Annotated in this window: 39 protein-coding genes and 7 pseudogenes; 35 read left to right on the top strand and 11 right to left on the bottom strand. The window is 58.1% G+C overall.

What is annotated here, in order from left to right; genetic code table 11:
* The first annotated feature begins 215 nt into the window (after positions 1-215).
* Positions 216-1,115, top strand: a complete 900-nt coding sequence (locus EOA33_RS00745; RefSeq protein ID WP_245466449.1) for a hypothetical protein — start codon at positions 216-218, stop codon at positions 1,113-1,115.
* A 780-nt stretch (positions 1,116-1,895) separates the two neighbouring features.
* Here EOA33_RS00745 and EOA33_RS00740 read toward each other — a convergent pair.
* Entirely contained in the window at positions 1,896-2,903 is a 1,008-nt protein-coding gene (locus EOA33_RS00740; protein WP_126080659.1) for a hypothetical protein, read from the bottom strand.
* Between the two features lie 252 nt (positions 2,904-3,155).
* On the opposite strand from EOA33_RS00740, the gene EOA33_RS00735 reads away from it, so the two are divergent.
* A complete protein-coding gene (locus EOA33_RS00735) occupies positions 3,156-3,629 on the top strand; it encodes a hypothetical protein (RefSeq protein WP_126080660.1) in 474 nt (157 codons plus the stop codon).
* A 402-nt stretch (positions 3,630-4,031) separates the two neighbouring features.
* On the opposite strand, the pseudogene EOA33_RS40140 reads toward EOA33_RS00735, so the two are convergent.
* Positions 4,032-4,152, bottom strand: a pseudogene (locus EOA33_RS40140) (IS256 family transposase); the annotation flags it as partial.
* Between the two features lie 379 nt (positions 4,153-4,531).
* On the opposite strand from EOA33_RS40140, the gene EOA33_RS00730 reads away from it, so the two are divergent.
* From EOA33_RS00730 to EOA33_RS00700, 7 genes and pseudogenes are all read left to right on the top strand, one after another.
* Complete coding sequence (locus EOA33_RS00730; RefSeq protein ID WP_245467327.1) at positions 4,532-6,196, top strand: ABC transporter substrate-binding protein; 1,665 nt, start codon at positions 4,532-4,534, stop codon at positions 6,194-6,196.
* Position 6,197: 1 nt separating this feature from the next.
* Positions 6,198-7,196, top strand: a complete 999-nt coding sequence (locus EOA33_RS00725; RefSeq protein ID WP_281013029.1) for an ABC transporter permease — start codon at positions 6,198-6,200, stop codon at positions 7,194-7,196.
* Positions 7,193-8,125 (top strand): ABC transporter permease, encoded by a 933-nt coding sequence (locus EOA33_RS00720; RefSeq protein ID WP_126080661.1) that lies wholly within the window; start codon positions 7,193-7,195, stop codon positions 8,123-8,125. The genes EOA33_RS00725 and EOA33_RS00720 overlap by 4 nt, the downstream gene beginning before the upstream one ends.
* Positions 8,122-9,129 (top strand): ABC transporter ATP-binding protein, encoded by a 1,008-nt coding sequence (locus tag EOA33_RS00715; RefSeq protein WP_126080662.1) that lies wholly within the window; start codon positions 8,122-8,124, stop codon positions 9,127-9,129. Before EOA33_RS00720 ends, EOA33_RS00715 begins: the two co-directional genes overlap by 4 nt.
* Positions 9,122-10,183 (top strand): ABC transporter ATP-binding protein, encoded by a 1,062-nt coding sequence (locus tag EOA33_RS00710; protein ID WP_126080663.1) that lies wholly within the window; start codon positions 9,122-9,124, stop codon positions 10,181-10,183. Before EOA33_RS00715 ends, EOA33_RS00710 begins: the two co-directional genes overlap by 8 nt.
* Before the next feature lie 187 nt (positions 10,184-10,370).
* Positions 10,371-12,467, top strand: a complete 2,097-nt coding sequence (locus EOA33_RS00705; RefSeq protein WP_126080664.1) for a S9 family peptidase — start codon at positions 10,371-10,373, stop codon at positions 12,465-12,467.
* A gap of 99 nt (positions 12,468-12,566) precedes the next feature.
* Positions 12,567-13,303, top strand: a pseudogene (locus EOA33_RS00700) (IS5 family transposase).
* A gap of 102 nt (positions 13,304-13,405) precedes the next feature.
* Here EOA33_RS00700 and alr read toward each other — a convergent pair.
* The gene (gene alr, locus EOA33_RS00695; protein WP_126080665.1) at positions 13,406-14,575 is read right to left on the bottom strand and encodes an alanine racemase; all 1,170 of its coding nucleotides are present in this window, start codon (positions 14,573-14,575) and stop codon (positions 13,406-13,408) included.
* Positions 14,576-14,952: 377 nt separating this feature from the next.
* Here alr and EOA33_RS00690 point away from each other — a divergent pair, with 377 nt between their 5' ends.
* The 14 genes from EOA33_RS00690 to EOA33_RS00630 all read left to right on the top strand — a co-directional run bounded on the left by EOA33_RS00690 (position 14,953) and on the right by EOA33_RS00630 (position 31,198).
* The gene (locus EOA33_RS00690; protein WP_126080666.1) at positions 14,953-15,369 is read left to right on the top strand and encodes a GNAT family N-acetyltransferase; all 417 of its coding nucleotides are present in this window, start codon (positions 14,953-14,955) and stop codon (positions 15,367-15,369) included.
* A gap of 223 nt (positions 15,370-15,592) precedes the next feature.
* On the top strand, positions 15,593-16,846 hold the full coding sequence (locus EOA33_RS00685; RefSeq protein ID WP_126080667.1) for a methylaspartate ammonia-lyase: 1,254 nt from the start codon (positions 15,593-15,595) through the stop codon (positions 16,844-16,846).
* A gap of 15 nt (positions 16,847-16,861) precedes the next feature.
* Complete coding sequence (locus tag EOA33_RS00680; RefSeq protein ID WP_126080668.1) at positions 16,862-18,013, top strand: CaiB/BaiF CoA-transferase family protein; 1,152 nt, start codon at positions 16,862-16,864, stop codon at positions 18,011-18,013.
* A gap of 136 nt (positions 18,014-18,149) precedes the next feature.
* Positions 18,150-19,061, top strand: coding sequence for a CoA ester lyase (locus tag EOA33_RS00675; protein ID WP_126080669.1), 912 nt, complete (start codon positions 18,150-18,152; stop codon positions 19,059-19,061).
* Between the two features lie 133 nt (positions 19,062-19,194).
* Positions 19,195-20,121 (top strand): LysR family transcriptional regulator, encoded by a 927-nt coding sequence (locus tag EOA33_RS00670; protein WP_126080670.1) that lies wholly within the window; start codon positions 19,195-19,197, stop codon positions 20,119-20,121.
* Positions 20,122-20,316: 195 nt separating this feature from the next.
* Positions 20,317-21,750, top strand: coding sequence for an NAD-dependent succinate-semialdehyde dehydrogenase (locus EOA33_RS00665; RefSeq protein ID WP_126087044.1), 1,434 nt, complete (start codon positions 20,317-20,319; stop codon positions 21,748-21,750).
* Positions 21,751-21,756: 6 nt separating this feature from the next.
* A complete protein-coding gene (locus EOA33_RS00660; RefSeq protein WP_126080671.1) occupies positions 21,757-23,301 on the top strand; it encodes a fumarate hydratase in 1,545 nt (514 codons plus the stop codon).
* A gap of 502 nt (positions 23,302-23,803) precedes the next feature.
* Positions 23,804-24,301 (top strand): Lrp/AsnC family transcriptional regulator, encoded by a 498-nt coding sequence (locus EOA33_RS00655; protein WP_126080672.1) that lies wholly within the window; start codon positions 23,804-23,806, stop codon positions 24,299-24,301.
* A gap of 808 nt (positions 24,302-25,109) precedes the next feature.
* Positions 25,110-25,697 (top strand): toll-Interleukin receptor, encoded by a 588-nt coding sequence (locus EOA33_RS00650; protein ID WP_167508689.1) that lies wholly within the window; start codon positions 25,110-25,112, stop codon positions 25,695-25,697.
* Between the two features lie 17 nt (positions 25,698-25,714).
* Positions 25,715-26,575: a DUF4231 domain-containing protein gene (locus EOA33_RS00645; RefSeq protein ID WP_126087045.1), complete on the top strand. Its 861-nt coding sequence runs from the start codon at positions 25,715-25,717 to the stop codon at positions 26,573-26,575.
* 9 nt (positions 26,576-26,584) lie between these two features.
* A complete protein-coding gene (locus EOA33_RS00640; protein ID WP_126080675.1) occupies positions 26,585-27,091 on the top strand; it encodes a TIR domain-containing protein in 507 nt (168 codons plus the stop codon).
* Positions 27,092-27,767: 676 nt separating this feature from the next.
* A complete protein-coding gene (locus EOA33_RS38795; RefSeq protein ID WP_164781893.1) occupies positions 27,768-27,944 on the top strand; it encodes a hypothetical protein in 177 nt (58 codons plus the stop codon).
* A gap of 239 nt (positions 27,945-28,183) precedes the next feature.
* Positions 28,184-29,590, top strand: coding sequence for an aminotransferase (locus EOA33_RS00635; RefSeq protein WP_063169303.1), 1,407 nt, complete (start codon positions 28,184-28,186; stop codon positions 29,588-29,590).
* Between the two features lie 870 nt (positions 29,591-30,460).
* Complete coding sequence (locus tag EOA33_RS00630; protein ID WP_082826574.1) at positions 30,461-31,198, top strand: LuxR family transcriptional regulator; 738 nt, start codon at positions 30,461-30,463, stop codon at positions 31,196-31,198.
* A 175-nt stretch (positions 31,199-31,373) separates the two neighbouring features.
* Here the strand turns inward: EOA33_RS00630 and EOA33_RS00625 are convergent, their stop codons facing one another.
* On the bottom strand, positions 31,374-32,330 hold the full coding sequence (locus EOA33_RS00625) for an IS481 family transposase (RefSeq protein WP_127404723.1): 957 nt from the start codon (positions 32,328-32,330) through the stop codon (positions 31,374-31,376).
* Between the two features lie 438 nt (positions 32,331-32,768).
* Complete coding sequence (locus tag EOA33_RS00620) at positions 32,769-33,050, bottom strand: DUF2285 domain-containing protein (protein ID WP_063169301.1); 282 nt, start codon at positions 33,048-33,050, stop codon at positions 32,769-32,771.
* A gap of 115 nt (positions 33,051-33,165) precedes the next feature.
* On the opposite strand from EOA33_RS00620, the gene EOA33_RS00615 reads away from it, so the two are divergent.
* Positions 33,166-33,399 carry a helix-turn-helix transcriptional regulator gene (locus tag EOA33_RS00615; RefSeq protein ID WP_082826573.1) on the top strand — a complete coding sequence of 78 codons (234 nt, stop codon included), beginning with the start codon at positions 33,166-33,168 and terminating at the stop codon, positions 33,397-33,399.
* 438 nt (positions 33,400-33,837) lie between these two features.
* Here the strand turns inward: EOA33_RS00615 and EOA33_RS00610 are convergent, their stop codons facing one another.
* Positions 33,838-34,104, bottom strand: coding sequence for a DUF2285 domain-containing protein (locus EOA33_RS00610; protein ID WP_063169299.1), 267 nt, complete (start codon positions 34,102-34,104; stop codon positions 33,838-33,840).
* Positions 34,105-34,213: 109 nt separating this feature from the next.
* On the opposite strand from EOA33_RS00610, the gene EOA33_RS00605 reads away from it, so the two are divergent.
* The 9 genes and pseudogenes from EOA33_RS00605 (at position 34,214) to EOA33_RS00570 (ending at position 41,044) form a co-directional block, all read left to right on the top strand.
* Positions 34,214-34,432 carry a helix-turn-helix transcriptional regulator gene (locus EOA33_RS00605; RefSeq protein ID WP_029354714.1) on the top strand — a complete coding sequence of 73 codons (219 nt, stop codon included), beginning with the start codon at positions 34,214-34,216 and terminating at the stop codon, positions 34,430-34,432.
* Positions 34,433-35,089: 657 nt separating this feature from the next.
* Complete coding sequence (locus tag EOA33_RS00600; protein WP_082826572.1) at positions 35,090-36,034, top strand: DMT family transporter; 945 nt, start codon at positions 35,090-35,092, stop codon at positions 36,032-36,034.
* Positions 36,031-38,013 (top strand): argininosuccinate synthase-related protein, encoded by a 1,983-nt coding sequence (locus EOA33_RS00595; protein WP_063169298.1) that lies wholly within the window; start codon positions 36,031-36,033, stop codon positions 38,011-38,013. Before EOA33_RS00600 ends, EOA33_RS00595 begins: the two co-directional genes overlap by 4 nt.
* A gap of 221 nt (positions 38,014-38,234) precedes the next feature.
* The gene (locus EOA33_RS41275) at positions 38,235-38,462 is read left to right on the top strand and encodes an aminotransferase class III-fold pyridoxal phosphate-dependent enzyme (RefSeq protein ID WP_263485461.1); all 228 of its coding nucleotides are present in this window, start codon (positions 38,235-38,237) and stop codon (positions 38,460-38,462) included.
* Positions 38,423-38,671 carry an aminotransferase class III-fold pyridoxal phosphate-dependent enzyme gene (locus tag EOA33_RS41270; protein ID WP_063169297.1) on the top strand — a complete coding sequence of 83 codons (249 nt, stop codon included), beginning with the start codon at positions 38,423-38,425 and terminating at the stop codon, positions 38,669-38,671. Before EOA33_RS41275 ends, EOA33_RS41270 begins: the two co-directional genes overlap by 40 nt.
* A 308-nt stretch (positions 38,672-38,979) precedes the next feature.
* Positions 38,980-39,214: pseudogene (locus EOA33_RS00585) on the top strand (aldehyde dehydrogenase family protein); the annotation flags it as partial.
* 68 nt (positions 39,215-39,282) lie between these two features.
* A pseudogene (locus tag EOA33_RS00580) lies at positions 39,283-39,938 on the top strand (IS630 family transposase); the annotation flags it as partial.
* Between the two features lie 101 nt (positions 39,939-40,039).
* Entirely contained in the window at positions 40,040-40,699 is a 660-nt protein-coding gene (locus EOA33_RS40135; RefSeq protein ID WP_063169296.1) for a hypothetical protein, read from the top strand.
* A 144-nt stretch (positions 40,700-40,843) separates the two neighbouring features.
* Entirely contained in the window at positions 40,844-41,044 is a 201-nt protein-coding gene (locus EOA33_RS00570) for a hypothetical protein (protein ID WP_244514237.1), read from the top strand.
* A 307-nt stretch (positions 41,045-41,351) separates the two neighbouring features.
* Here EOA33_RS00570 and EOA33_RS00565 read toward each other — a convergent pair whose 3' ends face one another.
* Both EOA33_RS00565 and EOA33_RS00560 read right to left on the bottom strand, forming a co-directional pair.
* On the bottom strand, positions 41,352-42,050 hold the full coding sequence (locus EOA33_RS00565) for an OmpW family protein (protein WP_063169295.1): 699 nt from the start codon (positions 42,048-42,050) through the stop codon (positions 41,352-41,354).
* A gap of 38 nt (positions 42,051-42,088) precedes the next feature.
* Positions 42,089-44,249, bottom strand: a pseudogene (locus EOA33_RS00560) (prolyl oligopeptidase family serine peptidase).
* Positions 44,250-44,466: 217 nt separating this feature from the next.
* Here EOA33_RS00560 and EOA33_RS00555 point away from each other — a divergent pair.
* On the top strand, positions 44,467-44,727 hold the full coding sequence (locus EOA33_RS00555) for a hypothetical protein (RefSeq protein ID WP_095769041.1): 261 nt from the start codon (positions 44,467-44,469) through the stop codon (positions 44,725-44,727).
* Positions 44,728-44,820: 93 nt separating this feature from the next.
* A pseudogene (locus tag EOA33_RS00550) lies at positions 44,821-45,021 on the top strand (SMC-Scp complex subunit ScpB); the annotation flags it as partial.
* A gap of 161 nt (positions 45,022-45,182) precedes the next feature.
* Here EOA33_RS00550 and EOA33_RS38790 read toward each other — a convergent pair.
* The 3 genes and pseudogenes from EOA33_RS38790 to EOA33_RS00535 all read right to left on the bottom strand — a co-directional run bounded on the left by EOA33_RS38790 (position 45,183) and on the right by EOA33_RS00535 (position 49,996).
* Positions 45,183-45,419: a hypothetical protein gene (locus EOA33_RS38790; protein ID WP_063169293.1), complete on the bottom strand. Its 237-nt coding sequence runs from the start codon at positions 45,417-45,419 to the stop codon at positions 45,183-45,185.
* A 116-nt stretch (positions 45,420-45,535) separates the two neighbouring features.
* Positions 45,536-46,219, bottom strand: a pseudogene (locus EOA33_RS40130) (integrase); the annotation flags it as partial.
* Positions 46,220-46,462: 243 nt separating this feature from the next.
* Positions 46,463-49,996, bottom strand: coding sequence for an autotransporter domain-containing protein (locus EOA33_RS00535; RefSeq protein WP_082826570.1), 3,534 nt, complete (start codon positions 49,994-49,996; stop codon positions 46,463-46,465).
* Between the last annotated feature and the right edge of the window lie 774 nt (positions 49,997-50,770).

Below are 50,770 nucleotides of genomic sequence, written 5' to 3'. Positions count from 1 at the left end.
TGCCGGGAAACGGTCGCTATGCAGATATGCGGCTGGTTTGCTGCGGGGAGACAGCCGCGACGTCGCCGGGAAAGCCATCTGGCCTCACGATGGTGCCGCCTGCATTCGATATTTGACCGGCCGGCACAAGTGCGATCACATGGGCACGTGACCACCCGCAAGGGCGGCGCTGCCTCCGATGATGATGATATAGAATACTGCTCGAGGTTCCCCGCGTGACATCACATAGACCTCCTGCCTCCTTAGGCTTTCTCGAGCTTGAGCGCGGGCTCGCGCCGGGCGAGAAACCTCCGCAAACGTATCCCGGTTCCCTGCTCAATCCAGATACTTACGACTTTCCGATCATCATCGAGACAGTGGAGGGTGCTTGGGCGGATCGCGTCATCCGAGGCGATCCGTCGCTTGAACCGGCCTACGTCACGTCAGCGCAACGCTTGGTCGAACGGGGCGCCGTTGCCGTGATCGCCAACTGTGGGTTCGCCATCCGACATCAGGCAGCGGTGGCCGCGTCGGTGAACGTACCCGTGGCGCTGTCAAGTCTCCTGCTTATACCGACCCTGCTACGTCAGCTTCCACCCGGCGCCAAGCTCGCGGTACTGACTGCCGATTCCACGCATTGCAGCGAAGGCCTATTCGGGATCGACGACCCGGCCGAGCGTGCGCGGATAGTGGTCGGCGGTATCGAAGGTGGAAAGCTCCTGGATAACGAAATGCAGCGCCCGCCGCGGCGCACGCTAGTGTCTGAAATCGAGGACGATGTCACGGCGTGCGTCACGCGACTGAGAAGGAGATATCCGCACATCGCGGCTTTTCTGTGTGAATGTACCGCATTCCCTCTGGTGTCCCCGATCATACGCCGGTTGACTGGGCTGCCTGTTTTCGACACGGTGATGCTGAGCCGAATGTTATTCACCAGCGCGGCGTGGACCGAATCATTCGAAACCAATCAGCGGACCCTCGCAGAAATAGTGAAGGACCGGGATGAAGGCGCTTATCTGGATAGGCGAGTGAAAGTCTTCACGGCGTCGCGATGGGCACCAGCGGCCGGGTCGCCAGCTCCCTCAAGCGACGCCTGTCAGTCGACGTCGACCATGAGCGATGGCAAGACATCGTAGTTATAGCGTCACCTTTAAGCGTTGGCCGTGCAGGAAAATCTGTCGGGCGAGACGCTGCACATTTGGGGGAACGGCATGACATCACCCGCACCCTGATCCTTGTCTGGATTGGCAGAGGCAGGTGGAGTGGTTCGATGAACATACGGCTTCGGCCGCTCTGATCACGGAAATGAGGCGCGAATCGCCGCAGCTGATCGGCAAGCAGGCTCAGGAGCTGGAATTTCTAGGGCGATCACGGCCTGCAACCGAAGGTCAGACGCCGGTTCGTCGCCGCGACCGACAGCATTCATAGCAGTCCGATCTACTCCAATCTGGCAAAAGGACATTGTCCCGACCTGCCAACCAACTCTAGGTCGGCGATATCACCTATGCCGCGCTACCGGCCCGCTTCGTCTACGTCGCCGTCATTCTCGACGTCTGGTCGCGCATGATCGTCGGCTACGCCATCGCCCGCGCGATCGATGCCCCCCGACGGTCGCCGTTGCGCCGCAATCGAGCGCAGAAAGCCGCCGCCAGGCCGCGTCCAGCGGCTCCCGGCCCGCAACGATCGAGGATTAACACATCCGGCAGACGAGCAAAACCGCAGCCCGATCGGTGTAACCCTAGAGCGCACTCCAGATCGCGGTCAGTTTCTGCAGTCGAGCATTGCGACCAACATCTCATGTCGACCGCCGTCATCACCGCCGCCTCGCACTCGGCGCAGCACCGAAATCGGTTGGCGACGTCTCGGCTGCCACGCTGATGGGGCACCGAGTGGGCGCCGACTCGACGCGTGACCGGCTACGGGATGCCGATCCCGAAATACCGCTTGTGGGCCACATCAAGGATGCGATTGATCAAGCTCGAATAGCTGTGCCCAGCGGCGATTGCGGCTAGGACATATTCGGATTGCATACTGAGCCCAGGCATCGTGTTGATCTCCAGCACAAAGGGTTGGCCGGAGCGGTCGATCCGGACGTCGAGGCGTGCATAGTCCCGGCACTCGCAGGCACGGAAGGTTGCAATCGAAATATCCCGCAGCAAAGTGGCAAGACTGCTCCCGACTCGCGCCGGGCAAATCGTCGACGCCTGCTCGGCAGGCAGGTACTTCGCTTCCCAAGTCAAAAGGCCAATTTCGCGTTCGCCGAAGTCGATCTCTGCGAAGGGCAACACCTCGGGTTTTCCGTTTCCCAGCAGCGCGACATGGATTTCCCGCCCATCGATGTATTCTTCCACTAGCGCATCCTGCCCATATTGCCCAATGATCATTTCGACGGCTTGCGCCAGCTGAGAGGGCTCATGCACGAGTTGCAAACCGAAGCTGTTGTCTTCACGGCGCGGCTTCACCACAAGTGGGAATCGCAAATCGCCGGTGCTGTCGGTGCCGCAGCGCATGATGCGAAAGTTCGGCGTCGGCACGCCGCAACTGCGCATGAGCGTCTTGCTGATAACTTTGTCGTCCGTCAGTCCATGCCCGAGTGGGCTCGATCCGGTGTATGGAACGCCGGCCATCTCAAGCATGCCCGGAACGTGCGTGAAACGGTAATCTCCTTGAATCCCCTCCGCCAGGTTGAAAACAAATCCTGAAGGGCGGGCTTGCGGATCGGGTGGCATGAAGCGCTCGAGCGTATTGAGCAGTCCTTTGTCGCCTTCACACAAAAGCGTTTCATGGCCGCCATCTTGCAGTGCCGCCACCGCCCTTTCGACTGTCTCGCCGGGCGGCCAAGGCTGCGGGGGCTGTGGATAAGGCTGACCGAATCGGTTGATCACGCCTGTAAAATCACGATTCCGGACGACGGCTACTCGCATGACGTACTCCTTGATGGTTCGGTTCTGCACTTCATTCGCTCGGATTTGTTTTCTCGAGGGAACAGCCCGCTTTATCCGCGCTCGCCTTCACGGAGTCCTATGCAATCCGCGTGCCACCAAGAGACGGTGCGAATAAAGGGGCAAGCGCTATGTGTCTCGCGGCGCGCCCGCGCGGGACACTTGTGCCTATGCCGCCGCTTGACTTCTGCCGAGGGACCCAGCCCGAGCCAGGCGGCGAAATCGCGACCGCACTTGAAGGGTTCCATCGGTGGCGAAAATGCCAAGGGCAGCAATAGGGCCGACACCGGGCATGGTTTGCAAGCGCCGAGATGTTGCAGCTTGCTTGGACAGCATGTCGATCGTCTTCTTCAATGCCGCGAAACGGCTGCTCAACTGTTTGATTTGGTCAAGAGCGCTGCAGATGTCGCGGACCAGATCCGGCAGGTCTGCACTCTCGTCCTCGACGATCTCTGCCAGACGTGGCAGGTGGCCGATGCCTTGCGGAACAACATAACCGAACTCCTAGAGGTGCGCGCGCAACGCATTCACCCATTCGGTTCTCTGATTCACGAACTGCTCTCTGGTGCGAAACACGATAGCCCGGGACTGCTACTCCTTGGTCTTCGGTTCGACAAAGCGCGTTGTCGGTCGTTGCGCTGCTTCGACGATCGCCTCCGCTTCGGCGACGTCGTTCTTCTGCCGCTTGACGGACGGTTTGGGACATAGGCCGGGACAATCAGTCTTGGCTCATGGCCAAGCCGAGCCATCTGACAGGTCTGTAGTGGGAGCTGCCGCACGCTTCCATTGCCACGACACATGCCGGTTGACTCGCCATGAACTTGCAAAACTGCAGGCGCGACAGCTTCTTGCGGAATACAACCGATCCATCAGCTGCCGCCCCCTGCAGCTGAATGCCGTTCTTTCCCAGATCGACCCCAATGATAGTAACTTTTCCATCGATGCCTGCCTCTCCTTTGCGTGGCGCTAACACCACCAACTTGGCACATTGCGATGCCGTCGGAGAAGGCTGGCATCCACCCCATCAGTAAAATGGGACAGCCATGGTGCTGGTCGCGCGGCTTGGCGCAGAGCATGTTTCTTGTGCTCACGCAGATCGTCCATGTTGATCTAGCGGTTGGCGCCATCCGTTTTCGTTGGTTTCGACAGCCAATGTCCTGACGGGGGCGGCATCTCTATGTTTTGGAAAGATGAGCACGACACAGGTGCGCCGGCGGATTTCCTCGTTGAGGCCGCCCTCGTCCATCTCGGCCTCGAGCACCTCCTGCATCCGCACGGATCACTTCGTGCGGACCTGCGGGGCTGGAAGCAGAATGTCTTTGGCGGCAGCGCTGGTCGATTACCGGGGAATCAACAGGTGCGATTTTCAGAGCTGCACCGTCGACAGAAAGCGTCCATCTGGGCGGGGAGAGTCGTTAGCCATCTACTTATTAGATGGCGATTATATCGAGTCTCTATTTGCCAATTCAGCAGCTGTCGAAGAAATCTAACTTAAGACTATAAAGGGGAACCGCCACACCAATTACCTTGTGCACGCGCTGGCCATCAGTTCCAAATGGGCGCGACGAGGTGCGGGAATGCGGCGTGGCGAGGCTTAAAGGAGGACCAGAATGATGTGGTCTATGAATCGCCGTGCGGTCGTCAAAGCAATGCTGGTGGGATCGGTTGCCCCGTGGGTCATTAACTCAAGGGCGTTCGCTTCGTCTTGTAGCGACCATATTGTGCGTGTCGGCTCGATGGGTGCTCCCGATTCCATGAATCCATTCGCCACCTGGAGTTCGTTCTGGCCGCTTGTCTTGTCCTACGATTCGCTGGTCGGCGTTGACGCCCAGCGACACCCTGACCGGAGGGGGTTTGCGAAGGCGTGGGCCGTTGCTGATGACGGGCTCACTTGGACAATCAAGGTATGGCCCGGCATGAAGTGGTCGGACGGCCAACCCGCCACCGCCAGAGACGCCGCGTTCACCTATAATTATCTGCTTGGCTCCGTGGGCAAGCCAGACGAGCTGAATATTGGCCAAAACAGCACAGACGGCATGGAACAAGTCGCATCCGTTACGGCCATTGATGACGAAACTCTGCGGATCGTGACCAAGGCTCCTACGCGCTGGCCAATTGACAACTTCGTTCTAATGGTCCCTGAGCACGTTTGGAAGGACATCGGCTACGCGGATGCGCGCAGCACTTTTCGCAACGACCCGCCGCTGGTGGGAACTGGGCCTATGATCGTTGCGGAGTTTCAGCAAGGCCAATTTGTGCGCCTTACGCCAAACGCGTATTTTCGCACTGAGCAGCCGAAGACGGCCGGGATGATTATCCACTTCTTCACCACGCAGGATCCAATTGCCCAGGGTCTGAAGAGTGGGAGCTTCGATTGTGGGGGCGTGACAACCGCACAGTGGGCTGCCTTCTCGAAGGAGAGCGATATCGGGGTCTATGAATCTCGCGTGGAGCAGCGGGACTATCTGGCATTTAATACGGCCTCCGGGAAGGGGGCGGGCAGCACCAAGGCCCTGCAGGATCCAGCGTTTCGCGACGCGATCGGCTATGCGATCGATCAGAAAGCGATCGTGGATCGCGCCTACCGCGGGCACGCAGACCCTGGTGTCGGAATTGTGATGCCGGTAGCCGCCGACTATTACTCAGACCTAAGCGACATCAGGCGCCGCTTCGATCTAGCCGAGGCGGGTCGTCGGCTAGACGCGGCCGGATATCGGGACACGAACGGCGATGGTGTCCGGGAGGACAAGGAGGGAAAGAGCTTACAGCTTGAGCTAATCACAGGAAAGGCTTCGGGTGTGAGCGAGATTCCGATTGCAGCCGTGCAGCTTGTTGCGGGCTGGCTGGGACAAATTGGCATTCCCGTGTCGGTGACCCAGCTCGATTCCGGTGCGCTCACAGCCCGCACGACAGCGCCGACGGACGGCGGCGGAAGCTGGGATCTGCTAATCGCCAGCAACTGGCTGTCTTCCTCGCCTCACGACCTGCTCGTCTTGGGCAGTAGCAAGTCCATCGGCCTCACTAACAGATCGTACTGGACAAATGAGAAGTTCGACGCGCTCCTGACTGAGGTCGACCGTACCGTCGACCTGAAGAGGAGCCAGGAGCTGGTCGATCAGGCAGCGCGCCTCATCTATGCTGAGGCGCCGTATATCATTCTGAGTCACCCCTTAACGCTCGGTGCCTATCGTAAGGACTGCTTCCAGGGCTGGGGACCGGAGGACGCGATATCGGATTGGAGCTATTTCCCGTTCGATCGGTTGAGGCCGATCTAACGTGGCTGGCAACGCACAGGAAGGGCGAACAAGCCGCATTGGGAATGTCCTGATCAGGGCGGCCATAACTCTTTCGATGGTGGCCACACTGAACTTCGTCCTGTTCAGGGTCATTCCCGGTGACCCTGCAGCGCTTCTGCTTGGCGGTGCTCGGATGAGCGTGTCCGCTGAACGGATCGAGGCGCAGCGCCAGAACTGGGGACTCGACCGGCCGCTTTTCCCGGACCAGATACTTGACTACCTGTCGGCAACTCTACATGGCGATCTCGGCTACAGCTTCAAGTTCAGGGGTAGACTTGTCTCTGACCTTATTTGGGAGCGCTTGCCGGCCACCATCGCCCTGGTTGGCTTGGCCCAATTAATCGCCATGCTATGCGGTGTCATGCTTGGGCTCTATGCGGGTTGGCGCAGAGGAGGAGCTGTCGACCGTATCGCCATGGGAGCATCTCTAGCGCTCTATTCTACGCCGTCTTTCTGGCTTGCTATGGTACTAGTAGTCATTTTTAGCACGGCATTGGGGTGGTTTCCGGGTTATGGCATCTATTCACCCGGCGCTAGCATAGGTTCAACTGATAAGATCCTAGACTACTTGCGACATCTCGCACTTCCGGTCGCCGCGGTAGCCCTTGGGCTGATCGGGCAATACGTTGTGGTCGCGCGTGCAGCGATGAGTGACGTCGTTACTGAGGACTACATGGTGACCGCACGCGCCAAGGGACTTACCAACGGTCAGATGCTGATGCGCCATGCATTTCGTAACGCAATGCTGCCGCTCGTGACCTTGATTACTCTCAATCTTGGCTACGTGGTCGCTGGTGCGATCACCGTCGAAGCCGTCTTCGCCTGGCCGGGAATTGGTGGTCTCACGGTCGAAGCGCTCAACGCGCGGGACTACCCAGTTCTTCAAGGGATATTCCTGTTGCTTGGTGTATCGATCGTTGTCGCGAACCTCCTAGCCGATCTTGCCTACGGCATTCTTGATCCGCGAATCCGGCAATGAGTGAAAGTATCGTGCGATATTCCTCGCGTAGCCGGGCGAGAGCGATCAAGAGCTTTCTATCCAATCTTCTTGGTCACGCCGGGGCTCAGCTCGGCCTGTTGTGTCTGGTGTTTTTCCTTGTCCTCTCTGCTGTGCCCAATATCCTCGTAGGTCCACTTGAGACCGTAGCCACCGCAACTGGTGATTTCCTCGTTCCACCATCAAGCCAGCATCTGCTGGGGACCGATGAGGTGGGGCGTGACGTGCTCAATCTGGTCGTCCATGGTGCCCGGATATCGCTCACGATCGCGCTGCTGGCGACCGTCATCAGCCTCGTCGTCGGCACTACGGTTGGTATCATTGCTGGCTACTACGGTGGCAGAGTTGACGTCTGGCTGATGCGGCTGACGGATTTCTTTTTCGTCATGCCGTCCTTCGTCCTTGCGCTGGTCATCACACCCGTGGTGCTCGAAGTAATGGGGCGGGGCAGAGAAATCCTCGGCTTCCGTCCTTCCCTCTTCGTGATCCTTGTCGTCATCGGCATAACAAGCTGGGCGTTTGTCGCCCGTATCGTTCGCAGTCAGACACTATCGCTTAAGGAGCGAACATTCATTGATCGCGCACGAGTTGTGGGCAGCAGCAATTTGAGCATCATGGTGCGGCATATCCTCCCCAATCTCGTTCCGCAAATCGCAGCGAATGGTGCGCTGGTCGTCGCTGGCGCAATCTATGTCGAGACGTCGCTCTCGTTCCTCGGGCTTGGCGACCCATTGCAGCCTTCATGGGGCACTTTGCTTTCGCTCGCTCAGCGCGCCGGTGCGGCCAGTACCGGAGCTTGGTGGTACCTCGGCGCCCCCGGGCTGTGCGCCCTCGCGGTTTCCCTTAGCTTCGTCCTGGTCGGCAATGCCCTCGACGACACGTTCAATCCACGGCAGAGGGTGATCCCATGACAAACCTCTCCCAAGACAAGGCATCGCTTTTGGAAGTCGACGGGCTTTCTGTTGAGTATCGGCTCAAGGGCGTTTCATTGCGAGCGATCGACCGCGTGAGCTTCGCGCTCCAGGCTGGAGAGGCCGTTGGCCTCGTCGGTGAATCGGGCAGTGGCAAGACTACCACCGCCATGGCGATCGCTGGTCTACTATCGCCCAATGCACGGGTCAGCGGCGGCCAAGTGCGCTATCGTGGTAACCTGCTGTCGATCGACAATGATGCGGCGATGCGGCCACATCGCTGGACCGAGACGTCCGTCGTTTTCCAGGGCGCGATGAATGCGCTCAATCCCGTTCACCGCATTATCAAGCAAATCGCCGAGCCATGCATCCTGAAGCTCGGCATGTCGCGTGCCGAGGCGACCGCGCGGGCACGGGAGGTTCTAGAACTCGTCGGCATTCCGACGGATCGCGGCACTGCCTATCCCCACGAGTTGTCGGGCGGTATGCGTCAAAGAGTGATGATTGCCATGGCGCTCGCATGTCGCCCCTCGATCATCATCGGTGACGAGCCGACCACGGCGCTCGACGTCATCACACAGGCTCAGATCCTCAAGCTGTTGGGGAAGTTGCGATCGCAGCTTAACCTAGCGCTCATTTTAATCACCCACGACCTGTCTGTCGTCGCTGAGTCGTGTGATCGCGTGATGATCATGTACGCCGGCCGGATAGTCGAGGATGGAACCGTCGCGGAGATCTTCGCTAAGCCCAAACATCCCTACACTCGCCTGCTGATCGAATCGATCCCCAACCCGGCGAGCGGCATACGGATAATTCGCCCTATCCCCGGTGATCCTCCCAACTTAATGAATCGACCGTCAGGCTGCGCCTTCCATCCACGTTGCCCGTCAGCAACGGGGGTCTGCACGACCGAAGTTCCCAGCCTCGAAAAGTTCGGGTGGGGACGCGTCGCCTGTCACCTTCACCGTTCCTCGCAAGAAGGCAGGGTTGCAGTTCATGCCTGACACCTCCGACATCCTGAGTCTCGAGAGCCTGAAGGTCCATTTTCCTATCCAGGGCGGACTGTTCGACCGGGTCCTGGGGCGATCTGCCGGGGCGGTGCGTGCGGCGGATGGAGTCGACCTCAACATTGGACGAGGTGAAATCGTCGCCCTGGTTGGAGAATCCGGAAGCGGCAAGACGACAGTGGGCCGCGTCATCACCAAGCTAGCCCAGCCCACAGGAGGCAGGTTGCTGTTTGAGGGCCGCGATATGACGTCTGCAAAGGGCTTCTCGGCTCTGCGTCCCTACCGGCGACGCGTGCAAATGATCTTTCAGGATGCTTATCAGGCGCTCAACCCGCGACACACCGTGTTCGACAGTGTGGCAGAGCCGTTGCGCTCCCTGCGGCTGGTCAAGAACCATGCTCAACTCACAGAAAGGGTCAGCGAAGCGCTTTCGGCGGCCGGGCTCAATCCTCCCGGTGATTTCTTCGCCCGCTTCCCACACGAACTCTCCGGCGGCCAGCGCCAGCGCGTCGTGATTGCCGGAGCGCTTGCCGTGAAGCCGGAGCTCATCGTTGCCGACGAGCCCGTGTCGATGCTCGATGTATCGATACGCGCACAAATTCTTCAGGTCCTGGTTGACCTGCGCGCCAAGCACAACATGGCGCTACTGTTCATCACCCACGACCTGCCGCTCGCCTGGCTGATCGCCGACCGGATTGCAGTCTTATATCTTGGGAGATTGGTCGAGATCGGCAGCGCCGATGACATCACATTCAACCCCCGGCATCCCTATACGGTCGCGTTGCGCAACGCCACGCCGCAGATTCGCAGCGACGCAAGTCGCTTCGAGCTGCCGGCGTTGCAAGGAGAGGTTCCAAGCGCCGCACGCGTGCCGAAGGGCTGTCGTTTCCATCCTCGCTGCCCGCTTGCTTTCGACCGGTGCAAGGAGGAGGAGCCGCCGGCCATCGAAGTCGGGCCGCAGCATATGTCCGCATGCTGGCTGCCGACGTCAGGTGCGAAAGCAGAATTGTCGACACCCAACCTGAAAAGTGCCGACCATGGTTCCGTCTGACAGTAAGTAATAATAGGGCACTCGAAGCGCTATTCTGCCAGAACGGAATTAACGGATGTTGGTAATAACGCACCGTGGCTCGTTAAACGGTTTACACTATATCGCCTAGGAGCAACATTGATGCACAAACTGTCTGCTCGCGGACTGCCGCGCCAATTCCTTGCTCTTTTTTCCTGAGGGCCTTGTGATGGTAGACAAGCACCTGCAGCCACCGCTTCCTCGTTCCGAGGCACGGATCCGGGTCCTTCATGGCGACGTCACGATAGACTCGTATGGCTGGCTCAGGGACTGGGAGAATCCCGACGTCCGCGCGTATCTTGAAGCCGAGAACAGCTACGCGCAGCAAGCGACAGCCCACCTGGAAGGGCTCAAGGCGGAACTTATCGCCGAGATCGAAGGGCGTCACACCTGCGAGGGCGCCCCACCAACCTTCCAGGTTGGGCCTTTCGAGTACTTCGAAAGACACGGGCGGGGCCTGTCTCATCCTGCGTGGTGGCGCCGGCCGGTGACCGGAGGCTCGGCCGAGCTTGTTCTCGACCCGAACGCGATCCCGGGGGCCGAGATCTTCTATTCGCTCGGTGTCTTCGAGCCGAGTGACGACGGGCGTTACGTGGCGTTCAGCTTCGATGTCATCGGGGACGAGAACTTCGAGCTTAGGGTGCGGGACATAGAGACCGGCCATGACGTCTGGACGGGCTCGAGGCGGGCTGGGATGGTTACTTGGACCGCGGACGGCAACACGCTCTTTTTCACGCGGGAGCGGGCGGACCGGCGGCGGCAACGCCATGAGCTTATACGCCTGGACGTCAACGATTCGCACTCTGAGGTAGTGTTCGAGGAGGCGGACGAGCGACTGAACTTGCGGATTTGGCGCTCTGATAGCGGCGCCTGGCTGCTTTTGGACGTTATGGACAACGCCGGGGCGGTGGAGGTGTGGTGCCTTCCTGCCGACCAGCCGGGCGTTGGGTGGCGCCGGATTGTGGCGCGTGATCTTGGCCACCATGTCTTTGCCGAGCACTGGGGCGACAGGTTCTTGTTTCGGGTAAACGACGCTGGACCCTACTGGCGGCTCGTGTGTGCGCCGATAGGTGACCCGTCACCATCGTGCTGGGAGGAGGTCATCCCGCATCGAGCGGGCGTGACGCTTGAGGAGGTCCACGTGCTCGACCAGCACCTGGTTGTCCTGGAACGAGAGGGCCTTCGTCCTCGCCTCGTCTCGCATAACCGAAGCGGGGGGGTCGCCGCCACGATCGTTCCCGACGAGCCGAGCTGCACTCTTAAGGTCGGCTTGTCTGCAGGGGGTAGCTATTCGGTCGCACGGCATCCGTTCCGAAGCTCGAAGTTGGTCTACTCGGTTAGCTCATTCGTGACGCCCGACACGTTTGTAGAGCATGATCTCGCCGACGACCGATCGGCAGTCCTGTACCAGGCCCGCGTTCCCGGATATGACCCGGCTCAATACGTGGCGACGGTCGTCATGGCGCAGGCGGAAGACGGGGTGGATATACCAATTTCGCTCGTCGCGCGGCGCGATCGAACCACCCCAGGGCCGGTGTTATTGAATGTCTACGGCTGTTATGGAAAACCGAGATGGCCCTCGTTTTTCACTTGGCCCTCATCCATGACCAAACGTTTGAGCCTGCTCGATCGCGGAGTTGCTTTCGGCATCGTGCACGTACGGGGAGGCGGGGAGCTTGGACGTCCGTGGCACGAGGCGGCTACCCGCGATCGAAAACGTATCACCCACACAGATCTGATCGTCGCTGTCGAGGCGCTTGTTAGGCAGGGGGTCGCCACCGGCGACGGCATCGTCATTGAGGGAGCGAGCGCTGGCGGGGGTACCGTGCTTGCCACGGCCGACTTGCGGCCCGACTTGTTCCGCGCCGTACTCGCCGAGGTTCCGCTCGCCGACATCATAGATACCGAGCTGGACTTCACGATGCCGTACGCGCTGCCGGAAATAGCGGAGTACGGCGATCCCCACATAGCCGACGAATATCGGCACCTGCGCAGCTACGATCCTTACTACAACCTCAGTGCCGATCGCCCGCGCCCGCCAACTTACGTCGACGCCGCGCTCGACGACAGCCAGGTGCTCTACTACCAGCCTGCTCGGTACGTTGCCCAGCGACGTTCCTTTACGGCCGGTCGAGACCCAGGTCTTGTTTTCCACATGCGTATGGTCGGTGGCCACGGCGGCGCTTCACATGGGCCTAGTGTAGCCGAAGAAGCAGCACTTCGTATGGCTTGGATTCTAGACCAGGTCCGATGCTCGGGCAATTAGGCATTTCTATGTTACAATCGGAATCAAAGCTAGGGTCAGGACCCATAATCTATTGAGTTGATATCTGTTTGGTGATTCAGGGTGGCAGGAGGTGCTGCCTTGAGTGATTTGCTGATGTTGACGCCGGAGCAGATGCGCCGGATCGAGTCCTATTTTCCTTTGTCGCATGGTGTTCCGCGTGTGGATGACCGCCGGGTGCTGAGCGGCATCCTGTTCGTGATCCGAAATGGCCTTCGCTGGCGAGATGTCCCTTCCGACTACGGTCCGTACAAGACCATCTACAACCGCTTCATCCGCTGGAGTCGGCTGGGTGTGTTCAACCGCATCCTAGCGGAACTGGCCGCGCAGGGCGGCGAAACGGACAATCTGATGATCGATGCCACCCATCTCAAAGCGCACCGCACTGCCGCCAGCCTCCTTAAAAAACTCTATCCCGATGTATCGGACGCAGCCGAGGCGGACTGACCACCAAGGGACGTCCGCGGCTGCTGCATCTGAGCGAAGGGCAGACCAATGATCACAAGACTGCTGCGGCCGTGATCGAGGATTTGCCCGCCGCCAACGCCCTGCTGGCCGATCGGGCCTACAGTTCAGCGGCCTTCCGCCAGGCGCTCGTCGAGCGCGGTATCAGGCCATGCATCCCACCCCATGCCAAGCATCGTGTTCAGCACAGCTATGATCCTGTCCGATACCGGCAACGTCACAGGATCGAGAACATGTTCGCACGCCTCAAAGACTGGCGACGCATCCACACCAGATACGACCGATGTGCTCACACCTTCCTGTCGGCTATCGCCTTCGCTGCAGCCTTCATCTTCTGGATCAATGAGTCCTGACCTAGCTACATGTTTGATCCGGGGCTTTGATGGGGCATCCTTATCTTTCGAATCAAAGGATGCCCTATGGACCAAGTTCTCCATGGGAGCGCCATAACGAAATCAAAGGCGTGCCTTGCCATCATTCATCTCGCTGCTGCCATCAAAGTCTAACGCCTTATTCCTAGGGGTCGTAGGTAACAAGGAAGAATTCAGATACCGTCTTGTGCAACCAGCACCTAGGCGGGTTAAGACTTCGTGTGGGCTGAGGCCCACAGCTTCTGCAAGGTCATCTAAGGTAAAATCATTTCCCAGTAATTCCACAAAGTTACCTGGCCCACAAAGCGCTTCTGGAACATCTGTTATATCAATTGTCATGTTCTCCATGCATATTGTTCCGATTAGAGGGGCCGAATAACCTGCGAACCGAGCTGATATCTTGTTCGCGCAGGCCCATGGAAGGCCATGTGTGTAGCCGATCCCGACGGTCGCTACGCGGGTAGCTCGACCCGTACGAAATGTCGCACCGTAGCCAACAGCCTCCCGCCTAGCGACATTGCGCACGTCGAGTATTTTCGCTCGGAGCCTTGCAACCGCTTGCAGCGGATTTGGTCGAATGCCAGCATCGTTGAGCCCGTACAGGGCTGAGCCCACCCGTACCATGTCGAAATGATAGGATTTACCTAGCCAGATACCGGCGGACGCTGCGAGACTGCCGCAGGTGGGCTTAATCAGATCGTAGATCGCCCGGAAGCGGTTCCGTTGCAACACATTAGTTGGGTCCGCAACGGTTTCGCTGCACGCTAGATGGCTGAGTACGACCGAAGGGGGATACATGTCGAACGTACCAGAAAAATACGCGCGACGCACGTCCGCAATGGCGAGCCCAAAGCGGGAAAATCCCGTTTCCACGTTAAGAAAATATGTCTTCGTTCCTGTTGCAATAACGGCTTCCAATTCGGCGCAATTGTTCACAACCGGTATGAGGTTATTGGATTGGTAGAATCTACCAAATTTCGCGAAATCATCGCAAAAAACCGCGATTGCCTCGTCTACATGGGACGATCTTAGAAGCAGCGCTTCCTCAAGATTGCCGACGAAGAGCAGATCGCAGCCGACATGAATAAGCGCCCTTGCAATCTCTACAACACCAAGTCCATAGGCGTCGCTCTTGACGACAGCGGCGACCCTTACGCCTAACCCAACGAGGGCCGTGATGGCCCGGAAGTTCGCCTGAATAGCCCCAAGATTGATTTCAAATATAGCATTTCTGGGGCGAACTAACGGCAACATCTTTTGCTCTCCAACAGTCCCGTTTTTTATAAACCTCGCCGCCCCGCGATGCAGCCTACTATCCTAGGTAGGCGCGCGAGCTGAGATTGCCGTTTAAAAAGGGGCGCCGTCGAAGCACGGATTAGACACTGGTTAAAGCGGACTGAGACGCAAGCAGTCGCTTCGGCAGGGCACTTGCACGCAGATGACAAAGCATAGTCGTTCAACTGACTAGTAAGCTGTGTTCTGGATAGGGCAGTTGCTGCGCAGCTCTTCGTGCCAAAATCCGCCACAAGCTACTGCTGGTTTCACGCAGTCAGGGCGAAAATCTCGGCACCGGCTGCGAATACAAGGTATTGCGTAAGCTTAGATCAATCAATTTTTGTTAAGGGGTTGGCATGAGCGAACAATCTGAGATCCTTTACGTTAGTGAGCCGAACCTTGACCCGGCCGAATTCTGCCGCGTGTTGGCCGAATCCGGCTTCGGGGCGACCCATGGCGAGCTTCGGCTGCATGCGATGCTCCGCCAAGCCGACTTGGTGCTGACGGCCCGGCTCCATCGGCCGGGGCGGAAGCTGGTCGGAGTACTTCGATGCGTTACTGACTTTTCCTGGATCTGCTACGTCTCCGAGCTTGCCGTATCGGCGTCGGCGCAAGGCCTCGGCATCGGCAAGGGCCTCCTGTATGAAGCCCGCCGGCAACTCGGGCCTGCTGTGGCCATAGCTTTGATCTCTACACCCAACTCTGTCGGCTTCTATGAAGGGATTGGATTGACGCGCATTTCAGACGCATTCTGGTTAATGCGCGAATGCTAACCCAAATGAGGTGAGTACGACGTTGCAATGTCCACCTATACAATAATTCGACGTTCGTCGAATGCTTGCCGGAATACGGGGTGCATGTGTCTGACGCCGGCCATCTGAAAACGCGATGGGACCGTCCGGGACATTATGTTGGCGAACTCAAGATCAAGTGGTGCATAGTCGGCGCAGCAAATCCAACTGCCATCAACGATGTCCGAAAATCGAGCGAAGTGAAATGCAGATCAAAGACGTCCTCCTTGCGCCTGGCAATGGCGCTTTTTTCTATGACGATCAGGGTGCCATCAGGGCCGGCGCGCCCCAGGACGGTTTCGTCTATAGCGGCGAGGCGACAGCGATTGGGTTCACGTCCATCCGCGTTCCGGCATCTTCGCTCAGCATCGGGCTTGCTCTCACCGACGGGGCCGTGGTTTGGGGTGACATGATGAGCGTTCAATATTCTGGTGCTGGAGGACGAGATCCTTTGTTTGAGAGTGCTCAAATCTCGGAGTTAACCTCGCGTATAGTCGTGCCCCGGCTTCTCAATGTCGACGTATCTCGTTATCTCGATGCCTGTGCAAAGGTTTTTGAGCCTCTCCAGCACCAGCGGTTACCTCTCGCGATTGAGTATGGCGTTAGCCAGGCGCTCCTTCGCGCCTCGGCCCATCTTCAAAGTACCACGATGGCGGAAGTCGTTTGCAGTGAATTTAACCTGCCGCTGCCAATTCGCAGGGTTCCGATCTACTGCCAAAGCGGCGATGCTCGCGAAATCAACGTCGACAAAATGATCTTGAAAGCGGTAGATATACTTCCCCACGGCCTGATCAACTCACGGCAGAAATTCGGCGTCGAGGGCCAGGCCTTCATGGAGTTCGTGAAGTGGGTTGCGGCGCGGACGCGCGAAATTGGCCGCCCGGGGTATCATCCGGTGCTGCATTTCGATGTGTATGGCTGGATCGGCCAGGAAATCAGCCTGGAGCCGCAACTCATCGCCGACTTTATCTGCAGGGTCGCCGACGCTGTTCCGGGTTTCACCCTCAATGTCGAGTCCCCGGCGGATTTTGGTTCGACGCAAGCTCAAATTGAGAACTACGCCAAGATCGTATCAATTTTGGACAACCGGGGTTCCACCGCTCGCATTGTCGTGGACGAAAGGTGCAACACGCTCGAGGATATTCGGCTCTTTGCCGAAGCGAAGGCCGCGCATCTCATTCAAATCAAGACGCCTGATGTCGGCTCATTGGCTGACACGGCACGTGCAGTGCTCCTGTGTAAGGAGAACAAGGTAGGCGCGTACGTTGGAGGAAGCTGTACCGAGACAGATCTCTCTGCCCAGGCTTCCGTCCACATATCGATGGCGACCCAGGCAGACATGATGCTTGCGAAGCCTGGAATGGGAGTCGACGAGGCATTCTCGATCGTGGGCAATGAACAGAATCGGTTGCTTGCGATGCTGAATCGTCGTCGGGCTCAAAACGAAAATGTTGGATGAAGAGCGCGGTGTTGCATGCAGAACTCTCTTGAGGGGATCACTGTCGTAGCTGTGGAGCAGGCCGTTGCTGCACCGTATGCATCGTCTCGTCTTGCCGATGCAGGCGCCCGGGTGATCAAGGTTGAGAGGCCTGAGGGAGACTTTGCCCGGAAATACGATAAGTTGGTGCGGGGGCAAAGCGCCTATTTCGTTTGGCTCAACCGGGGTAAGGAGTCAGTATGCTTGGATTTGAGGTTGGAGGCGGACCGTGCTGTGCTGGACACGCTTGTTGCTGCTGCTGACGTCTTTATCCAGAATCTGAAGCCAGGCAGCATCGAAAAACTCGGCTTCGGATCTGCGGATCTGCGTCGCCGTTTTCCGCGGCTAATCACCTGCGACATTTCGGGATTTGGGGAGGGGGGGCCATTTTCTCACCTCAAGGCCTATGATCTCATCGTCCAAGCCGAAACCGGTCTGTGTGCGATCACCGGGACGCAACAGGGACCCGCCCGTGTGGGTGTGTCGGTTTGCGACATCTCGGCAGGCATGACGGCACATAGCGCCATACTTCAGGCGCTGTATCATCGCGAGGTCACTGGCGAAGGGGCTAGCATTCAGGTGTCCCTGTTCGATGCCGTCGCCGATTGGATGAACGTGCCGGTCCTGCAACACGACTACAGCAGCTACCACACGGTACGCGCGGGCGTGAAACACCCCTCGCTGGCGCCTTATGGCGCCTATCGCTGCGCCGATGGCAAGGACGTCATCTTTTCCGTGCAGAATGACCGGGAATGGGTGAATTTCTGCGAGAAATTCCTGAAGCGGCCTGAGCTCACGCGTGCACTTGGTTTCGCCGACAACATGGAGCGCCTCGGCCACCGTCCTCAACTTGATGAGATAATTGAGCTGCGGTTTTCCGAGCTGTCCTGCCACGAAGCGATGCAGGAGCTTGAGGCGGCCGGTTTGGCATATGGGCGACTGAACGAAGTGGCGGACATTTCAAAGCATCCACACGTTCGCAGGGTTGAGATTGGCACACCTGAAGGAACAGTAGAGACGATCGCCCCGGCGGCGATCTTCAACTCTGAGCGCCCCTCGCTGCGCCCAGTTCCGGGCCTTGGTGCGCATACGGAGGCTGTCCGCGAGGAGGTTCGAGCAGGTTTGCGCGCAAGAGCCGCGTCAGCATGAGCGTGCCTGTTGTCGGGAAGGAAGCGCGATCGCGATTCACAGAGTGCATGCCTAGTCCTGGCCCCTCTGGGTGCCACGGCCGCCCAGCAAACTCACTGACAGCGCCCACGCTAGAATCGACCGCAGAGGCGACTTCATGAATGACGCCGTTCAGGCCGTTGAAAGCCCGATGTCTGTTCCCCGCTGGAGATCTCTGCTCTTTGTTCCCGCTCATGTTCCGCGCTTTGTGGAGGCGGCTCATGAGCGCGGGGCAGATGGCGTCATACTCGACCTTGAGGACTCCGTTCCCCAGGATCAAAAAGGTGAGTCACGGCGCCAGCTTTCTGCATCCGTGGCAAAGGTGGGCCGCAGGGGCGCTTATGTTTTAGTTCGCGTGAATCGCGGTTTGCGTGCCTTGGCGGCCGATCTCGATGCAGCCGTAGTAGCGGGTGTTGATGCACTTGTCCTTCCGAAGACGGATTCGGCAGCGTGGGTAATAGAGATCGCAAATGCGGTATCGGAACTTGAACGAGAAAGAAATCTTGCGGTGGGTCGAATCCGGTTCCTTGCCTTGATCGAGACCCCGGCAGCATTACAAAGTCTCTCAGCCATTGCGTCGGCCCATCCCAGGATGGTTGCAATGGCGCTGGGTCCTGAAGACTTCAGTGCCTCCGTTGGCGGTGCCCCGGAACTCGACCTTCTTTTGACACCGAACCTTTCTGTTCTGTTTGCCGCTCGCGCCGCTGGCTTGCTACCGCTTGGTTTCATAGGAAGTATCAGCGAGTTCTCAGACAATGATAGACTTCGTGAGGCCGCGGCCCATGCGCGGCGGCTTGGCTTTACCGGGGCTTTGGCGATCCATCCAAATCAGGTTGCCATATTCAATGAGGCTTTCTCACCAAGCCCACAGGAACTCGAGTGGGCCCGTCGTGTCCTCGCGGCGGAAAAAGATGCGACGGCGCAAGGCAGAGGCGCGTTCGCATTGGACGGAAAGATGGTCGATCCACCGGTTATTCGAAGGGCCCGAGAAATCATCGCGACGGATCCGGGCGCCGAGTTGGCCGTTTGAGTCCTCAGCGGGTTGATCAACAAGACTGGGACGACGACAGCAAGCGTCAGCAGCTCGGCACAATTATTGCTGTCGTGCCATCACATTTTAAGATAGATTGCGTCAATTGCAGTCCGCCCTCGGAAGAGTACCCGTGGAAATCAGGCAGTTAAGATACTTCGTCGGCGTGGTCGAAGCAGGCAGTTTCACGAAGGCCGCTGGCTTTCTGAATGTCGCCCAGAGTGCGCTGAGTCTGCATGTACGCCAATTGGAGGAAGGCTTCGGCACTCAGCTGCTGATACGCGACAGAACCGGCGTGAGCGTGACGGCGTCAGGAGCCAAACTGCTCGAGCGGGCGCGGGCAATTCTCAAAGAAATTCGACTTACCGAGGTGGAATTGACCAACACAGCCGCTTCCCCTGCCGGGGAGGTGACTATTGGGATTCCGTCTGGAGCTGCTCGCGTCCTGAGCGGTCCGCTGCTTGAGGCGGTGAGACACGAACTGCCCAAGGTGTCCCTCAAGATGGTCGAGGGTATGACGGGACCGCTAGAGGAATGGATGGCGGCTGGACGCTTCAATCTGGCGGTTCTGTACCGCACAGCAGACAGTGTGGGGCGAATGACGGTGCTAGCGCGCGAAGACCTTTGTCTGGTGGTTCCGTCCGGCGAGCCACCGTTTGAAGATGCGATATCGCTGGTCGACCTGCATGAATTCCCCCTGGCGGTTCCCATGCGCAACAACAATGTCAGGCGTTCGGTGGCTGATGTCGTCGCACAACACGGTTGCGCGCTGGACGTCAGGTTTGAAGTGGACTCCCTCTCAACGATCATCAACATGGTCGTAGAGGGAAAAGCGCATTCTATTCTCGCCCCGTCTGCGGTTCAGAAAGAAGCCTCCCAAGGGCTGGTCCGGACTGTCAAGATCGTCGATCCGGTGATTACTCGGTCCGTGGTGCTCGCTGTAAATCCCAAAGATGAGCGTTCTGCGGCCGTTTCTGCGGTCTGCAAGCTCATTCCGAAGGTCGCCAGAAAATTGATTGAAATCCGGGACTGGGCGGCGGTGGCGCCTGAGGCGACCTGACAAACTAACCTGTAAAGCTGGGCATGATCTTTTGCGGCCATAAGGACCAGCCCGATCTGGATTCCAGATGGATTTCGGCAATATTCGATATTTGACCCGCCGCGACCATCGCGATGAAACTGGCTCAAGCGAGTTCAGCAGTTTCGATATCGAAACTGCGCTCGTATGCAAGAATTCAGTCAAGTGGAGCCCGTGATGTCCGACGCCAAGAGCTACGAGCTCTTCATTAATGGCAAATGGCGAGCCGGTGGTAGCCGAGCCACTTTGCCGGTGATCAACCCGGCGACGGAGAAGGTATTTGCCTCAGTGGCCTCGGCTACGGTTTCAGACTTGGATGAAGCTCTTGCCTCGGCAGAACGCAGCCGCAAGGCGTGGTCCTCACGACCCGCCAAAGAGCGTGGCGAGATCCTCGTCTCTGCCGCCAGCATTCTGGCAGAGAAAGCTGGCGCCGCAGCCAGGGACCTGTCGTCCGAACAGGGAAAGACGATTGCCGAAGCGACAGGAGAATACGCGCGCGCAGTCGAAACGCTGGAATGGAATGGCCGGCATGCCGATGAGTTGTCGGCCCCGATTCCGTTGGGCTCGAACAGGATGATAGCCCCCGAGCCGCTCGGTGTCGTCGCTGCATTTACGCCATGGAACTATCCGGCCGTTCTTATCGCCCGCAAGCTCGCCCCCGCGCTGGCGGCAGGCTGCCCGGTGATCCTCAAAGGGGCCGAGGAGACGCCAAGTGTGGCTGTCCATATCGTGGAATCTTTGCGTCAAGCAGGGATACCAGAAGGCGTGGTCAACCTGGTGTTCGGTGTTCCTGTGCATATATCGCGGCATCTGCTCAGTTCGCCAATTGTGAAAGTCTTGACGTTCACGGGGTCGACGGCTGTTGGAAAACAGCTAGCCACGCTGGCCGCGAATAATCTGCAGCGTTGCATCCTTGAGCTCGGTGGACATTCCCCGGTTATTGTGTGCGAAGATGCGGATCTGGCAAGGGCGATACCGGCTATTTCGGAATACAAATTCGAGTGCGCGGGCCAGAGCTGTAATGCGCCCAGCAGGATTCTTGTCGCCCGGTCCCGCTATGAGGAACTCCTGTTCCGGATGACGGAGGCGGTCCGAAGAATCAGGATCGGACCACCGGATGACCCTGCAACGCAAATGGGGCCAATGGCAAACGCGCGGCGAATAGAGGCCATGCAGCGCCTGACCAAGGATGCGGTAGAAGGCGGCGCCCGCATCGAGACCGGTGGCATCCCCCTTGACCGACCGGGGTTTTACTGGCCGCCAACCATCCTGACGGGCGTACCGAAGCAAGCGAGAGTGCTTCATGAAGAGCCGTTCGGACCGATTCTCACCGTGGCGCCTTTCGATACGATCGAAGAGGCGATCGAGGAAGCCAACGCCACCGAGTACGGTCTGGCCGCCTACTTGTTTACTGGCGCGGCCGATACGCAACAGAAGCTTATCAATGGTCTCTCTGCGGGCGCAGTTAGTGTGAATTACCTGAAAGGGGTTTCCGCGGATGCGCCTTATGGGGGCGTCAAGCAAAGCGGCTATGGATATGAAGGCGGCGAGCAGGGGGTGCGAAGCTTCCAGATTTTGAAAATGGTCAATGGCCTCGGTTCGTTTGGATAAAATCCGGTGGGAAACAGAACACGGACCATCGCAGGTCGCGACATCACAAGGAGCGTCGCCGACGCCCTTCAGTACATCTCGTACTATCATCCTCCAGATTATATCCGGTCTCTTTCTCACGCATACACGCGAGAACAGAGCCCGTCGGCGAAGAATGCCATAGGTCAGATTCTGCTGAACTCCCGCATGGCGGCCTTTGGGCGGCGCCCGATCTGTCAGGACACCGGACTTGTGGTTGTCTTCGCAAAGGTCGGCATGGATGCCCGCATTAAGTCAACAGCCAGTTTCGCTGATCTTGTGAATGAGGGCGTACGTCAAGCCTATCTCGATCCGGACAATCCCCTTCGGGCATCGATCGTTGCGGATCCCCTCGCTAGACGGGTCAACACCCGCGACAACACGCCGGCAGTTGTCCATGTCAACTTGGTGCAAGGTGACCAGATTGAGATCACTATCGCCGCAAAAGGCGGCGGGTCCGAGAACAAGGCACGTTTTACCACCCTTAATCCCAGCGCCTCCGTTTCCGACTGGGTGGTCAATACCGTTTCGACCCTGGGCAGCGGATGGTGTCCGCCTGGGCTGATCTCTGTTGGTATCGGTGGTAGCGCTGAAAAGGCGATGCTGCTGGCCAAGGAAGCCATGAACGAGCCCATCGATATGGCGGAACTAATCGCAAGGGGGGCGTCAAGCCCGGAAGAGGGACTGCGGATTGAGCTTTATGAGCGGATCAACGCGCTTGGCATCGGCGCCCAAGGGCTTGGTGGTCTGACGACAGTCGTTGACGTCAAGGTTGCGACCTATCCTACTCATGCGGCGTCCAAGCCTGTGGCGCTCATCCCGCAATGCGCCGCCAACCGGCACCTGAAGTTTACTTTGGACGGCTCTGGACCCATCAGGCTCCAGCCGCCCGATTTGCGCGAATGGCCCGACATCGGAGCCGACGAATTGAACCCAGCCGGCGTCCGGCGGGTCAATTTAGATACGCTGACGAAGGAAGAGACGGCATCGTGGCGCTGCGGTGAAACGCTCCTGCTGTCTGGAAAGATGCTGACGGGCCGTGACGCTGCCCACAAACGAATGGTCGAGCTGATCGATGCCGGCAAGCCGCTTCCGGTCGATCTGACGGGACGCGTGATCTACTATGTCGGTCCCGTCCGGGCAGTGAGGAATGAGGTCGTTGGACCCGCCGGTCCAACAACCTCCAGCCGCTTGGACGATTTTACGGACAAGGTGCTCGCCGAAACCGGCCTTTTTGCGATGATCGGCAAAGCGGAAAGGGGACCGGCGGCCATCGAGTCGATTATAAGACACAAAACGCCCTATCTTGCTGCAGTGGGTGGCGCTGCGTACCTGATTTCAAAATCGATTAAGAAGGCGCGGATCGTTGCCTTTGAAGACCTGGGCATGGAAGCCATCTATGAATTCGATGTGCAGGACATGCCTGTTATCATGGCCGTCGATGTTGAGGGAAACTCCATTCACAATTCCGGGCCTCTCGAGTGGCGTAGGCGTATGGCGGCCGACAGCATCGCACGCAACATCGGCGTTTGAATCTTCCCAGTTAGGCGATTTCGGCCAGACACCAGCGTCAAATTGTTGGGCACGCCGTACGACGAGCGGCATTTGCGGTGCCTTGCGCCTCGGCGAGCCGGACGAGCAAGGCCTTCAATTCACCCCAATAGCTGAATGTGCCACTGAATACTGCATTGAGTATGCCGTCCACGCGATCGAGGCTCGAATGCAGTCGCGCGTCTATCAAGTACGGTAGCGGGGATTCAAGAAAATGGGTTATCTATTTTATTTATCAGAAGGTCTCTGCCGCCGCCGACTTCCTCTCCAGCTGCACCATTGCCCGTTAGGCGCTGGGGCGATAGCCAAATTACTTCTGCAGCTTTTCTCAGCGGATCGCTCTCCTTAGCTGATTTTCATACCCATTCTAGCACATCTCGGGCCTGGAACGGATGCCTTCCACTGCTACATTCGGTCGTTTCAATGATAATAGAATTGATCGGCACACGGCGCGCTGTCGATCGCTGCTTGAGAGCAACAGGTTATGAAGTCGAAACCCGATCCCGTGCAACTCGACAGTTGGGACGTCCGGATTCTCTCCGAGATTCAGGCAGACGGTCGGATTTCAAAAAGTGAGCTTGCAAAACGAGTTCATCTTTCGGCGTCGGCCTGTTCGGAGCGGCTCCGAGCACTCAAGGCCGCAGGAATTATTGAGGGATTTTATGCGCGACTGAGTCCTGCACTCGTCGGCGGCATGATCTTTGTGATGGTAGAAGTCGTGCTGGATCGCCATCGTCTTGAGGACCAACGAGTCTTCGAAACTGCAATCCAAGAGATTCCGGAAATCCTGGACTGCTGGGCAATTGGGGGGCGCGTGGATTATTTGATGCGGGTCGCATCTCGTTCTATGGCCGCCTATCAGGATTTCATGGAGGGACTGCTGCAGGCAGGCTTGGGGATTGATCAATACTATAGCCTTGTCGTCACGAAACCAGTGAAGTCCAATTCACCGATACCTTTGTCCGCCCTGAGGCAACGGTGAAAGCGAAAGTTTAAGTTTCAACGGCGTTTGGCACGGATCCCGTAGATTCGTCGGCAAAAGGCGCCCATTCCGACGAAACTCAAGGGACATTTGCGGTATACTAATTGCTGGAAAAAGGTGGCCGAGCGCTATCCGCCAGTTGATGGCGAGGAAGGACGATGCGCTTGAGCAATCTGGAACCGATCATTCCAGGAGACGGATCGAAGCAGCCATCGGACGCACTTGGCCAGCACGGTTACGGCGAGAAGCCAAACCGGATCGTGCCTGGTTGAGGAGGCGTCCATATCTAAGATGCGAAGTGCCGAAAAAATGCCTCTACCGCTACTTCAAGGGGGGAACTTTCGCCCTGGATTGGCGATCAGTGGCGATTGAGCTTAGTCGCGGTCAGCGCATCCGTGTGGGGGGGGCGAAATCTACAGCGAGGGTTTGGCAAGCCGACGGGTAGCGGGAGTGCAAGCTGGCCCGCTCGGCCCTGGCGACCAACCCGGCCCTCGACGCCTGCGGACATTCGGAGATCGCTCCATCGCGTTTTTACGTCGTAAGTTCGTTGCTGATCGAGATTAGGAGATCGTCTGTCCTGTTTGACATCGCTGGTCTCGCAGCCTTCTAAGCGAGGAGCATGGCTGTGCCGGGGTCGCGTAGGTGGGTGACAAGGCCGGTCACTCCTGCCAGCCGACGTGGTCTTTGAGAAGGTGGAGGTTGCGCTACCGGCTGGAGAGCATGGTGCCAGTTTTCACAAGACAAGGGTCGCTTAATCGAATGGGCGTCAAGTTCATAGATTGCGAACAGATCATGGGGGATTTGAATAGTGCTACTGACCGAGGCAGAGCTGAAAAGAGTTGCGAATGCCAGTCGAGGACATAGAGCCGCATCGATCGTTCTAAAGGAAGAGACGGCCGCAGCTACAGCCAGATCTTCATTCGACGTTTTTCTGTCACATTCTTTCAAGGACGCAGAGATCATTCTCGGTGTGAAGCGAATTTTCGAGGAGCTTGGGTTCACTGCTTACGTAGATTGGGTCGAAGATTCACAACTGGACCGCACAAAGGTCTCCTCGGCCACCGCCGAGTTGCTGCGGACCCGTATGAGGCAGTCAAAGACGCTAATCTATGTGCATTCAAACAATTCTCCAGAATCCAGATGGATGCCTTGGGAGCTTGGCTTTTTCGATGGGTTTCGGACCGCGGTAGCGGTTCTGCCCGTGGCAAAAAATTCTTCGGAAACATTCTCCGGGCAAGAATTTTTGGGCCTATACCCTTACATTGATGGGACAGGACCTGCATTCCTGTTTATGAACAGAGGGACCGCGCCTCGCTCAAGAATAGGCTCTGTAAGCTCGACTGCTAACCTCACGTTTGCCAAATCCTGGCTTAAAGAATTTACCGCCACAAAATAGACTGGTGTGCTTCAAAAATGAAATATCCTGGACTCTATAATAGCGCCGACGTGGCATCCAACGAGCAGCAGGCGACGTTTCTCCGCCTGATCCGGGCAGAGTACGTTCTTCTTTTTTTAGCGTCGGTGCTCTCTTTGGACTTGTCGCCATCAAAAGCCTATTTCGGTGTCTATGCTGCGGTATTTCTTTGCTCAATGGGAGTCCTCATTTTCCGGTCGGTCACAAAGCCCGAGCAGGTCTGGTATCAGGCTCGAGCTCTTGCAGAGTCGGTGAAGACATTGACTTGGCGCTTCGCGATGCGAGCACAGCCGTTCGATGACGCGCGCGCCGCTGACGCCAGAGCTGATTTTCGAAAGCTCATGGAAGGTATCCTTGATAGCAATCGTCACCTTGGTAGCGCGTTGAGCGGCACCGATTCAGCATCCCCCCAAACAACCGACCAGATGATGTCGATAAGGGACTCCCCGCTAAAAGAAAGAAAAGACATATATCTGCAGAGACGAATCTGCGACCAGCGGAAGTGGTACGAGAAGAAGGCGCGCTCGAACAAGAGGTCCGCGAAAGTCTGGATGGGCCTTGGTATTTTTGCATACGCTCTGGGATTCTCGTTCATCGTAGTACGCATCGCTGACCCCGCGATGCCTGGCTGGCCGACCGAGCCGCTAATTGTCATCGCCGCCTCGCTTATCGGGTGGACCCAGATCAAGAAATTTAACGAATTGGCATCGGCTTACACGTTGACAGCTCACGAGATCGGCTTGACTGCCGACCTTATTACGGACGCCAACTCGGATGAGGCATTCTCCGCCGCGGTGAACGAAGCCGAACTGGCTTTCTCACGGGAGCACACCCAGTGGGTTGCTCGTCAAAACAACTAAGAGACAACAATGGCATACAGCGATCCGACCTATGTAATATTTGACGGCGATGAAGACGCTTGGGCATACCGCTTTATGAAAGGGTGGAATGCCAGCGAGAATGTGAGTTTTGAATTCGCGAACGCTCACGATCTGGACAATATGACGAGCCGAGCACAGGACGAAGATTATGTTAAACGCAATCTTCGCAACAGAATGAATGGATCGAGCCAGGTACTTGTCCTGATCGGTGAGAAAACGAAAAACCTTTTTCGCTTCGTGCGCTGGGAAATGGAATTGGCCCTTGATCTAGGTCTGCCGATAATCGCAGCAAACCTTAACGGCTCGCGGCAACAAGATGCGAGCTGTCCGCCTATCATCAGGGACAAATGTGTTGTGCACGTGCCGTTCAAGATGAAGGCCATCAAGCACGCGCTAGCCAATTGGCCCAGCGAATTTCATCGGCTTTCAAACGCTCAGCGTGGCGATGGCGCCAGGAGCTATGGCGAAAGCACCTATCGCGATCTCGGCTTATAATCGCCCACCTAAAAGCACTTAGCCGCCAAAACATCCTCGCCATCCGCTGGCGGCGACTAGCCTTAGCAACGTCCCCCAGCGTGTTCCGAGCTTGCCGAGCGATGATAAGAAGAGACGTCCGATTTGCTGAGTTTGGCTGAAAGCTGCAGGTCATGTGCAACCTATTAGAGGAGCCCCGCTCGAAGCGTCGGATCGTCAGACAAGATCATGTCGCGCGAGGGCGCTGGTTTCGCGAGGAAAAGGAGCGGCTGTTCGATGTTTGAGGCTTGATCCAGCGTTTCGAGACTGCACGAGCGGCCAGCATTGATGGAGGCAGCTTTTCAGGCCGCGCAATTCTGTCGGCTCGCCCCCTCCTGCGAGCCGCAGCTCGGCTCGCCCTGCGCAGCAACCACGAATTTGCGATCGCAAGAAAGGCAACACGCTCACGATAGAACTTGGCGGCGCTGGTCGGCTGCGAATCAAGATGTCAATGGCAAGGAGCTCTCGCCGCGCGTCTTTGCCGGGCCGAACCTTCTGGCTATGCTCCTTCGAGAAGTCTGCCGAGCACCAGCCGCCGCACCGCCAAAGCGATCAATATGCGCGAGGGCACGACCTCAGCCTCTCAGCGCTGGCCAACCAGGTTGGAGCCTGTGCCGCGGCACGGAACCCGCTGCCTGCTGATCGAGGCGAATGTGCTTTGCCCCTGATCACCTGCATTACCACCCTTGGGAACGGCAAGACCGATCCGGACCGTCAGAATGTAAGGGATGACCGGCAGTTCGGCGGAACATGGCCGCCGGCGCTCTATCGTGCCTCGCGCGGCCGGCGGGAACAGCGTCCCGAGCGCTATTCATCCGTCAATATCGCCCGCTAATCGGGCACTATGCTGGGCGCATGCGCGTCGTAAGCTGTTCGTGTTTGCATGACGCGCCCCCGACCCTCGGCTAAGGCGAACGTGACGCCTTAGTTTTCACGGCAATTCGGGCCGATCCCGCGAATTTCACGGCGAATAACCTGCATTCCCGAGAAACTCAAGGGACGTTTCCGGTATGCTATTTGCTAAACAGGTGGCTGGCCGAGTGCCCTCCGCCAATTTATCGCGAGGAGAGGGACATGCGCTTGAGCAATCTGGGAACCGAGCAACTCCGGGAGAAGGATAGAAGCTTCGTCTTCCATCCTTCTACGCATTTGGCTAAGCACAGCCGAGGCGAAACGCCAAATAGGATTATGGCCGGTGCGGAAGGCGTCTATATCTGGGACACCGAAGGCCGAAGGAGCCTCGACGGTTTCGGAGGACTCTACTGCGTCAACATGGGATATGGATGCACGGAGATCGCCGAGGCCATTGCCAGGCAAGCACACGAATTGCCGTTCGCACACGTCTATGCCAGCCAAGGTACGGAGCCGGTCGCCCTGTTGGCAGAGGCCGTGGTCGAGTATTTCGGTCAGAACATGCGAAGGGTCTATTTCGGCCTCTCCGGTTCCGATGCCAACGAAACCAACATCAAGCTGGTCTGGTACTATAATAACATTCTTGGCCGGCCCGAAAAGAAAAAGATCATCTCGCGAAATCGCGGCTATCACGGGTCTGGATTGGTCACGGGTAGCCTAACTGGCCTTCCCTTCTTTCACAATTTCTTCGACCTGCCTCTGGATTTGGTGCGCCATACAACCACGCCGCACTATTACCGCCAGGCGCGTGTCGAGGAGAGCGAGGAAGCGTTCTCCCGGCGCTGTGCCGATGAGCTTGAAGCCTTGATCCTGGCCGAAGGACCGGAAACGGTTGCAGCTTTTATCGGAGAGCCGGTACTTGGGACAGGAGGTATTGTGCCGCCCCCCAAAGGGTACTGGACGTCCATTCAAGCGGTGCTCGACAAATACGATATCCTTCTAATCGCGGATGAAGTGGTCTGTGGCTTCGCGCGAACCGGCGAGAAGTTCGGTTCCCACCTGTATAACATGCGTCCGGATTTCGTGACCATCGCAAAGGGTTTGAGTTCCGCCTACCTCCCCATCTCCGGGTCAATCATTGGCGACCGTGTCTGGTCGGTTTTGGAACAAGGAACTGAGAAGCACGGCGCACTCGGCCACGGCTGGACATATTCGGGGCACACGCTTTGTGCCGCAGCCGCGCTCGCCAATATTCGACTGCTTAAAGAAAAAAATATTCTGGAGCATGTCCGCGATGTTGGACCGTATTGGCAAGACCGGATGAAGGCCGAGCTGGCGGGACATCCCATCGTTGGTGAAGTTCGCGGAGTGGGTATCCTGTCGGCCGTGGAGATGATGCGGGACCCAAAACAAAGGATACCATTCGAACCCGACCTTCAGGTCGGGGTGCGCACTGCAGCTGCTCTGTTTGAGAATGGCGTCATCGGACGGGCCATGCCGCATGGCGACATCCTCGGTTATGCCCCCCCCCTGATCATTACCCGAAAAGAGATCGACATCATTGTCGACGCGACGGTAAAGTCGGTCGATACCACCTATCGCGCGCTGAAGGCCGAGGGTGCCGTATGATTTTGCGATCGCGAAGGAGCGAGTCCGGAGGCAGGCATGTCCCTGCGCGCTACTGCGCCGAGCAGACCCAAAACTGTTGAATTCCAGATATCTGATCTTGAGCATGCTCCGGGCTATTTCAGTCACGATTTGTAACCGAATCAGTTCTGCCGCCGCTGTCCTGTTGCCCAACGACCAGGACCTCTGTGCGGCGCGCCCTGCGGGTGTACCTCCCCGCCGGCAGGGCGCCCTTTTTGACCCACGTAATCAGTATCATTATGGCCCGTGCGGGATCGAGGGTCTGGTAAAGGTCATCTGCACGTTCCGATGCAGATTGAGCTTAGACGTGCCCTTTACATCATTGCAGCGGGCCATAATCATTGCGGTGAATTTTATCACGTCAGGTATATAGAAGGACGATACTCACACGCCACCCCGTTCACAAGGAAAGGCATTTTAATATTGTTGAGACGATTTGCCTATCAAAGAAAAGAAAGCATCGCAACACTTCTTTGCGGATCACGGCGCCCCGGGTGGGGGATGAGCGGCTATCCGAATTGTTATGCTAATGCCGACCCAAATTCCTGCAAAAGCTGGGGTCAATGATGGCTTTTGGTCAGCGCAGGATGATTTCTCCTGATTTGGTCGGTGCAGGGGCGGTCATGATTTAATGCATGGAGATTCTCTGATTGAGCTGTTGAGATCATGAGGCGTCTGCCAGACGCCCATCGGGTGAGCCCAGCATGATTGGGATGACCGACGAAGATCGAAAGTGTGGCAGCATTCTGGAGCCCGGTCAGCCCAGCGACGCCCGCGAATTCAATCACGTTTGTCGGGACATACACGACGCAGCCGGAAGGCGTGCAGAAAGAGGAAGAATCGAGCGCGACGATGACGAGGCACATGCCACTTGTTTTCGAGACATTCCTTGAAAGACTGTCACAGAGTATCGATGAGGCAGATTTCCGGGATGCCATGGCTGAGGCGGCCGGACGACTTGACCTAATCTTCTTTGCCTACCTCTCCTTGCCAGCACGGCCTTCCGGCAAACCGAGGTTAATTTCAAACTATCCACCCCGCTGGACCAGACAGTATCTGGAAAATCAGTATGAGAAACTCGATCCTGTGGTCTTGCGTGCTCGAAATGGCGGCTGCCCGTTTCACTGGGGATCGAATTTGGGAGGCGATAAAATGTCGCCGGCTCAACAGCAGCTATTCGATGAGGCGGCTCAATTCAGCATCTGCTGCGGTTTGACGATCCCAATTGTCGATCTCCGCGGCCGCATCGCTGCGGTTACTTTTGCCGCCGATGAGCCTCGTCCAGTATTTCTTCGGGTCGCTGAGCGGTACGAACAAGCTCTTCAACTGATGGCGGCCTGCTTTCATCGTTGCGTTCGCCGCAAATTGCCGAGCGATCGAACAGTGGATGGGGTTTCGCTGACATCCCGCGAATATGAGTGCCTGAGGTGGGCAGCGCGGGGTAATTCAGCCTGGGTGACCGGCCGCATCTTGGGTATCAAGCCACGCACGATCGCTTTTCATTTGGACAATGCCAAGAAGAAGCTAGGCGTGCGAACCCAAAATCAGGCTATAGCCCTTTTGGGGTCCGAAGGGTCCTCAATTGTCTGAGAAGCTTTTTGATCCCCTTGTGCTCGGGCCATTCGATCGCGCGCTTTGTATCGAGCGTTGACTGGATGCCGAGATCTTCTGTTCCGCCGGCTCGGGCGATGCAGCCGTATTCTTCCAGTCCGCGCCGGTGATCATAGTCTATGGGTGCTCGAGCGGGTGTGTCGTCGCTGACGAGCTAGTTGTGGAGCCTCAACAGGTTGTCCTCGGTTAGAGCGAGGCGACTGATAGGTGTTTTGGACTTTAGGCTCCCGTGGGGACGGTGCCAATTGTATCTGTGCAGCCAGACCGGCAACTCTGCGGCGCGGTGATCTGAAGTCGGATAAGCGATGGCATAAGCCCATTCGCGCAGTGCTGTCTGGATGAAGCGCTCGGCCTTGCCATTGGTCTTGGGTGTATAGGGTCTTGTCCTGACGTGCTTGAGGCCGAGATCGCGGCAGGCCTTGGCGAAGGCCTTTGATCTGTAGCAGGAGCCGTTGTCGGTCATGACGCGGGCTATCGTGACGCCGAGGCTGGCGTAGTAGGCCACCGCCGCCTTGAGGAAGGCGATGGCGCTTTCTTTTTTCTCGTCGGGCAGGATCTGCGAGAAGGCGATGCGGGAGGCGTCGTCGATGCAGACATGGACGAACTCCCAACTGCTGCCGCGCGAGCTGGCATTGCCGGTGCGCTTGCCGGTAATGCGATGACCGATGCGCTCGAAACGACCGAGCTTCTTGATATCGATATGGATCATCTCGCCAGGATGCTCGCGCTCGTAGCGTCGGATCGGCTCGGCCGGTTCGATATCCCGCAACCGCGACAGTCCGGCACGCTTGAGAACCCGGCTAACGGTGGCGGGCGAGACGCCGACCTCATGGGCGATGTGCTTGCCGGTCCAACGTTGCCGCCGCAGCGCCATGATGCGCTCGGCGATCAACGCAGCGGTGGCCTGCGGCATATTGGCGGGCCGCGAGGAAAGGTCGATCATGCCGGCCCGCCCTTCGGACTTGTAGCGCTCGACCCAGCGCGCCACGATCTTGGCCGACACGCCGTAGACACGCGCCGCATGGGCTTTGGAGAAAGCGCCTTCTATCACCGACAGCGCCATCTCCTCTCGACGCAGCGGTGTGAGACGGGCATTCTTATGGATGTTCATTCGGACCCTCCGGTGAGTGCTGAAGCTTGGTAACTCCAGTCTCCCCGGTCCGGTCCGAATGGACAACCTCCCGAAAGCTCACAGCTAGTCGTGCGGTTATATAGTTTCCGAGGATGGCCCGCTTGCATACCTGCCTGCCGGTAATCTCTAACCCTTGACTTAGGGCGATGGCTATCGGTTATGCGGCTTGAAAGCGAAGAGGTGGACCCTTCGTCGAGCGCCGGTACGATATGGAGTGCTGCTCCGGGCTAATACCCATCCAGACAGAGCGGAACCTTCTATCACGTCAGACGCTCGGACAGTTGCCAAACCCCGATTTCCTGGGAACTGAATTGTGCTCGCCACCGGGTCCATTTTGCCGGCGCGTCTGTGGTGCAGGCCCCGATCAGCCTGACCAATGGCACAGGAACGCTTCTATGACCGAGCACTGCGAATTTGTCAGCTGGCGAACAATTCCTTGTAGCCGCTCGTCACCATCCAGTTCGCACGGTCGAGATGACTACGAAGCGCCTTCCTGGCGCGCTCCGGTTCAAGTGCCGGATCAATGCCGAGGATCAGTTGGGCCATTTCCTCTTCGGGCGCCTCATCGGCTGAGGCGTCCAGGAGCCTCATATAGATGGTAAAGTGCGCCCTGTCGTAGGCGGTAAGACGGTCAGACCAAGGGACTTCGTCGAGCAGTGTTGAGCTTTGAGTCCTATCTGTTCCCGTTGATTGATTCATGTCTGCCGCGAACCTCGCATGTTGATCGCTGGATCCAAGGCAGAATATCCCAAAATGGGATAATCCGAAACGGGGATTAGTCGCTGAGCCGGTCTCTACCTGCCGGTTCACCTAAATGCCCAAATCTCTTCGATCTCCCCGCCACCAGCGGTTTCTGGCCCAGTTGATCTCACTGCGCAATGTCAAAGGGCTGACGCAGGCGCAGGTGGCTGAGAAGCTTGGTCGTCCGCAATCTTTCGTGGCGAAATATGAGGGTGGCGAACGGCGTCTCGATGTCATTGAGTTTCTCGACGTAACTGCGGCCCTCGATGCTGATCCGTGTGAGATTCTGTTGAGCCTGCGCACGTAGTGGGCGCCCGCGCCCATCACCGCGCGTGCCGTGTGCCGGTGGGTCGAGCCCCGCTTTTCTTGGCTCTGGCGTCTCGACCATTCCGCTGCGCCTCCTAGCGCGTCGTTAGACTCTCGCAATTCGCTCTGTTTTGTGCCTTTCTCAGCAGGTGGCGCCGCATCCTTCTAGGCCCGCCGCGGCGTCCCGCAACCCTTAGCCAGCTGTGAGCTTTCAGTAGGTTGTCCATCCGGCCCTTCGGATGCGGTGCGGCTCAGACGGCGGACCCGTTCCTGTCATGATTCGCCGCCGCACCCATTCCTGGGAAGCAGCCATTGGCGAGCGGAGGACAAAATGATGAGACAGCGAAGCGCTGGGCCATCCGCGCTGTGGTGATACGTCGATGCATGGCGGTTGCGCGACTTCGTTGCTTGAAGCGAAGCGACCGCACCGCCCATTTCGTCAACTGGCGAACAAATCCTTGTAGCCGCTCGTCACCACCCAGTTTGCACGGTCGAGATGACTGCGAAGAACGTTGCGTGCGCGCTCAGGTTCGCGTGCCGGATCAATGCCGAGGATCACTTTGGCCATTTCCTCTTCAGTGGCGTTGTCGGCCGAGGCGTCCAGGAGCCTCATATAGGTTGTAAAGTGGTCCTTGTCGTAGGCTGTAATGCGGTCCGACCAGGGGACCTCGTCGGCGAACGGCGTGTTCGATCTGGGCTGCAACATCGCTAATTCTATCTCCGGCCAATGGACCCGCGAAGCCCTGTGCCTGCTAAATGTGGATTACATATTATAGTTGATAAACTCAAGCCGCCTGATCCGCTGGCTTGCGTGCATGGATATGCGCAAGTTGGTCGGACGGAATGTGCAGAGGATCAGGCAAAGGAAGCGCCTGACGCAGGAGCAGCTTGCGGAGATTTCCGGGTTCAGTCAGCAGTACATCAGCGGCTTGGAGAAAGGCCGAAGAAATCCGACAATTATCACGATCTATGAACTGGCATTGGCCCTCGGCGTCAGCCACATGGATCTGGTTCGGCCCGACAAACAGGCATGATACACCCGCCCTCCAAGTAGCTGGCCGCCTGATGGCGCGCGCCGGGTGCTCGTGAACCCAGGCTTTTCTTAGGGTCCCCCGGCAGCCCCTGCCATTTGGCTCGCCCTGGCCCGGCGCACCCTATTGGACAGTCGGCCGCTGCGGTTTTTGTCAGCCTTTCCTGGGGCGGTCGGCATTGCCTTTTAGGCCCGCCGCGGCCTCCCGCAACCTTCGCTCTCGCTTCAGGTCCTTCTCTTGGTTACGATCCTTCGGATGCGGTTCGCCTCTTTCAGCGGGCCTAATCGCTTTCTGCCGCCCACCCCACGGGGACAGCCACGCGAGACTAGTATGGAGCGTTGCGGTTAGCGCACGAACAGCAAAGGAACTGAAAAAACAGGCAACTGTCGAAGCATGGCTGAACCAGCCATCGTGTCGGCATCTTGGAGCCGCGTGTTCGCCTTGAGGCCCTGCCGGTAGGATCCCTGCAGTTGAAGTCATTGTCGGCATTCTGACAACAATGGACATGAACCGCCGAACTATCAAGGCGACCAGGTTGTTGTCTAGCAATGGTTTTCCGAATCGGCACGGCACTTGCGTTACCAAAAACAAGTACGCCGCGGCACGGATCGCCCAAGAGGCTGAACGACCTGATCTGTTTGACCCTCGCAGCAGGGGTGGATGGCTAACACAAAGGAAACTTTGAAGGTGGACGTTTTCGAAAGTTCTCCAATACCTGTCAGGAAAACACGGACGCCATCTTTCTCGGTGGATCTAGCCTTGCTGGGAGTCGCATTCGTTTGGGGGGCGAGCTATCCGGTCGGGAAAGGCGCACTGTTCTACGCGCCGGTTTCGATACTTGTTCTTTATCGCTTCCTGATTACTACGATCATTACGGCAGTGGCTGCAAGACATGAGATCGCATTGGTCTCCTGGGGCGATTTCATCCGCGGCTTCGCATTGGGAACAATACTTTTTTGCATCTTTATTGCTGAAACTTACGGCGTTGCATCGACAAGCGCAATGAACACGGCCTTGATCATATCGCTTTGTGTGATTTTCACGCCGAGCATCGACTATGGGCTATCACGGCGACTTCCACCTACGGGCATTTTGGCAAGTGCTGCCATAGCGTGCATCGGTGTCGGCATTCTCACTGGCGGGATCAGCAGGTTCAGCCCGGGTGACGCGCTTGTCTTGGGGGCCGCGATTCTGCGAGCGGTTATGGTCGTTTCCACCAAACGCCTTCTGGCCGGCCGGCAGATTTCATCTGCAGCCCTGACGGCCATCCAAGGATCGACGGTGGCAACACTTACTTTCGTTTTGGCCGTCGCTCAGTTCGGAATTTCAGGCCTTGTTGTGAGGGCCACCCTTCAGTTTTGGGGCGCTGTTGCCTTCCTTGCACTCTTCTGCACCCTCGCTGCATTCTACATTCAAAATGCCGCAGTGAGAAAATCCACACCGACACGGGTTGGCTTCTTGATGGGAACAGAACCTTTTTTTGGTTTCGTTCTAGCGCACCTTCTTCTGAATGAGCCTTTGACAGTACCGAGCTTGATAGGCGCAGGCCTCGTCCTCGCTGCGACGTTTGCTGGCATCTGGTTTGAGAGCAGGACATCCAAATGAACCCCATCTTGGCTTCCACCAAACCCGCCATCGGCGGCATTTCGAGTTTTGAAGATCTGGAGGCTTTTCCGGACCGAACCGCACCAGTTGCAACCATGTTCAGCGGCGGTCTCGACAGCACCTATCTTCTCTACAAGCTGCAAAGCCTTGGCTTTGCGAACATTGAAGCTGTCGCAGCGGATGTCGGAACGCGCATCGATCAGCCTTTGTTGGAACGGACGGCAGCCATGTTCGGCGCGCGCTTTGTCTGCCTCGAAGGGCGGGATGCCTTTGTCGAACAAGGCGTGAAATCAGCCATTCGAGCCCACGCCAAGTACCTTGGCATCTATCCGTTGAGCAGTTCGTTGAGCCGTCCCATAATCGCATCTTTGGTTGTTAATCATGCTAGGTCAATCAACTCACGGCTGGTTCTTCATACAGCAAACCTTTCTCAAAACAGTCTTCCGCGCCTTAACAATAGCATTAAGCGCTCAGGATTTTCCGGCAACTTCGGCAGTCCGTATGAATGCTCTGTGATATCCCGACAACAGAAGACCTCCGACCTGTCCAAGTGTGGAGCGACTTTTGTGGCGGACCGCACGTGGAGCGCGGACGAAAACCTCTGGTGTCGGGAATTCGAGTCGGGGCCTTTGGAAGATCCCGAGAACTTTTCCATCCCCGAGGAGGCATTTGCTTGGACGCGCCACATTCCCGCAGAGCAGCCGGTAGAGATCAAACTCGGGTTTGCAGACGGAAGTCTCGTGTCAATTGATGACCGTGATGTTGCATTGGTCGACGCAATCCCGTTCCTGAATAACACGGTCGGCAAATTCGGGCACGGCCGCTTTGTCGGGCTTGAACACATCACAACCGGCCAAAAGGTTCTCGAAGTCCGCGAGGCCCCTGCCGCGGCCATTATCTTCGACGCGCTGCGTCACCTCGAAACCGCTTCTCTTGACGTGGCATCAATCGTTTTGAAGCAAGGGCTTGAGCAAGCCTGGTCCCAAGAGGCGGTTTCAGGTGCATGGGGCAGTACTATTCACCAGATGTGCGAACGGGCCATTGCATCCGCCCTCGAGGGCGTTAGCGGGAGCGTCAGCTACATAGTCGATCACACACGCTTTTTACCTCGGTCGATCCGAGCCAGGACGCCGAGATACATTAGGGACCGCGACCTTTGGGAATACCAAGCCGCAACCCACATAGCGTTGTCCAAAGCGTTCCGTCCTCGCCAAGTCACCAAAAGGGAGACACCCGTGGAAAACAACGCACCCCAGGCGCCGGCCAACCTCAGTCAACAATGCACTGACGGTCTGGTGACAAATGGATGGTGGTTTTCAAAAGGCGAGCGCGCCGAAGCCTGCTTTGGCATCGAAATTGATGCAGCCTGGAAGAACTTTGCTGACCATTGGAATCGACTTCTTCTCGATGAATACATGCGTGACGGCGGAACATATCGTTACCGGCGCTATAGCGCTTTTGAATATGACGCGACTGACGGAATCTTTAGGCTCCTACCCCACGCCCCCTACGAACAATCAAAAAGTGTCAATCATCTGAATGGCGGCTTCAAGCGCCACTTCGAGCCCCTTGAAAACTCCTTTATAGACCATCCCGTCTTAGAAAAGATTCTGACAGGTTTCTGCAGAATTCTATGTGAAGCCGCCCGACATGATCGTTGGAATATCAAGATCCATCCCTACCGGATTGTCGCGCGCGATGGTGTAAATGGCAAACCGGCACCCGAGGGCCTTCACCAGGACGGGGTGGACTTCATTGCTTGCTATATGATTGGGCGGGTCAACGTCACCGGCGGCATGAGCATGATCACCGACGCCTCAAAGGAGTTCCTCGGCGAGGTCGAAATGAACTCCCCGAATGATTTTGTGATCTGCAACGACCGCGAAACCTTTCACGATGTATCGTCGATTGTGGCCGAAAACCTGAAAATGCCGTACGCTTATCGCGACGTCCTTGTGATCGCCTTCGAGAAATTATAACGCCCAGCGCGCCGAGAGCATTTTCAACAAGGTTCAATACTGCTTGGTATCCTCTCGGGTGTTCCTGGTGCGGGAACAATGCAGGATTAATTTCTTGCATCTAAACACCTAGATAGCAGTTTCGCCTCTCTGGTATGATGGTTTTTGGCCTCGCGGATCTCGCGTAATACGAATGACCGTGGACACCCCCGATCTTCGCAAGAAAGTGAGAAATTATCCTCATGCTGTCCGACGAGGTGGTCTGCGGCTTCGGAGGCACCGGGAACTGGTTTGGTAGCCAGACATTTGGGATGGAACCGGACATGCTCTCGATCGCCGGGGGGCTTTCATCCGGTCACCTGCCCATTGGCGGCGTCATTATCTCGACAAGATTTATCAATGCGCCGCTGACGAGGCCCACAAGGTCGGCGTGTTCGGTCACGGTTTCACCTACTCCGGTCATCCGGTGATAGCGGCCGTCGCCGCCGAGGCGATCAGGATCTACAGCGAGATCGATTTCGTGACCCAGGCGCGTCGTCTCGGCGATCACTTGCATGGAGCCCTCGCGGACGCGCTCGGCGACCATCCGCTTGTCGGTGAAGCCCGCGGCCGCGGCTTCATCGCGGGGGTTCAGATCGTCGAGGATCGTGCGCCCGTCGCGTCTTCGCGCCCGAGCTGAGGATCGGCGATGTCGAGCGGCGGTGCCGCGAGCACGGCGTCATGATCCGCAATATGGGAGACGTGCTTGGAATCTGTCCGCCCTATATAATCACCGAAAGCGAGATCGACCCCTTGGTTGACGGCATTCGTTCTGCACTCGACGGCGCCGCTGCTGCGAATTCCCGGGTCGGTCGGGTGGCATGAGTTCCAGCATTAAGACCGACTGCTTCACTTCAGTGGATATTATCGAGCAAACGCTCACCCGAGGGGTGCACTTCATCCGTGTCCGGTACAAAACGTCACCCATGTCTCAGGTCGGGCACGCCGCTCGCCAACGACACCGAGTTCGGCCTCGCGGCCTACTTCTACACCGGCGATCTCGGTCGCGCCTTCCGCGTGATGGAAGGACTGAAGTACCGGCGTCAATGAAGGCCTGATCACCACGCCGGAGGTGCCGTTCCGCGGCGTCAAGGAATCGGGCCTCGGCAAGGAAGGCGGCCTCCAGGGCATCGTGGATTATCTCGACACCAAACATGTCTGCATCGGCGGTCTCGGCGTCTAGTGGTTCCCGCCTGACATAGGAGTCCAATCAGAGATTCCCTTTCTGGCCTGCGCGTGCGAGTCTGGCGCATGCGCACAGGAAGATCGTTCACCGTTTCGTCGGCCGATCGCGTCCGTCTGACGGCGCTGATCAGGGATCGCAACGCCCCGCAAAAGCATGTCTGGCGCGCCGAGATAGTGCTTTTGCCCGCCGACGGCGTCGGCACCGGCGAGGTCATGCGCCGCATCGGCAAGTCGAAGACCGACGTCTGGCGCTGGCAGGAGCGCTTTGCCGCGGAAGGCTGTGACGGGCTGCTGCGCGACAAGACGCGACAGTGGCGCATTCCGCCGCTCGGTCCCGATGTCGGCGAGCGCGTCGTGGCACTGACGCTTGCCGATCCGCCGGGCGAGAGGACCCACTGGACCGCCGACATGATGGCGCAAGCCGCCGCAATCAGCGCCAGCGCCGTCAGGCGCATCTGGAAGGCGCATGGTCTCGCACCCCACCGCTGGCGCCAGGTTCAAGCTCTCCAATGATCCGAAGTTCGTCGACAAGTTGCGCGCCGTCGTCGGCCTCTATCTCGATGCGCCGGCCCATGCCATCGTTCTGTCGGTCGATGAAAAGAGCCAGATCCGGCGCTCGACCGCACCCACCCGGCCTGCCGATGAAGAAGGGGCGGCTCGGTACGATGAGGCACGACTACAAGCGCAACGGCACCACCACCCTGTTCGCCGCCCTCAACGTCCACTATTGTCCCGTTGACGAGAATATCATCTTAGTTGCTTGTAAAAATTTGTTCTCCACTTCCGTCTCCATCGTATCTCAGTCAACGCGATGGAGCAGGAAATGACTACAAACATTGTGAAACTGGAAGAAGGCAGGGCAATCGGCTCTAATCGTGACGTGCCGCTGTCAGATCATGAGGCGGAAGCCCTAGGGCATCTTGCGGTGGCGCTGAGTGGCATTTCGACGACCATTCGGTCCGCCGCCTACAAACACGCGCTAAACTCTAGTCACGCGATGAAGCCCCTAAAGGAGACGGAGGACGCGCTTACCGACTACGACGCCTTGGCGAGGGCGGCGGGCCGAAAGCAGCCGAAAGCGGCGGAGGAGGACGACAGGAAGGGGGACGCCCTAGCGAGAGAGGCCGCCGCACAGGTCAGCAGGGTCGATCAGACCCGATCTTCCCGCTGGAGCAGACCGCGAAGGGTACCGGTGGCATCAACGGACTACGTTCGGCAGGTGGTCATGGCAGATAGTCAGCTTGGAGCAGTGTCGGCACTGGTAAACGCGCGGCGAGTGGCTCCAGAACGCTTCCATGCTTCTGTTCCCAGTGTAGATAATAATCCGGATGCTCCGCTTCTGACCTCTTTTTCGGACTATCTGAGCAGGGTGTGCGGACTGGAGTCAAAGTCCCGCGAAGGCGTTCTCCTGGGCAGCCGCCGCTTTCTGGATTGGTTCCATCACCACCATTCCCGGCCAAGCCCTCGGCGCGTTGACGGCTGAGCATGTCCTTGCCGCTGTCGAACATCGGCTGTCACTATCGGCGACCTCCGGTACCCGCACCGGCAGCAACTTCTCACATCGTATTGGGCTGGCCACCACGACCAGAATCTCGCGCGCGTCGTCCCCAGGACGCCCCACTGGCGTTTGGCTCATCTAACCCTCGAACTCGGCTACGGCCCGTCGACGGTCTTCTTCACATGGGTCGGATTCGACGAAATGGACGAGGTCACAGGCGACGGCCATGCTGAACTGCTCGACGACGGCTCCATCGACATCACCTTCTATCACAACGGCGACGAGGCAATCCTCAAGGCCAAACGGGACACTTCTTCAACGGCCTGCTAGGAGATCCGTGTTCGCCTTGCGCTGACAAAGAAGCTCACACATGACGTCCGGGAGACGATGCTGGCAAATGGTCTGGCTGAAGCATTCCACCCACAATACCAAAGCCCGTCCCGATCCAAAGCGCTTCTAAGCACTCCACCTCAGGCGCAAGGCCGGTTGGCCAGTGCATCTTCTTGGTCCGCCGGAAGAGAACCCCGCCCGACAATAGCTTCATGAGGTCTTGCGCTGCAGTGTCGACCGTAAAAAAGGGCGCGCGAGGCGCCCTTCATTTAAACCGGCAGTCGGGAAGCAGACTTCACTCTGATATTCAAAAGCGGTAGGTGACACCTGCGCCTATCAGCCAGGGATCGAGCTCCGCCTTCCCCGTCAGCTTCGCGCCGGTCACCGTGACGTCGAAGTCCGGCTTCAGGAAAAGCTTCTTCACGTCGAAGTTGAGGCCCCAGTGCTGGTCCACCATGTAGTCGAATCCGACCTGCAGCGCCGTGCCGAACGTGTTCTTCACCTTGAGAGCATCAGCGCTGCCAGTGTCCTGGTTGTAGAAGATCGTGTAGTTCACGCCGGCGCCGACATAAGGCTTGAACGCGCCGAGATCGGTAAAATGGTACTGCAACGTGAGTGTCGGCGGCAGCAGCCAAACTTTGCCGATGTTGCCCAACCCTCCGATCGTCCCTTGGCCCGCGATGTTGGCATAAGTGGTACCGAGTATGAGTTCGGCGGCGATGTTGTCGGTGAAGAAATACGAGATATCGAGTTCCGGCGTCACCGTGTCCGAATACGAAAGACCGGAGCCGGGAAGCGTATCAACGTAGCCCAGATCTTTCGTAACGACGCCCAACGCCCGCAGGCGGACCTGCCAAGGGATTGGCGCTTCGGTGACCGAGGCTCCCGTCTCCGCCAGGACGGTCTCTGCTTGCGCAGGCTCCGCGGCGACGGCCTGCTGTCCCACCATGATCAGGGCCACCGCCGCTGCTGTTGCCCGCGCTACGCCCATTCGCGTTCTCGCCATGAGATTCACTCCTTGATGTTCAGAAAGGATGCACTGCACTATTTCGTCTCCTGCTCGAATGAATTGTTGATGGACCTCAAATGCCCCTCTTGCGTTGCAACGCGTTCCGCCGTCTCCGGAGGGTGATCGTTGAAGCCGATTGCGCTGCGGAGAAAATTGGTGCCTAGACTGATGAATGCGGCTTGCTCCCGATTGTCCTCGCCGCAGCCGTGCCCGCCTGCGCTGGCCTCGTAGAAGTAAGCGGGATAGCCAAGAGCCTGCAGTTTTGCGGCCATCTTGCGCGCATGGCCCGGATGGACGCGGTCGTCGCGTTTCGTGGTGGCGATCAGGATAGGCGGATAGGGCTGTCCCGGCGCTGCGGCGTGATAGGCGGAGATTTCCTTCAGGAAAGCCCAATCGTGAACCTTGTCCGGATCGCCATATTCGTCGATCCAGCTCGCGCCCGCCAAGAGCTTGGTGTAGCGACGCATGTCGATAAGCGGTGCTGTGCAGAACAGAGCCCCGAAATGCTCAGGATAGCGGGTCAGCATGTTTGCGATCAGCAGGCCGCCATTTGAGCCACCCTCGGCGGCAATCCGCCTCGGCAGGGTGATGCCCCTTCGCACGAGGTCGGAGGCAACGGCGGCGAAATCGTCGTGGGCGAGACGCTTGCCCTCCCTGCGCCCGGCTTCGTGCCAGCGGGTGCCGAACTCGCCGCCGCCGCGGATGTTCGCCTCGACACACGTGCCGCCGCTCGAGCCACAGCTTGCCCAGCGGGGAGTTGTAGTAGGGCAGGAATGATACGCCGAACCCGCCATAAGCGGAAAGGTGAATCGGAGCATCTCCGTTCCCGTTCGCCGGACCAACCTGCGTATAGGGGATCAGCTCATGATCGATAGAGACTGCCTCGTGGCGCGTGACCACCAGTCCGGATGCATCGAAATTCTCCGGGCTGCGCTTCAGGATTGCTGAAGCGCTGAGAGACGGCGCGGCATTCAGATCGAACAGCAAGAGCTGCGGCGGCGTGATCGGATCCTGAGCACAGATCAGGACCTCTCCATTGGTCTCGTGAACTGCCGCATCGAATGACCAGACGTCGACAGTACCTTCGGCGGGCAGGGTGTTCAGGACTCGGCGCGTCCATTCCTGGTGGCCGGGAGTGAACATCTCGAAACGCGGTGCGAGATTGACGAGGTAAGAGATAATGAGCTTCCCGTCATTCCAGAAGAATGACTGCATGGAGCGCCTTTCCCCTGGTTGAAACAGGGTCTCAAAAAGGCGTCCGCCGGCGAGGAAAGTGGAAAGCGAGATGACGATCAGCGCGTCGGCGGGATGGGTGGTGCCTCCCACCGTCCAGGGCTTGCGCGGCCTTACCGCCAGCCAGTCGCCGAAGACCCGCCACGACGCGTCGCGAGGAAGATCGATCTGCCTCCTCGGCCCGCTCCTATCGCCGATCCAGCTGATCTTCTCGAAGAAGGCCGGCTGCTCGATGAACCAAAGGCGCTCGCTGCGGCCGGTGCGGTCCGAATGACCAGACACTTGGAAGCTTTCGAACCCGGCCTCGAAGATTGCCGGCGTGGTGAGGGGATCCGCGTCACGCTTCCACAGTCGAACTGTGCGCGCATAGCCGGAGCGGGTGGCCATGCCATTACCAAGCGCACTGGAAAGCAGAAGCGTGTCAGGGTCCAGCCAATTAACGTAGCCTTTGGCCTCGGGGAGGTTGAAGCCGTCGGCGACAAAGCTCAGAGAAATCAGGTCGAATTCGCGATGCACGACCGCGTCGCTGCCGCCGCGCGACAGGCGCAGAACGGCTCTTTCCCGTCTCTCCGGCTCGATGGACGCGCCGTCCCAGATCCAGTCCTCTCCGTCGCTAGCCGCGAGAGCATCCAGATCGAGCAGTAGCTCCCATTGGGGATCCGCCTTCATGTAGGCGGCAAGGGTGGTCCGGCGCCACAGTCCGCGTGGATTACCGTCATCTCGCCAGTAATTGTAGAGGTACTGACTACGGCGCGCGATCAGGGGAAGATTGTCGCGATTGTCGAAAATGGCTGTCAGAGCCGCGCGGTCGCGCTCGAACTGCGTTCCACCGAAGTGCTTCAGAGTCCTTGCCGATTGGCCGGCGGCCCAGGCAAGTGCCCGCTCGCCCTCTACATCTTCAAGCCAGACATAGGGATCGTCGTCGGGAGCATCAAGCGTTGGACGGACATCAAATGCGTTCATGTCCGGACAGCCTTCAGAAAGAAGGGATAGAGGCTTCCGTCGGCTCGGGAACGCTCAGTGTCGGTAGCGGCGCCCACATGTTCGAAAAGCGTGATCATTGATGAGTTCTTCCAGTCGGTGCGGCATCGCAGTGCTTTTGCGCATAGGGCCGCAACCTTCGTGCCAACTGGGAAAATCGTTTCGGAACAATGCGATCGCTCTGGAAGCGTTGTGTCACATGTCCGACATCGTCGAGAATCCGACAACGAGTGCTCCTCCTAATCACCGGATCAACCTCCGGCGCCAGTCGTGGACACTGTGCAGAACTCGAGAAGTGAAGCTCATTGGAGTGAACCTGGTTGACGCCCAACATCTTCGCTCTGGAGCGCTTCACGCACACGGATTCATGGCAGACACCATGATGCGATCGATGCTGTTAGAGACCAAGCTGGCTGCGCCTGTGAGTTTCAGCCGCCAGCTGGAAGCAGCGGAGTTCTGAGGAGAAGGGTGGGGGGCCCAAGCCCTGCCGCAATCTTGGCCTGCACCGTCCCCTTGATTGTTGTGGGTCAACGTCTGCCTGCCCGCTGAATTTGGCACGCCTTACACCTACGTCACGACCAAGACCTTCCTGTTGCACTTCGGCCTCGACACACTGCGGGATTTGCCCGATTTCGAGGCGATTGAGGTTGCCGCGCTGCTCAGCAAGGAGAAGCTGCTGGCGGGCGATACTCCCATCGGGCTGGTGAGTGGTGGAGGAGGTGAGGAGCGACACTCCAAGGCCAGGACGGGCTAGCGCAGCAGATACATGGAAGTAATCGCTTGATATGAGCGGTTGAGAGTCGAATCAGGGAACTATGCGATCACTATCGATAAGAGGTGGCAATATCGATCGTGATTGTATCGGGCCACTCTACGGCGAAGGAGGCGGCAACTTGTGTCTCCGACCCGAAACGATTACCTTGCGGCCATTATGAGCAAGCATTTGGCATCCGTCTTGACGACGTGAACGCGCCCTGCAGCGTACAGCTGGACGACGCGGCGCTGGCCGATTGCTTTGCGGATCTCGATTTGGCCAAGCAGCATCCCGCTCATGTCAGCGCCTTTCTCGGCGAGGTCCCTCTCGCCCAGCAAGTCGAGTTCGCAACCGCGCACCACATTCGCGGTCGACGAGATGAAGGCTTTTGCCGCCAAGTTCTCTGCCTGGTCCGGCGAAAGCTATCCGCTCGCCGCATAATGGCTGGACATGATAGCCGACGCCCGTCCCGAATGGCGGCGGCTTTTTCGTATTATATCGACCTGATCGACAAGATGCGGCGGAACAGGGGTCCACGTGCGATGCGGCCAAAGCGGATCCAGCTCTCGAGCGCGACTACGGGGTAGGTGTGGTCGCTGGAGCCGCGGCCGACCTCGACCTCGCGCCAGCCGGTCTTGCCGCGCAGGGTGACCAGCAGCCCTTGCCGTCAAAAATCTCGATCCAGCTGGCGCCATCGCTGTTGTCGTCGCGCATGACGTCGAGACCGACGATCTCGGAGCGCCGCAGGCCGCCGCCACAGCCCAGGAGCAAAATAGCGCGGTCGCGCAGGCCCTGAGGTCGTGGCCGAGCGTGGCGATCATCGCCAGCAGATCGTCGCCAGGACCGCCTCTTTCTGCCGCGGTGGCTTTGCGTGCTTGCGGCGAATGCCGGCAAGAACCTTATAGATATGCCGCTCCGCGCGGTCCAACGGCCGGCCGCGCTGGGTAAAGTTCCAGGCGAGGCCGGAAAGCCGCCGCTCGATGGTCGCAAACTAAAGGGCAGGGGCGCCACGCTTCGGATCGCCGGCGGCGGTGCCCGAGGCACAGGCGCTGATATTGAGCCTGATCACCTTCGAGCCCGGAGGCAGGGGATCGAAGCCAGCGCGCCGGCACCAGGAGGAAAAATGCCGCCAATCCTTGGGGTAGGCGTCGCGCGTGTTCTCCGAGGTGGCGTTGTAGCCCCTCGCGGTCTCGACCAGTTCCTGGACATGCGCCGGGACTCTTTGAGCCGGGTCTCCATCTCCTTGTAGAGCTTGTCAAGCTCGCCATCGACTGGCTTCAGGTCGTCGATTGAACATTGCGTCATCATAGGCTTTGTGCCTTGTTGTAGCAGGCATCGTCCGTTCGCGCGGCGGACACAGACATCACCGTCGCTGAGCCGAGAACGACGGTAAAAGAAAATGCACTCACTGACTTCATAACCAATCTCTTTTGCGGGTGATTTAGAAACGGACGCCGAGCTTGGCGCTGAACCCGTGTGTCTGGGCATCCGAGGCGATCTGTCCCTGATAGGCGATGCCGAACGTCGCGTTCTCGGTGATGTTTACGTCAAGCCCAGCTTCGAGCAGAGCTGCGTTCTTTGCGATCGGCACGCCCTTGATGGCGAAGGAGGAACCGCCAGCAAAGGCAAGAGCGGTATCCGGCCTGACGTCGCCGAAGGCGTGGCGCCAGCCAAGACCGCCGCGCGCGGTAGCAGTCACGGTGCCGAGGGTCAGTACCGTCGACGCACGCAGACCTAGCGTGGTAAACGCCGTGTCGCTCGAGCGATCCCCGCTCGACAAGGCGGCTGCGCCGCCATTCTCGGTGAAGCCATCGGCGTCAAAATTCACATAAGCGAGATTAGCGTAGGGCTCGAAGGAAGCCGAAGCCGTATTGATACGGTAGCCGAGCTCGCCAAAGGCCTGGAACGTGCCGGCGTCGTAATCGGCCGAAAGGCTGTCGGCGAAGCCTGGAAAGACCACGGACCTGCCGGTCTCGATGCTGTGCCAGGTATAGGCAAGGCCGGAACGAAAACCGAGATTGCCGTTCTGCGTGCCGGCAAAAAGACCGAGATGGTAATTCTCGCTCGAGCCCGACGACGCGCGATCGTCCGCCTCCAAGGAGGTATGGCTGTAGCCGCTGATGAGGCCGAGCCGCCAGCTTTCGCCGACAGCCGCGTCACCGCCAGCCAGAAAGCCGCCTGTCGAGTGATCGAGACCGGCGGCATTGCCGTCGCTGTCGAGATGACCCCAGGCGCCGAAGCCACGGCCCCATACGGCGAAATTCTCACTCGTTGCCGGGGCCAGTTCCAGACCACCCAGCCCATAAGTCATCACCGGAACGCTGGAGGCACCGACGCCGTCGAACGCCGCACGGATCCGTTCGCTCGCGGCATCGCGTACAGAATGACTGTCCTCGATGAGGCCGCTATGAATGGAAGCATGAACCTCGCCTGATAGCATATCGAAAGCGTTGCGGGCTTCCGGCGCCGTCAGGAACAGGATGTTGTCCTGGATCGGATTACCGCTTCCAAGCGCCTGAGCCGCTGCGGCGACCGAGCGTTGATTGAAGGTGCTGGCTACATCGGCAAACGCCGTCGATGTGCGGCTGATATCGAGATAGACATTGTTGGCATCGTAGACGAGCTGGAAATCGACGAAGGGCGTCGCGTCTGTCGCCAGAGCCCCCGTCAGCCCGCCATAGGTGCCGCTTACGCCGCCTGCTGCGGAGAGCAGAGTATATCGGGCATCGACCGATAGCGTTCCCTGCCGCAGCAGCTCGATCTGCGCGCCGCTGTCGATCGCCGCTGCTCCGCCAACATCGATGAGATCGGACGACCTTGCGAGGTCGACCTGATAGATCGATCCGGACTGCTGCGCGAAATCGCCCGTGACAGTCAGTGTGGTGACGATCCTGCTCGGATCGGTCGCACTGCCAGGAGCGACCGTGCCGCCCTCGGAAATGGTGACCGCACCGTAGGTGCCGCCGCCTGCGACGACACCGCCGCTGTTTGCGATAGCCGTGCCCCCGATCTGCCCGTCATTCCCGAGAAAGCCGGACGTGGTCGCATCATGGGAAAGCACACCTGTATCGGCAAGCAGCAATCCCGCGCCGGAACCGACCGTCGTCATGCCGGAAAAATTGTTCTTTCCGCTCAGCGTTTGCACGCCACCGGCAACGAATAGTTTGCCGCCCATATTATTGTTATCAACGTCGAGGTCGTTGATGCTGCCGGCGAACGTGTCGTTCGAATCCGTTAGCACCAGGGTACGCTTGCCCAGTTCGACCGTTCCGCTGCCACTCAGGCTACGAATACGGGCATCGTTGTAGGCGTCGGAGATTCCCCAATAGTCGCTGCCATTTCCATGTTCGGAGATATCGAACGTGCCGTCTGCAACGACTTTCGCTGACCGTTGGATGTTGCCGAGCCCCGCAAGCGAGAGATAGGCATCCTGAGCAATATTCGTCTCGCCGGTGTAGGTGTTGACATTCGTCATCCGGACCACCGTCTTTGTATCAAGCGTCAGCGATCCGGAGCCGGAGACGACACCCGCTATGCCGAACCCGCCCTCATTCCCCATGCTCGTCGTGATCCTGCTCAGACCGGTCCCTTCGGGTGCGGATGAATCGGTAGAGAAGTTGCTGGCAGTGACGAAATGTGACGTATAAGCGGTATACTTCTTCTCCAGATCGAAAATGACCGATCTGTTTTTGAAGAAGTCAAGACCGGCAACAAAACTGGTCTGGTCATTGGGTTGTTCCGTCGTGCCGCTGGTGTAGGTGAAGTCGATATTGTCCAGCCTTACCGGATCGCCATCCGTTCCTGCGATTGTAACGCTCGGGATGTTGCCCGATGCGCTTACGATCTCGCGTTGCTCATTTCTCCGAACATTTTTAAGTTTGACGCCCGCATCCTGAAATTGCTTCAGCATCGCATCACTGATCTCCAGACTGCCACCGCCCGGTGTGCCGGTGTCGAGCAATACCGCGGTCTTGTTGGGGTCGGTGATTGGTGGGGCTCCATCCTTAACCGTGTACTGCAGATTGTAGCTGCCTTCGTATTCGGTCGAGGCATTGGCGCCAGAGCCAGGAAAATTCTGATAAGAATCCTGATCTTTTTCCTCGGGTTCTCCCCATGGCATGGCATTAGTATATTGGGCCCGGAGGCTTGGATTGAGGTTGACAATCGTGCAGGGGGAACAGCCAGGCGTTTGGTCGCTCTCGGAATCCGGATTCACATTGGCGGAGACCACGTAGCCAGACCTGGTGACACTGCCCATCATGCCCCAGACACTTGTCTTGCCAAGAAAATCGCCGGCCCCGAATGTACCTGCGAAATCGCCGCCTTCGTCTGCCATCTTGCCAGCGGTCATTTTCGCCCGCTGCTCCTTATCGGCGTGATAAGGTTCTTGGAGATCCTGACCATACATATCTTTAAGTCCATCCGTCACGGATCCCGGCGTGCACTTAAGATTGTTGTCCTTGCAATACGCATGGGTATAGACAAAATCGAGAATGCGAGCAGCCCGGTATTTCTTATCGCTTACAGACGGCCCGTCGATTGTTATCTTTTGATCTGGATCGACATATGTAAATTTATCAATTTCCACGTTCTGAAGCTTATTACCATACGTTCCGTCCCCGTACGTATATACGTAAGGCGTGTCGGCAATCGGGCGGACCCCGGTCACCTCTGACCCGATCTGCGTGTTGAGCTGGTCCGAGCCCGTGTCGAATACGTATCGCTGCGCGTTGCCATTGTTGATCTTGGCCCAGATGCCCAGGCGGTCATGGCCTTCCCCGACATACTCCAGCGGGATCGAAATCGGGTCGTCGGCCAACGCTTCTCCAGTTGGAAATGCTACCAGACCCACCCCGAGAGACACAGCCGGCAGGAATACCGTCGTCATCGCGGTGGTTGCCGCCAGAAAGTTCTTTGTCCTGAAACAAGCCTGCATACCTGGTCCTCGAAAAAGTCTCGCAAACTGATTGTTCATTGGAACGGCCTCCTGAATTGTTTAACGAGACCCTTTATGGCGGCCCTGGCTGACAACAGCCTGAAAGCTGCAAGCGGCCTGCGAGAATGGGGCGATCCTGAATGACGACAGGTGCTGTCAACAATGGATGAGTGCTCGGCCTGAAAGCTGAGCACGCTTTATGCTCAGGCTGCTGACAAGGCCAAAGCAGCGTAAGTGCGGAGTGAAATCCAAGGTCCACATGGGTCGTCGCGCTTCCCGTGCGCCTGGGAAGGCGCCGGCCCGGCCAAGCTTTCCCAGATCGTCCGGATGGCGCACAAGATACCGGTTCAGGTCGATCGAGATGGAGGCCGAGGCGTATGCCAAGGCGGTCGACTGCCTGACGAAAGATCAGAATGCGTCGCTGGCGCTCTACGATTTCCGCCGGCAGCGAGCTCAGCTCCTGCCGGGCATCCGTGTTTACTGGCGACGAGACACAAGATGTGCCCAAATTGCCACCAGACCGTCACCTGCGATGAGTTTCGGCAACTGATTTTGTCCTTTCAATCGTCGCCACTTCCTGGCCGCGGCCAACATGGGCCACTCGAAGGCAGCAGACTGGCGGCTATATGGACGGGCTGTGAGCCCGCACCGGAGACATTGGCGAAATCTACGATCTCTATAGCAACGTCAAGGAGAAGCGCGAGGTGTTGCAGATGTGGTCAAATCACATCGAATGGCTGATCAAGCAGGCTGCGGATGACGCTCTGGCGGCGTAGCTGCTGGCATGGGCGGAAGATGCGGCGCAACAATCGT

The organism is Mesorhizobium sp. M4A.F.Ca.ET.050.02.1.1 (assembly GCF_003997725.1).
GTDB lineage: Bacteria > Pseudomonadota > Alphaproteobacteria > Rhizobiales > Rhizobiaceae > Mesorhizobium.
The sequence above is the reverse complement of the archived record's forward strand: the minus strand, read 5'-3'. Positions and strand labels throughout refer to the sequence as shown.

What these genes read in the sequence shown, in the direction of transcription:
- EOA33_RS00740 (WP_126080659.1), bottom strand. Translation starts at nt 2,903, where the DNA reads ATGCGAGTAGCCGTCGTCCGGAATCGTGATTTTACAGGCGTGATCAAC.
- EOA33_RS00730 (WP_245467327.1), top strand. Translation starts at nt 4,532, where the DNA reads ATGATGTGGTCTATGAATCGCCGTGCGGTCGTCAAAGCAATGCTGGTG.
- EOA33_RS00720 (WP_126080661.1), top strand. Translation starts at nt 7,193, where the DNA reads ATGAGTGAAAGTATCGTGCGATATTCCTCGCGTAGCCGGGCGAGAGCG.
- EOA33_RS00715 (WP_126080662.1), top strand. Translation starts at nt 8,122, where the DNA reads ATGACAAACCTCTCCCAAGACAAGGCATCGCTTTTGGAAGTCGACGGG.
- EOA33_RS00710 (WP_126080663.1), top strand. Translation starts at nt 9,122, where the DNA reads ATGCCTGACACCTCCGACATCCTGAGTCTCGAGAGCCTGAAGGTCCAT.
- EOA33_RS00705 (WP_126080664.1), top strand. Translation starts at nt 10,371, where the DNA reads ATGGTAGACAAGCACCTGCAGCCACCGCTTCCTCGTTCCGAGGCACGG.
- alr (WP_126080665.1), bottom strand. Translation starts at nt 14,575, where the DNA reads ATGTTGCCGTTAGTTCGCCCCAGAAATGCTATATTTGAAATCAATCTT.
- EOA33_RS00690 (WP_126080666.1), top strand. Translation starts at nt 14,953, where the DNA reads ATGAGCGAACAATCTGAGATCCTTTACGTTAGTGAGCCGAACCTTGAC.
- EOA33_RS00685 (WP_126080667.1), top strand. Translation starts at nt 15,593, where the DNA reads ATGCAGATCAAAGACGTCCTCCTTGCGCCTGGCAATGGCGCTTTTTTC.
- EOA33_RS00680 (WP_126080668.1), top strand. Translation starts at nt 16,862, where the DNA reads ATGCAGAACTCTCTTGAGGGGATCACTGTCGTAGCTGTGGAGCAGGCC.
- EOA33_RS00675 (WP_126080669.1), top strand. Translation starts at nt 18,150, where the DNA reads ATGAATGACGCCGTTCAGGCCGTTGAAAGCCCGATGTCTGTTCCCCGC.
- EOA33_RS00665 (WP_126087044.1), top strand. Translation starts at nt 20,317, where the DNA reads ATGTCCGACGCCAAGAGCTACGAGCTCTTCATTAATGGCAAATGGCGA.
- EOA33_RS00655 (WP_126080672.1), top strand. Translation starts at nt 23,804, where the DNA reads ATGAAGTCGAAACCCGATCCCGTGCAACTCGACAGTTGGGACGTCCGG.
- EOA33_RS00645 (WP_126087045.1), top strand. Translation starts at nt 25,715, where the DNA reads ATGAAATATCCTGGACTCTATAATAGCGCCGACGTGGCATCCAACGAG.
- EOA33_RS00640 (WP_126080675.1), top strand. Translation starts at nt 26,585, where the DNA reads ATGGCATACAGCGATCCGACCTATGTAATATTTGACGGCGATGAAGAC.
- EOA33_RS00635 (WP_063169303.1), top strand. Translation starts at nt 28,184, where the DNA reads ATGCGCTTGAGCAATCTGGGAACCGAGCAACTCCGGGAGAAGGATAGA.
- EOA33_RS00630 (WP_082826574.1), top strand. Translation starts at nt 30,461, where the DNA reads ATGACGAGGCACATGCCACTTGTTTTCGAGACATTCCTTGAAAGACTG.
- EOA33_RS00625 (WP_127404723.1), bottom strand. Translation starts at nt 32,330, where the DNA reads ATGAACATCCATAAGAATGCCCGTCTCACACCGCTGCGTCGAGAGGAG.
- EOA33_RS00620 (WP_063169301.1), bottom strand. Translation starts at nt 33,050, where the DNA reads ATGAATCAATCAACGGGAACAGATAGGACTCAAAGCTCAACACTGCTC.
- EOA33_RS00615 (WP_082826573.1), top strand. Translation starts at nt 33,166, where the DNA reads ATGCCCAAATCTCTTCGATCTCCCCGCCACCAGCGGTTTCTGGCCCAG.
- EOA33_RS00610 (WP_063169299.1), bottom strand. Translation starts at nt 34,104, where the DNA reads ATGTTGCAGCCCAGATCGAACACGCCGTTCGCCGACGAGGTCCCCTGG.
- EOA33_RS00605 (WP_029354714.1), top strand. Translation starts at nt 34,214, where the DNA reads ATGGATATGCGCAAGTTGGTCGGACGGAATGTGCAGAGGATCAGGCAA.
- EOA33_RS00600 (WP_082826572.1), top strand. Translation starts at nt 35,090, where the DNA reads ATGGCTAACACAAAGGAAACTTTGAAGGTGGACGTTTTCGAAAGTTCT.
- EOA33_RS00595 (WP_063169298.1), top strand. Translation starts at nt 36,031, where the DNA reads ATGAACCCCATCTTGGCTTCCACCAAACCCGCCATCGGCGGCATTTCG.
- EOA33_RS41275 (WP_263485461.1), top strand. Translation starts at nt 38,235, where the DNA reads ATGCTGTCCGACGAGGTGGTCTGCGGCTTCGGAGGCACCGGGAACTGG.
- EOA33_RS40135 (WP_063169296.1), top strand. Translation starts at nt 40,040, where the DNA reads ATGACTACAAACATTGTGAAACTGGAAGAAGGCAGGGCAATCGGCTCT.
- EOA33_RS00565 (WP_063169295.1), bottom strand. Translation starts at nt 42,050, where the DNA reads ATGGCGAGAACGCGAATGGGCGTAGCGCGGGCAACAGCAGCGGCGGTG.
- EOA33_RS00555 (WP_095769041.1), top strand. Translation starts at nt 44,467, where the DNA reads ATGTCCGACATCGTCGAGAATCCGACAACGAGTGCTCCTCCTAATCAC.
- EOA33_RS00535 (WP_082826570.1), bottom strand. Translation starts at nt 49,996, where the DNA reads ATGAACAATCAGTTTGCGAGACTTTTTCGAGGACCAGGTATGCAGGCT.